At 65.2% G+C, this 57,397-nt stretch carries 49 protein-coding genes and 1 pseudogene (2 of these 50 only partly in view); 17 read left to right on the forward strand and 33 right to left on the reverse strand.

All coding sequences use genetic code 11. From position 1 onward, the window contains the following. The 7 genes from IQ16_RS13785 to IQ16_RS13815 all read right to left on the reverse strand — a co-directional run. Positions 1 to 402 carry the 5' portion of an ABC transporter ATP-binding protein gene (locus IQ16_RS13785; RefSeq protein ID WP_018645579.1) on the reverse strand. Its footprint begins 303 nt before the window's first position, so the window shows 402 of its 705 coding nt (coding positions 1–402); the start codon lies at positions 400 to 402; its stop codon lies beyond the left edge, outside the window. Then, positions 399 to 1,190, reverse strand: a complete 792-nt coding sequence (locus tag IQ16_RS13790; RefSeq protein WP_018645578.1) for an ABC transporter ATP-binding protein — start codon at positions 1,188 to 1,190, stop codon at positions 399 to 401. The genes IQ16_RS13785 and IQ16_RS13790 overlap by 4 nt, the downstream gene beginning before the upstream one ends. After that, the gene (locus IQ16_RS13795) at positions 1,187 to 3,076 is read right to left on the reverse strand and encodes an ABC transporter permease (protein ID WP_018645577.1); all 1,890 of its coding nucleotides are present in this window, start codon (positions 3,074 to 3,076) and stop codon (positions 1,187 to 1,189) included. Before IQ16_RS13795 ends, IQ16_RS13790 begins: the two co-directional genes overlap by 4 nt. A gap of 171 nt (positions 3,077 to 3,247) precedes the next feature. Further along, the gene (locus IQ16_RS13800; RefSeq protein WP_018645576.1) at positions 3,248 to 4,450 is read right to left on the reverse strand and encodes an ABC transporter substrate-binding protein; all 1,203 of its coding nucleotides are present in this window, start codon (positions 4,448 to 4,450) and stop codon (positions 3,248 to 3,250) included. Positions 4,451 to 4,530: 80 nt separating this feature from the next. Next, positions 4,531 to 5,115, reverse strand: a complete 585-nt coding sequence (locus IQ16_RS13805; RefSeq protein WP_018645575.1) for an amino acid synthesis family protein — start codon at positions 5,113 to 5,115, stop codon at positions 4,531 to 4,533. Positions 5,116 to 5,130: 15 nt separating this feature from the next. Further along, positions 5,131 to 6,027 (reverse strand): UPF0280 family protein, encoded by an 897-nt coding sequence (locus IQ16_RS13810; RefSeq protein ID WP_018645574.1) that lies wholly within the window; start codon positions 6,025 to 6,027, stop codon positions 5,131 to 5,133. Then, a complete protein-coding gene (locus tag IQ16_RS13815) occupies positions 6,024 to 7,481 on the reverse strand; it encodes a hypothetical protein (protein WP_020608002.1) in 1,458 nt (485 codons plus the stop codon). The genes IQ16_RS13810 and IQ16_RS13815 overlap by 4 nt, the downstream gene beginning before the upstream one ends. A gap of 252 nt (positions 7,482 to 7,733) precedes the next feature. Here IQ16_RS13815 and IQ16_RS13820 point away from each other — a divergent pair, with 252 nt between their 5' ends. Both IQ16_RS13820 and IQ16_RS13825 read left to right on the forward strand, forming a co-directional pair. Then, entirely contained in the window at positions 7,734 to 8,216 is a 483-nt protein-coding gene (locus IQ16_RS13820; RefSeq protein ID WP_145831523.1) for a (2Fe-2S)-binding protein, read from the forward strand. Continuing rightward, positions 8,216 to 11,737 carry a molybdopterin cofactor-binding domain-containing protein gene (locus tag IQ16_RS13825; protein ID WP_018645571.1) on the forward strand — a complete coding sequence of 1,174 codons (3,522 nt, stop codon included), beginning with the start codon at positions 8,216 to 8,218 and terminating at the stop codon, positions 11,735 to 11,737. The genes IQ16_RS13820 and IQ16_RS13825 overlap by 1 nt, the downstream gene beginning before the upstream one ends. 13 nt (positions 11,738 to 11,750) lie before the next feature. Here IQ16_RS13825 and IQ16_RS13830 read toward each other — a convergent pair whose 3' ends face one another. Both IQ16_RS13830 and IQ16_RS46545 read right to left on the reverse strand, forming a co-directional pair. Beyond that, positions 11,751 to 12,719: a catechol 2,3-dioxygenase gene (locus IQ16_RS13830; RefSeq protein WP_018645569.1), complete on the reverse strand. Its 969-nt coding sequence runs from the start codon at positions 12,717 to 12,719 to the stop codon at positions 11,751 to 11,753. 144 nt (positions 12,720 to 12,863) lie between these two features. After that, the gene (locus IQ16_RS46545; protein WP_244635675.1) at positions 12,864 to 13,319 is read right to left on the reverse strand and encodes a hypothetical protein; all 456 of its coding nucleotides are present in this window, start codon (positions 13,317 to 13,319) and stop codon (positions 12,864 to 12,866) included. On the opposite strand from IQ16_RS46545, the gene IQ16_RS13835 reads away from it, so the two are divergent. The 3 genes from IQ16_RS13835 to IQ16_RS13845 all read left to right on the forward strand — a co-directional run bounded on the left by IQ16_RS13835 (position 13,312) and on the right by IQ16_RS13845 (position 16,208). Further along, complete coding sequence (locus IQ16_RS13835; protein WP_244635677.1) at positions 13,312 to 14,904, forward strand: ATP-binding protein; 1,593 nt, start codon at positions 13,312 to 13,314, stop codon at positions 14,902 to 14,904. The genes IQ16_RS46545 and IQ16_RS13835 overlap by 8 nt on opposite strands. A gap of 217 nt (positions 14,905 to 15,121) precedes the next feature. Beyond that, on the forward strand, positions 15,122 to 15,703 hold the full coding sequence (locus IQ16_RS13840) for a peroxidase-related enzyme (RefSeq protein ID WP_018645567.1): 582 nt from the start codon (positions 15,122 to 15,124) through the stop codon (positions 15,701 to 15,703). Positions 15,704 to 15,713: 10 nt separating this feature from the next. Next, positions 15,714 to 16,208 carry an MgtC/SapB family protein gene (locus IQ16_RS13845; RefSeq protein ID WP_018645566.1) on the forward strand — a complete coding sequence of 165 codons (495 nt, stop codon included), beginning with the start codon at positions 15,714 to 15,716 and terminating at the stop codon, positions 16,206 to 16,208. Between the two features lie 24 nt (positions 16,209 to 16,232). On the opposite strand, the gene IQ16_RS13850 is transcribed toward IQ16_RS13845, so the two are convergent. The 6 genes from IQ16_RS13850 to IQ16_RS13870 all read right to left on the reverse strand — a co-directional run bounded on the left by IQ16_RS13850 (position 16,233) and on the right by IQ16_RS13870 (position 23,264). Continuing rightward, the gene (locus IQ16_RS13850) at positions 16,233 to 16,457 is read right to left on the reverse strand and encodes a hypothetical protein (protein ID WP_080648124.1); all 225 of its coding nucleotides are present in this window, start codon (positions 16,455 to 16,457) and stop codon (positions 16,233 to 16,235) included. Between the two features lie 4 nt (positions 16,458 to 16,461). Further along, on the reverse strand, positions 16,462 to 17,604 hold the full coding sequence (locus tag IQ16_RS13855) for a PepSY-associated TM helix domain-containing protein (protein ID WP_018645564.1): 1,143 nt from the start codon (positions 17,602 to 17,604) through the stop codon (positions 16,462 to 16,464). A gap of 6 nt (positions 17,605 to 17,610) precedes the next feature. Further along, positions 17,611 to 19,578, reverse strand: coding sequence for a TonB-dependent siderophore receptor (locus IQ16_RS13860; RefSeq protein WP_145831541.1), 1,968 nt, complete (start codon positions 19,576 to 19,578; stop codon positions 17,611 to 17,613). Positions 19,579 to 20,135: 557 nt separating this feature from the next. Further along, positions 20,136 to 22,685, reverse strand: coding sequence for an HAD-IC family P-type ATPase (locus IQ16_RS13865; RefSeq protein ID WP_018645562.1), 2,550 nt, complete (start codon positions 22,683 to 22,685; stop codon positions 20,136 to 20,138). Further along, positions 22,682 to 22,849 carry a hypothetical protein gene (locus IQ16_RS45615; RefSeq protein WP_018645561.1) on the reverse strand — a complete coding sequence of 56 codons (168 nt, stop codon included), beginning with the start codon at positions 22,847 to 22,849 and terminating at the stop codon, positions 22,682 to 22,684. Before IQ16_RS45615 ends, IQ16_RS13865 begins: the two co-directional genes overlap by 4 nt. A gap of 184 nt (positions 22,850 to 23,033) precedes the next feature. After that, positions 23,034 to 23,264: a DUF6894 family protein gene (locus IQ16_RS13870; RefSeq protein ID WP_020608001.1), complete on the reverse strand. Its 231-nt coding sequence runs from the start codon at positions 23,262 to 23,264 to the stop codon at positions 23,034 to 23,036. Between the two features lie 194 nt (positions 23,265 to 23,458). On the opposite strand from IQ16_RS13870, the gene IQ16_RS13880 reads away from it, so the two are divergent. Further along, a complete protein-coding gene (locus IQ16_RS13880) occupies positions 23,459 to 23,662 on the forward strand; it encodes a hypothetical protein (RefSeq protein WP_018645559.1) in 204 nt (67 codons plus the stop codon). Positions 23,663 to 23,670: 8 nt separating this feature from the next. On the opposite strand, the gene IQ16_RS45620 is transcribed toward IQ16_RS13880, so the two are convergent. Beyond that, positions 23,671 to 23,814: a hypothetical protein gene (locus tag IQ16_RS45620; protein WP_167526325.1), complete on the reverse strand. Its 144-nt coding sequence runs from the start codon at positions 23,812 to 23,814 to the stop codon at positions 23,671 to 23,673. 273 nt (positions 23,815 to 24,087) lie between these two features. Here IQ16_RS45620 and IQ16_RS45625 point away from each other — a divergent pair, with 273 nt between their 5' ends. After that, positions 24,088 to 24,243 carry a hypothetical protein gene (locus IQ16_RS45625; RefSeq protein WP_167526326.1) on the forward strand — a complete coding sequence of 52 codons (156 nt, stop codon included), beginning with the start codon at positions 24,088 to 24,090 and terminating at the stop codon, positions 24,241 to 24,243. 15 nt (positions 24,244 to 24,258) lie between these two features. Here the strand turns inward: IQ16_RS45625 and IQ16_RS13885 are convergent, their stop codons facing one another. After that, positions 24,259 to 24,888, reverse strand: a complete 630-nt coding sequence (locus tag IQ16_RS13885; protein ID WP_018645556.1) for a ParB-like protein — start codon at positions 24,886 to 24,888, stop codon at positions 24,259 to 24,261. Positions 24,889 to 25,203: 315 nt separating this feature from the next. Between IQ16_RS13885 and IQ16_RS13890 the strand changes: the two genes are divergently transcribed. The 6 genes from IQ16_RS13890 to IQ16_RS13915 all read left to right on the forward strand — a co-directional run bounded on the left by IQ16_RS13890 (position 25,204) and on the right by IQ16_RS13915 (position 29,998). Further along, positions 25,204 to 25,545 (forward strand): hypothetical protein, encoded by a 342-nt coding sequence (locus tag IQ16_RS13890; RefSeq protein WP_018645555.1) that lies wholly within the window; start codon positions 25,204 to 25,206, stop codon positions 25,543 to 25,545. 213 nt (positions 25,546 to 25,758) lie between these two features. Further along, the gene (locus IQ16_RS13895; RefSeq protein ID WP_007592476.1) at positions 25,759 to 26,046 is read left to right on the forward strand and encodes an acyl carrier protein; all 288 of its coding nucleotides are present in this window, start codon (positions 25,759 to 25,761) and stop codon (positions 26,044 to 26,046) included. Between the two features lie 10 nt (positions 26,047 to 26,056). Further along, a complete protein-coding gene (locus IQ16_RS13900) occupies positions 26,057 to 26,527 on the forward strand; it encodes a 3-hydroxyacyl-ACP dehydratase FabZ family protein (RefSeq protein WP_018645554.1) in 471 nt (156 codons plus the stop codon). Beyond that, entirely contained in the window at positions 26,524 to 27,729 is a 1,206-nt protein-coding gene (locus IQ16_RS13905; protein ID WP_018645553.1) for a beta-ketoacyl-ACP synthase, read from the forward strand. Before IQ16_RS13900 ends, IQ16_RS13905 begins: the two co-directional genes overlap by 4 nt. A 50-nt stretch (positions 27,730 to 27,779) precedes the next feature. Beyond that, positions 27,780 to 29,057: a beta-ketoacyl-ACP synthase gene (locus IQ16_RS13910; RefSeq protein WP_018645552.1), complete on the forward strand. Its 1,278-nt coding sequence runs from the start codon at positions 27,780 to 27,782 to the stop codon at positions 29,055 to 29,057. Positions 29,058 to 29,065: 8 nt separating this feature from the next. Further along, positions 29,066 to 29,998: a lipid A biosynthesis lauroyl acyltransferase gene (locus IQ16_RS13915; RefSeq protein WP_018645551.1), complete on the forward strand. Its 933-nt coding sequence runs from the start codon at positions 29,066 to 29,068 to the stop codon at positions 29,996 to 29,998. Between the two features lie 3 nt (positions 29,999 to 30,001). On the opposite strand, the gene IQ16_RS13920 is transcribed toward IQ16_RS13915, so the two are convergent. Continuing rightward, positions 30,002 to 31,729, reverse strand: a complete 1,728-nt coding sequence (locus IQ16_RS13920) for a winged helix-turn-helix domain-containing protein (RefSeq protein WP_018645550.1) — start codon at positions 31,727 to 31,729, stop codon at positions 30,002 to 30,004. 218 nt (positions 31,730 to 31,947) lie between these two features. On the opposite strand from IQ16_RS13920, the gene IQ16_RS13925 reads away from it, so the two are divergent. Further along, positions 31,948 to 38,118: an autotransporter-associated beta strand repeat-containing protein gene (locus IQ16_RS13925; protein ID WP_145831524.1), complete on the forward strand. Its 6,171-nt coding sequence runs from the start codon at positions 31,948 to 31,950 to the stop codon at positions 38,116 to 38,118. 310 nt (positions 38,119 to 38,428) lie between these two features. On the opposite strand, the gene IQ16_RS13930 is transcribed toward IQ16_RS13925, so the two are convergent. The 7 genes from IQ16_RS13930 to IQ16_RS13960 form a co-directional block, all read right to left on the reverse strand. Continuing rightward, positions 38,429 to 39,541 (reverse strand): polyamine ABC transporter substrate-binding protein, encoded by a 1,113-nt coding sequence (locus tag IQ16_RS13930; protein ID WP_018645548.1) that lies wholly within the window; start codon positions 39,539 to 39,541, stop codon positions 38,429 to 38,431. 6 nt (positions 39,542 to 39,547) lie between these two features. Continuing rightward, positions 39,548 to 40,726, reverse strand: a complete 1,179-nt coding sequence (locus tag IQ16_RS13935) for an aminotransferase (protein ID WP_018645547.1) — start codon at positions 40,724 to 40,726, stop codon at positions 39,548 to 39,550. Between the two features lie 21 nt (positions 40,727 to 40,747). Then, positions 40,748 to 41,074, reverse strand: a complete 327-nt coding sequence (locus IQ16_RS13940) for a rhodanese-like domain-containing protein (protein ID WP_026312402.1) — start codon at positions 41,072 to 41,074, stop codon at positions 40,748 to 40,750. A gap of 159 nt (positions 41,075 to 41,233) precedes the next feature. Beyond that, positions 41,234 to 43,162: a potassium transporter Kup gene (locus IQ16_RS13945; protein WP_018645545.1), complete on the reverse strand. Its 1,929-nt coding sequence runs from the start codon at positions 43,160 to 43,162 to the stop codon at positions 41,234 to 41,236. A 143-nt stretch (positions 43,163 to 43,305) separates the two neighbouring features. Next, positions 43,306 to 45,204, reverse strand: coding sequence for a potassium transporter Kup (locus IQ16_RS13950; protein WP_018645544.1), 1,899 nt, complete (start codon positions 45,202 to 45,204; stop codon positions 43,306 to 43,308). 169 nt (positions 45,205 to 45,373) lie between these two features. Then, positions 45,374 to 46,204 carry an OmpA/MotB family protein gene (locus tag IQ16_RS13955; protein ID WP_018645543.1) on the reverse strand — a complete coding sequence of 277 codons (831 nt, stop codon included), beginning with the start codon at positions 46,202 to 46,204 and terminating at the stop codon, positions 45,374 to 45,376. A gap of 24 nt (positions 46,205 to 46,228) precedes the next feature. Next, the gene (locus IQ16_RS13960; protein WP_018645542.1) at positions 46,229 to 47,002 is read right to left on the reverse strand and encodes a motility protein A; all 774 of its coding nucleotides are present in this window, start codon (positions 47,000 to 47,002) and stop codon (positions 46,229 to 46,231) included. A gap of 307 nt (positions 47,003 to 47,309) precedes the next feature. On the opposite strand from IQ16_RS13960, the gene plsY reads away from it, so the two are divergent. Then, entirely contained in the window at positions 47,310 to 47,990 is a 681-nt protein-coding gene (gene plsY, locus IQ16_RS13965) for a glycerol-3-phosphate 1-O-acyltransferase PlsY (protein WP_018645541.1), read from the forward strand. A gap of 154 nt (positions 47,991 to 48,144) precedes the next feature. Further along, positions 48,145 to 48,438 carry a hypothetical protein gene (locus tag IQ16_RS13970; RefSeq protein WP_018645540.1) on the forward strand — a complete coding sequence of 98 codons (294 nt, stop codon included), beginning with the start codon at positions 48,145 to 48,147 and terminating at the stop codon, positions 48,436 to 48,438. A gap of 17 nt (positions 48,439 to 48,455) precedes the next feature. Here the strand turns inward: IQ16_RS13970 and IQ16_RS13975 are convergent, their stop codons facing one another. The 4 genes and pseudogenes from IQ16_RS13975 to IQ16_RS13990 all read right to left on the reverse strand — a co-directional run bounded on the left by IQ16_RS13975 (position 48,456) and on the right by IQ16_RS13990 (position 53,008). Further along, on the reverse strand, positions 48,456 to 49,175 hold the full coding sequence (locus tag IQ16_RS13975; protein WP_018645539.1) for an RraA family protein: 720 nt from the start codon (positions 49,173 to 49,175) through the stop codon (positions 48,456 to 48,458). Between the two features lie 122 nt (positions 49,176 to 49,297). Next, positions 49,298 to 50,179 (reverse strand): CDP-alcohol phosphatidyltransferase family protein, encoded by an 882-nt coding sequence (locus IQ16_RS13980; protein WP_018645538.1) that lies wholly within the window; start codon positions 50,177 to 50,179, stop codon positions 49,298 to 49,300. A gap of 85 nt (positions 50,180 to 50,264) precedes the next feature. Then, positions 50,265 to 50,972, reverse strand: a pseudogene (locus IQ16_RS13985) (phosphatidylserine decarboxylase); the annotation flags it as partial. 77 nt (positions 50,973 to 51,049) lie between these two features. Beyond that, positions 51,050 to 53,008, reverse strand: coding sequence for an ABCB family ABC transporter ATP-binding protein/permease (locus IQ16_RS13990; protein ID WP_018645536.1), 1,959 nt, complete (start codon positions 53,006 to 53,008; stop codon positions 51,050 to 51,052). A gap of 201 nt (positions 53,009 to 53,209) precedes the next feature. On the opposite strand from IQ16_RS13990, the gene IQ16_RS13995 reads away from it, so the two are divergent. Next, positions 53,210 to 53,815, forward strand: coding sequence for an LOG family protein (locus IQ16_RS13995; RefSeq protein ID WP_026312401.1), 606 nt, complete (start codon positions 53,210 to 53,212; stop codon positions 53,813 to 53,815). Here IQ16_RS13995 and IQ16_RS14000 read toward each other — a convergent pair whose 3' ends face one another. The 4 genes from IQ16_RS14000 to cysS form a co-directional block, all read right to left on the reverse strand. Then, on the reverse strand, positions 53,816 to 54,193 hold the full coding sequence (locus IQ16_RS14000) for a VOC family protein (RefSeq protein WP_018645534.1): 378 nt from the start codon (positions 54,191 to 54,193) through the stop codon (positions 53,816 to 53,818). It lies immediately after the preceding gene. Between the two features lie 117 nt (positions 54,194 to 54,310). Beyond that, a complete protein-coding gene (gene cimA / locus IQ16_RS14005; protein ID WP_018645533.1) occupies positions 54,311 to 55,909 on the reverse strand; it encodes a citramalate synthase in 1,599 nt (532 codons plus the stop codon). Beyond that, positions 55,906 to 56,397: a GNAT family N-acetyltransferase gene (locus IQ16_RS14010; RefSeq protein ID WP_018645532.1), complete on the reverse strand. Its 492-nt coding sequence runs from the start codon at positions 56,395 to 56,397 to the stop codon at positions 55,906 to 55,908. The genes cimA and IQ16_RS14010 overlap by 4 nt, the downstream gene beginning before the upstream one ends. Before the next feature lie 115 nt (positions 56,398 to 56,512). Continuing rightward, positions 56,513 to 57,397, reverse strand: partial view of a cysteine--tRNA ligase gene (gene cysS / locus IQ16_RS14015; protein ID WP_018645530.1) — the 3' portion only. 495 nt of this gene lie beyond the right edge of the window; 885 of the gene's 1,380 nt are visible here — the last part of the coding sequence; its start codon lies off the right edge, out of view; the stop codon is at positions 56,513 to 56,515.

Raw genomic sequence — 57,397 nt, forward strand, 5'->3', positions numbered from 1 at the left:
GCGCCCGCCGGGGCGGTTCTTCATCTCGCCGAGATTGGGAAACAGCGCGAACAGTTTTTCGCGCGTCCAGTGCGGCGCATTCGGACGCTTGGACTGTTTGCCGACCTCGAGATTCTCTTCCACCGTCAGGTCAGTGAAGATACGCCGCTCCTCCGGCACGTAGCCGAGGCCATCGCGCACGATCTCATGGGTCGGTTTCGCCGAAACGTCCTTGCCCTCGAACATGATGCGGCCGGAGCGCTGCGCCACGAGGCCGACGATCGAGCGGAACGTCGTCGACTTGCCGGCGCCGTTGCGCCCCAGCAGCGCGACCACCTCGCCCTCCCCGACCTCGAAGCCGATGTCGAACAGGATATGCGCCGGGCCGTAATGGCTGTTGAGGTCTTGCACCGTGAGCTTCATGTCGATGCTCCCTCGCGATGCCCGGCCTCGTAAAGCAGGCCCTCGCCAAGATAGACCGCCTGCACTTGCGGATTGCTGCGCACCTCGGCCGGCGAGCCCTCGGCGATCAGCGTGCCGCGGTTGAGCACGATGATGCGGTCGGCATGCTCGAACACCACGTCCATGTCGTGCTCGGTGAAGAGAACGCCGATCGATTTTTCGCGCGCGATCTGCGCGGTCAGCCGCATCAGATCGACGCGCTCGCGCGGCGCCATGCCGGCGGTCGGTTCGTCCATCAGCAGCAGCTTTGGCTCATTGGCGAGCGCGACCGCGAGCTCGAGCCGCTTGAGGTCGCCATAGGCGAGCTCGCCGCAGGGACGATCCGCATAGCCGCCCATGCCGACCAGCTCGAGCAGCCGGCCCGCTTCGCTACGATCGAAGTTCGGCGCCGAGCCAAAGAGATTGAACAGCTGCTTCCCGTGCGAGATCAGCGCGACCTGGACATTCTCGCGCACCGTCATGGTGGCGAAGGTCGCGGTGATCTGGAAGGTGCGGCCAACGCCCATCCGCCAGATCTCGCGCGGCTTCTTGCCGGTGGTCTCCTCGCCGAGCAGGCGGACATGGCCCGAGTCAGGCTTGTTCTGGCCGTTGAGCATGTCGAAGCAGGTGCTCTTGCCCGCTCCGTTCGGCCCGATCAGCGCCAGGATTTCGCCCGCGCGCAGCGAGAACGAGACGCCGCGCACGGCATGGATGCCGCCATAGGATTTGGTCAGGCCTTCGACCGCGAGAAGTGGGGGTGCAACGCTCATTCGGCGGACTCGATCGGCTTGGCAAGCAAGGGGGATCCCGGCGGCGATGACTTTCTGCGGCGCTGCGCCAGCATCTCCAGCATGCCGACGATGCCCTTGGGGAAGACGACGACGATCAGCACGATGAAGCCGCCGAGCACGAGTTTCGACAGATCGGTCTGGCTGACCAGCCAGATGTTGAGTGCCTTGTAGACGATGGCGCCGATCACAGCGCCCGACACCGTCTCGACGCCGCCGAGCAGCACCATGACCAGCGCATCGACCGAGAGCGAGATGCCGAGATTATCAGGGAAGACGCTGCCCTTCAGATACGCGAACAGCGCCCCGCCGATGCCGGCGGTGGTGCCCGCGATCACGAAGGCGGTCCACTGGATCCGCTTGGCGTTGATGCCGATCGCCTCGGTGCGCAGCAGCGAGTCGCGCGTGGCCCGCAGCGCGTAACCGAATGGCGAGAACACCATGACCCGCAAGACGATCGTGACGAGCGCGGCAACGCCGAGCGCCAACCAGTAGAAATGCGACGGGCTCGCCGCCCACTTCTCGGGCCATACACCGAGAATGCCGTTGTCGCCGCCGGTGACACTGACCCACTGGAACGCAATCGACCAGACGATCTGCGCGAAGGCCAGCGTCAGCATGGCGAAATAGACGCCGGAGAGCTGCACGGCAAAGAAGCCGAATACGGCGGCGCCCATGCAGCCGAGCAGCGGCCCGAGCAACAGGCACACGATCATCGGCAGTCCTGCCATCTTGGCGAGGAAGGCGATGCCGTAGGCGCCGAGGCCGAAATAGGCGGCATGGCCGAACGAGGCGAGCCCGCCGACCGACATCAGGAAGTGCAGACTGACCGCGAAGATCACGAAGATCGCGATCTCCGAGCCGACGGTCAGCGCGTAATTGCCGGCGAACAGCGGCAGCGTCGCCGCGATGACGAGCGCCGCCAGCGAGGCCAGCCGCTCGTTCGACGTCAGCGGCCGCCACGGATTGACCGTGAGACCCGGCGTCTTGCGCGCCGCCGCCTCCGGCTTGCCGAACAGGCCCCAGGGCCGCACGATCAGCACCACCGCCATCACCAGGAAGACCAGGATGATGGAAATCTTCGGGAAGATCAGGATGCCGAAAGCGTTGAGCTCGGAGACCAGCACCGCGGCGACGAAGGCGCCGACGATGCTGCCGAGGCCGCCGATCACGACCACGACGAACACCTCGACGATGATGCGCAGGTCCATTGCGTGGTGCACGGCATCGCGCGGAATCTGGAGTGCGCCGCCGAGGGCGGCGAGGAAGACGCCGACCGCGAACACCGATGTGAACAGCCATTTCTGATTGACGCCGAGCGCTGCGACCATGTCGCGGTCCTGCGTCGCCGCGCGCACCAGCACGCCCCAACGCGTGCGCTGGAACAGCAGCCAGAGAATGCCGAGCACGACCGGGCCGAGCACGATCAGGAACAGATCGTAGCTCGGGATGTTCTGGCCGAAGAAATCGATCGCGCCCTTGAAGCCCGGCGCGCGGCGGCCGACGAGATCGTCGGGACCCCAGACCAGCACGACCAGATCCTCGACCATCAAGGTCAGGCCGAAGGTCGCGAGCAGCTGAAAGAGTTCGGGCGCATGATAGATCCGGCGCAGCAGCACCATCTCGACCAGCACGCCGATCAGTGCCACGGCGAGTGCGGCCAGCACGATGCTGCCCCAAAAGCCGAACGCGCCGGAAAGGCGCTCCGTCAGCGTGAAGGCAATGTAGGCGCCGATCATGTAGAAGGCGCCGTGCGCGAAATTCACGATCCGGGTCACGCCGAAGATGATCGACAGGCCCGACGCCACCAGGAACAGCGACGCTGCGCTGGCGAGACCGGTCAGAAACTGTACGACGTAAAAGGCCATCTTCGGTCCGGGTTGGGTCTGAATTTCACCTCTCCCCGCTCTTGCGGGGAGAGGTCGGATCGCCCCTGCGATCCGGGTGAGGGGCTCTCTCGACGAGCGCGGGGCGTGGAGAGAGCCCCTCACCCCAACCCTCTCTCCGCAAAAGCGGGGAGAGGGAGAGATAAAGAAGCATCAATCCTTCGGACGCAGCTTCTCGACTTCGGCGTCGCTCGGCAGATAGTCCGCGCCCTTCTTGTACGACGAATCCACCATCACGCCCTTGCCGTCCTTCAGCGCGGTCTTGCCGACGTAAGCGCCGAGCGTCGACTGGTGGTCGATCTTGCGGAAGGTGATCTCGCCGAAGGGCGAGCCCATCGACAGACCCTCAGCCGCGGCAATCAGCTTCTCCGGATCGGTCGAGCCGGCCTTCGCGAGAATGGCGGCCGCCGACTTGATGGTCTGGTAGCCGACGATCGAGCCGAGGCGCGGATAGTCGTTGTACTTGGCCTGATAGGCCTTCAGGAACGCGTCGTGCTCGGGCGTCTTGATCGAGTACCAGGGATAGCCGGTGACGATCCAGCCCTCCGGCGTCTCGTCCTTGAGCGGATCGAGATATTCGGGCTCGCCGGTCAGGAAGGACACGACCTCGCGTCCCTTGAACAGGCCGCGCGTGTTGCCTTCGCGTACGAGCTTGACGAGGTCGGCGCCGAAGGTGACGTTGAGGATCGCTTCGGGATTGGCGGCGGCAACCGCCTGCACCACCGGCCCCGCATCGATCTTGCCCTGCGGCGGCCACTGCTCGTCGACCCACTGGATGTCCGGGCGCTTCTCCGACATCAGCTTCTTGAACACGGCGACCGCCGACTGGCCGTACTCGTAGTTCGGCGCGATCGTCGCCCAGCGTTTCGCGGGCAGCTTGGCGGCAGCCTCCACCAGCATCGCCGCCTGCATGTAGTTGGAGGGACGCAGGCGGAACGTGTACTTGTTGCCCTTGGACCAGGTCACCGCGTCCGTCAGCGGCTCGGCCGCGAGGAAGAACACCTTTTTCTGGTTGGCGAAGTCGCTGACCGCGAGGCCGATGTTCGACAGGAACGTGCCCGTCAGCATTGCAACGCCCTCGCTGGAGACGAGCTCATTGGCCGCGGTCTGCGCATCGGCCGGCTTGCCGCCGTCGTCCTTGGAGATGACGACCAGCTTCTTGCCGTTGATGCCGCCGGCCGCGTTGATCTCCTCGACCGCGAGCTGCCAGCCCTTGCGATAGGGCTCGGTGAACGCCGGCAGCAGCGAATAGCTGTTGATCTCGCCGATCTTGATGTCCTGCGCCACGGCCGAATGGGCCATGCCGCCCGCCAGAAGCGCGAAGGCCGCGCCCACAAAATAGTTTCTCGCTCGCATCCCAACCTCCAGTTTTGAACTCTCTACGTCTTCAGCGCGATCTTGTCGGGGAAGCTGTGCCCGCCTCCCCGGTTCAAACCCTATCTCAGTCCGTCTTCGCCCTTGACTTCCGCAACCGTCAGCCCGCCGACACGCGGCAGGGGACGGCCGCTGTCGGTGACGGCGACCGCGACCATGATCTCGTTGGCGCGCGGCGCATCGTTGATCTGCACCTCCATGCCGTCGAAATGACTGCGCACGAAGGCCGCGTCCTTGTGCCCGAGCGGAATATCGAGCGTCGTGCCCGGACCGCTACGCTTCTTCGACGAAGGGATCAGCGCCGCGCCCTTGCCCAGAACCTTGCGCACCGGCGCGCCCATCTTGGGGTGAAGGATAGCGGCGGCATGCTCCAGCTCGCCGTTCTCGCCGACCGCTGCGGCCTTGCCGTAGCTCTGTGCCTTCGCGCCTTCGATGCCGAGCGCCGCCACCGCGCGCTTCGACAGGAGCTCGCCGAGCTCCTCGCCGATCGCGATCAGCGGCGAGAGATCCTCGACATATTTTCCGGCAAAGGGATTTTCGATCACGGCGATCGCGGCGGCACGCCGGGTCGGCGGCGAGACCTGGCGGCCCATCTCCATCTGCGTCTCTTCGACGACGGTGACGATCTTGCGGATGATCGCGCTCATGTTTCGCTTCCCTGTTCAGGCACAGACCGCGTTCTCCAGCGCAAGCGGGCGCGTTCGTTGCTCTTCTATATCCTTAGGTCCGATGACAAGCATATCACCACAAAGCCGCAGCACGGCACCCTCGATCAGTCCGCGATCGAACAATTGCCGTGCACATTCCGCGCCAGAATCCAGCGCGGCTGCGATCTCATTGTGAGACAATTCGCCGACCTCGCGGGTCACGAGACGCGCGCCGAGATCGCTGTCGGGCTGAAGCTCGCTCGCGGGCTTGCGGATGATGGCGGGATGCCCGGGCAGATCGACGGCGTTGGCGATGACAGTCGCGGCCGCATCGGCCTGCGAGGCTGTCGCCGCGAGCACCGTCACGGCGTCCGCGATCCCGAGCGAAAAGCTGCGGCCGTGGCGTCCGCTGGTCGCGATGCCGCGCACGGGATCATCCGCATCGACCCTCATGGTCCGCATCACGCCGTCGCGGTCCGGCCGGTCCATCAGGCCGACGGCAAAATGCGTGCTCTTGCCGAGATGCAGCGCGATGTCGCCGCCATTGTTGACATAGGCCCGATCAAGCGTCGCGGCGCCCAGCATCGCGCCCAGAATCTCCTCCGCCACGCTGCCTGCGACCGCGGCCATGGGCGTAATGAAGCAACCAGAGGCATAAGGCGCGACAGCGGCGTGCATGCGCCGCGCAACCACGCCCTTCAACGACGTCCGCGTCCCGGCCGCCCCCCGCAGCTCCGGCAGTTCCGCACAGAGCTCGTCGAGCAGTCCGGTAAACCGCCGCGCCGCAGCCTCATAAGCTGCGCGCACTGCGTCCGCGCGCCCCCTCGCCTCGACGATCAGATCAATCGGTCCATCCTGCAAATGCAGCCGCCGGCCATCAGACAGCAATGCGATTTGCGGGAGCCGTGTCATGCCCGAGGTCCCGGAATCGGGTTCTGCCAGGGCAGCTGGCGAACATCCTCGCCGCTCTGCACCTCCGAGAGTGGCTTCACGTAATCCATGTGTCCGCCGAGCGCGGCATAGTCCGTCAGCTTCATCGTGAACTCGATCGGCGCGACCAGCGCGGGTGTCGGCACGTAGCCGAACGCGCCCGAAGGCATCTGAGTGACATCGACCATGTAGGTGATGCCGCCGCCCGGCCAGACATAGACAGGCGCGCCGCCGCTGGTGACGCGCGTCAGCGCGTCCTTCACCGAGCGCGTCAGCCGCACCGGATTGTCGGTGACACCGGCGCGCAGCGAGCCGCCGGCACCGGCCATGAACAGCACCGTGCACAGCGCCGGCTCGCAATTCTCCTGGATGCGCTCGACCGAGAATTTCAGATCGGCGGGCATCTCGGTCTCGACCGGATTCAAGGCCTCGTCGAGCACGTAATACGACGAATGCTCGCCGGTTGTGGACACCATCAGCATGGTCAACCCGGCCTTCGCCTCCTTCTTGTCGAAGGGCCCGAGGATCGCAAGCGGATCGGAGATGTTGGTGCCGCCCCAGCCCGTACCGGGATCGGCCACCTGGAAGTAGCGGCCGGGCGTCGAGCGGCGGCCCTTCATCTTGATGCCGGTGTCGGCGATGTCGAGCAGCTTGCCGGCCTGGTGCTCCGAAAGCACGCCGGTGATGTGGTCGTCGACCACGACGACTTCGTCGACCTTGCCGTGCCATTGCTTGGCGAACATGCCGATCGTCGCCGAGCCGCAGCCGACGCGCATGCGCTCTTCCTTCGCGCCATTGACGATCGGCGGCTGGCCGGCCTGCACCACAACGGTCGCACCGCCATCGATGGTCAGCTCCACCGCCTTGCAATTGGCGAGGTCCATCAGCGTGTCGCAGGTGACGCGGCCCTCCTTCTTGGAGCCGCCGGTGAGATGATGCACGCCGCCGAGCGACAGCATCTGCGAGCCGTATTCGCTGGTGGTGACATGGCCGACCGCCTCGCCCTGGGCGCGCACGGTCGCGGTCTCGGGGCCGAGATAGCGGTCGGTGTCGATCTTCACCTTGATGCCGCAATAGGAGAAGATGCCCTCGGTGACCACAGTCACCATGTCGACGCCGTCGACCTCCGCGGAGACGATGAACGGCGCCGGCTTGTAGTCGGGATAGGTCGTGCCGGCGCCGATTGCGGTGACGAAGGTCGAAGGCTCGTGGACGATCTTGCCGTCCCAGTCTTCCGTGCGGCTGAACGGAACGAGCTTGCCGCCATGCGAGACGGTGCGCTCCAGGATCACGTGCGGATCGACGCGGACGAGCTTGCCATCGTGGTTGGCATAGCGGTCGCAGGCGCCCGCCGCGCCCGGCTTGATGTAGCACATCACCGGACAGGCATCGCAGCGGATCTTGTCGGTGGCAGCGCTCGTTGTTTCCATCACCATATCGAAGGCCAGCGGAGACGTCGTTATCATTCGTATACGAACGATGTTGCGCGCGGTCCCCTGGAGCTGTCAAGCGGCGGTGCAGCGCAAAAGATGCCGCTGCCGCATAAAACCTCATTTGCCTATCGGCTCTGTCCACAAAGAAGGCAGTCGCGCTGCAGTGCGGCATGCCCGGCTTGCACGTTTGTGTACAAACGGTATCGTCGCGACGTAGAATTTTTACGACTGCTCTTGTTGGGCTTGGGAACAGGGATGACGCAGACACCGATCCGCCTCACCGTGAACGGCAGGATCCATGAGGTCGCTGCAGAGCGCCAGACGCCGCTGCTCTATGTGCTGCGCAACGATCTCGCGCTCAACGGCCCGAAATATGGTTGCGGTCTCGGCGAATGCGGCACCTGTACTGTCCTGATCGACGACGCCGCGGCGCGCTCCTGCGTGATTCCGCTCGGCGGCTGCGCCGGCCGCGACATCGTGACGCTCGAAGGCCTCGGCACGCGCGACAAGCCTGATGTCGTGCAGCAGGCCTTCATCGACGAGCAGGCCGCGCAATGCGGCTACTGCCTCAACGGCATGATCATGACCACCAAGGCGCTGCTCGCGCAGAACCCAAGTCCGACCGAGCAGGAGGCGCTGGCGGCGCTGCGCTACAATCTCTGTCGCTGCGGCACGCATGTCGAGATCCTGCGCGCGGTGATGCGCGCATCGGGTCAGCTCACCGAGGCCGCAGATTGATGGACTCCCCTGTTTCGAACGGAGCTGGGCGGCAAACGGGTTCGCTCGTCGTCGCCCGCAGCGTGGACGAGGTCACATCCGAGACCTTCATCCGCATCACCGCGGACGGCTCGGTCACCGCCTATAATGGCCATGTCGATCTCGGCACCGGCATCCGCACTGCGCTGGGCCAGATCGTGGCCGAAGAGCTCGATGTCTCCTTTGCGCGCGTCGTCGTCGTGCTCGGCGACACGGCCGTGGTGCCGAACCAGGGCGCTACGATCGCGAGCGAGACCATCCAGATCACCGCCGTGCCCCTGCGCAAGGCCGCAGCGCAAGCGCGGCACTTCTTGATCGCACGCGCGGCCGAACGGCTGGAGCTACCGGCCGCCGACCTCAAGATCGAAGACGGCCTCGTGCGCGGACACAACCGCAGCGTCAGCTATGGCGAGCTGATCGCCGGCGAAGAGATCCGGCTCGAGCTCGAAGACGACGTCGCTGTGAAGTCTGTCGGCGATTACGCCATCGTCGGCCACTCCGTCCCGCGTGTCGACGTGCCGGCCAAGGCCACGGGCGAATTGACCTTCGTCCACGACATCCGCGTACCGGGCATGCTGCATGGCCGCGTGGTGCGCCCGCCCTATGCCGGTGTCGATGCCGGCCCGTTCGTCGGCACCAGCCTGCTCGCGGTCGACGAATCCTCGGTGCGCGACATCCCCGGCGTCGTCGCCGTCGTCCACATCGGCGATTTCGTCGGTGTCGTTGCCGAGCGCGAGGAGAACGCGATTCGCGCCGCCGAACAGCTCAAGCTGAGCTGGAAGCCGACGCCCTCCCTCACCGATCTTGCCGATGTCGAGACCGCACTGCGCGCCAATCCCTCGACGCCGCGCACGCTGATCGACAAGGGCGAGGTCGACAAGGCAATTGCCGGCGCGGCCAGGCCGATGCAGCGCACTTACGTCTGGCCGTATCAGATGCACGCCTCGATCGGCCCGTCATGCGCGGTCGCCGATTTTCAGGACGGCAACATCCGCGTCTGGTCCGGCACGCAGAACCCGCACGTCCTGCGCAGCGATCTCGCGCTGCTGATCGAGCGTCCCGAGAGCGAGATCGAGGTCGTCAGGCTGGAGGCTGCCGGCTGCTACGGCCGCAACTGCGCCGATGACGTCACCGCCGACGCGCTGCTGCTCTCGCGCGCGGTCGGCCGCCCCGTCCGCGTGCAATTGACGCGCGAGCAGGAGCATGCCTGGGAGCCCAAGGGCACCGCGCAGCTCATCGACGTCAATGGCGGGCTCGATGCCGACGGCGGCATCGCCGCCTACGATCTCGCCACGCGCTATCCCTCCAATGCCGCGCCGACTCTCGCGCTGCTGCTCACCGGCCGCATCTCACCCGATCCCGCCGTGCTCCAGATGGGCGACCGCACCGCGATCCCGCCTTACGATTACGACCACATGCGCGTCGTCGCCCACGACATGGCGCCGATCGTGCGCGCCTCCTGGTTTCGGGGCGTCTCGGCGTTGCCGAACACGTTTGCGCATGAATCCTATATCGACGAGGCCGCGACCGAGGCCGGTGTCGATCCCATCGCATATCGCCTGCGCTATCTGAAAGACCCGCGCGCCGTCGACCTCGTCAATGCGGTGGCCGAGCGCGCGGGCTGGACGCCGCGGCCGGTTCGCGAGGACAAGGATGGCGAGGTCGTGCACGGGCGCGGCTTTGCCTATGCGCTCTACGTCCACAGCAAGTTTCCAGGCTATGGCGCGGCGTGGTCGGCCTGGGTCACAGACGTCGCGGTGAACAAGACCACCGGCGACGTCAGCGTCACGCGCGTCGTCGCGGGGCAGGATTCCGGGTTGATGATCAATCCGGACGGCGTCCGCCACCAGATCCACGGCAATGTCATCCAGTCGACCAGCCGCGCGCTGATGGAGGAGGTCTCGTTCGAGCGCGGCGCGGTGGCGGCGCGCGAATGGGGCGCCTATCCGATCATCCCTTTCCCCGACGTGCCCAAGATCGACGTCCTGATGCTGCCGCGGCCGGATCAGCCGCCGCTCGGCGTCGGTGAGTCCGCTTCGGTGCCGAGCGCGGCGGCGATTGCGAACGCGATTTTCGATGCCACCGGCGTTCGCTTTCGCGAGCCGCCATTCACGCCGGAACGCATCCTGAAGGGGCTGCACGGGGAAGCATCGCCGGTGCCGCAAGCCCTGCCCGCGCCCCCAGCCTCGCGAACGTCCCGCATCTGGGAAAGTCCATTCGCCAAGCGCGCCGGCATCTTCGCGACGATTGCGGCCGTCTGCACCGCCGCGATCGGCCTCGGTGCGGCGCTCCTGCCCGGCCGCGCCATTGCACCGATCGCGCGGCCCGATGCCTCAGTCTATTCCGCCGCGACGATCGCGCGTGGCCAAGAGCTCGCAGCGCTCGGCAATTGCGCGGAGTGCCACACCAGCCTCAGCGGCGCGTCCAGCGCCGGCGGCCGCGCGCTGGAGACGCCTTTCGGCACGATCTATTCAACCAACATCACGCCCGATGTCGAGACCGGCATCGGCGCCTGGTCCTATCCCGCCTTCGAACGGGCGATGCGCGATGGCCTGCATCGCGACGGGCGCCAGCTCTACCCCGCCTTCCCTTACACGCATTTCGCGAGGACCAGCGACGCCGACCTGCAGGCGCTCTACGCCTACCTGATGGCCCAGCCCGCGGTGCGCGCGACAGCGCCCGCCAACACGCTCGCCTTCCCGTTCAATCTCCGTCCGCTGCTCGCGGGCTGGAATGCGCTGTTCCATCAGACGCAGGAGTTCAAGCCCGATCCCGCCAAGTCCGAGCAATGGAATCGCGGCGCCTATCTCGTCGAGAGCCTCGGCCATTGCAGCGGCTGCCATTCGCCGCGCAACGCGCTCGGCGCCGAGCAGCGCAAGGCCTATCTCGCCGGTGGCTTTGCCGAGGGCTGGGAAGCACCGCCACTAACCTCGCTCTCGCACGCGCCGATCCCGTGGAACGAGGACGAGCTCTACGCCTATTTGCGCACCGGCCATTCGCGCTATCACGGCGTCGCCGCCGGCCCGATGGCGCCAATCGTCAGGGACCTCAAGGCCCTGCCCGACCGGGACATCCGCGCGATGGCGGTCTATCTCAACTCGTTCAACGACACCGCGACCGAAATGCCGGACGCGCTTGCAGCACGGCTGGAAAGCGCGACGCAGGTCACCGTCGCCTCCTCCACCGGCGCGCGCCTCTATCAAGGCGCCTGCGCCGTGTGCCACGAGGTCGGTGGCCTGCCGCTGTTCGGCAGCCGACCCTCGCTCGCGCTCAACAGCAATCTGCACGGTGCGACATCGGACAATCTCGTGCAGGTGATCCTGCACGGCATCACTGAACCGGTCTCGAGCGATCTCGGCTACATGCCGGCGTTCAGGAACAGCATGAGCGACGCACAGCTCAAGGAGCTCGTCACCTTCCTGCGCCGGCAGTTCGCGCCGGACAAGCCGGCGTGGACCGGCGTGCGGGAGACGATCGCAAGGGTGAGATCGTCCACACACTAAGAGAAGCGCGCAATCAAGCGTGCTTCTTCGCCTCCACCGGCGGCGTGCCGTGGGTGTGGAACGACTCGATCGTCTTCAATCCCCAGGCCTGGCCCTTCTTGCGCTCCTCTTCCGTCCACACGATCGGCTTCCAGTCGGGCGCGAGGATCAGGCGCGCGCCGGCATTGGCGACCTCCACGCGGTTGCCGCCGGGCTCGTAGACATAGAGGAAGAAGGTCTGCTGGATCGCGTGCTTGTGCGGACCGGTCTCGATGTAGATGCCGTTCTCAAGGAAAATATCCGCAGCGCGAAGAATCTCCTCGCGGCTGTCGAGCGCATAGGTGACGTGGTGGAAGCGGCCAGGTGTGCCGGAATGATCGAGCGAATAAGCAAAGTCGTAGCTCTTGTTCGACATCGTCAGCCACATCGCCGCCTCGCGGCCATCGTTGAGCACGATCTGCTCGGTGAGGCGGCAGCCGAGATAGTTTTCGAAGAACTCGCGGTTCGCCTTGATGTCGACGGCGAGGCAGTTGAGGTGATCGAGGCGGCGGACATTGACGCCGCGCGCGGGAAAGCGCTGCGCCTGGTTCTTCAGCGCGGGCTTCAGCTCCGGCGGCGCCTGATACCATTCGGTCTCGTAATAGAGCTCGACGATGTGGCCGTCAGGGTCGCGGCAGCGGAACGTCGGCCCCTGCCCCATGTCGCCGTCGATCCAGCCGATGTCGAAGCCGGATCCCATCAGCGCTGCAACACGGCGCTCCAGCGCCTGCTGGCTGCGCGCGCGCAGCGCCATGTGCTCCATGCCCGACGTCTTTGACGCCGTGAGCTTGAGCGAATAGCGCTCGTAATCGTCCCAGCCTCGCAAGTAGACGGACTCACCCTTCTGGCCGCTGACGGTCATGCCCATCACGTCGACGAAGAATTTCAGGCTCTCGTCGGGCTTCGGCGTCAGCAATTCCATGTGGCCGAGATGGGCGAGATCGAGGATCGGTTCCGGCTGCATGCTTTCCTCCAGGGCTTGTCCAGTAAGGCGTGGCTGCGTTCCGCCTGACCGACGGCGCGATTGAGACGCGGGACACAACGACGCGCGTCTCTGCGCGGCGCCGCACGATTTCATTTGTACTAATGTACAAATGATTAGGTCCCGTCAACAAATCAACCACCATCCCCCGCTGTAAACGGCGCCCCGTGGGTCCGGCAGGGCGTCGCGCGACCGGAGGCAGCCTGCCCGAATGGTAAAATCTTCCTTAAGGTCGCCTCGCCTCCGGCCGCCGGGAAATGCAGCGTTTTCTCGGCGATTTCGTCCATAAAGATGCATTTGCAACAAAGCTTCCGACCGAATTACCGCGGATTTGACGGAGCGGGCGCGCCCGGCGTTTAACCGTTTGTCCAGCGACGCCCGCGCATAGTCTGGAACAAATTCCTCGCTCTTGCCGGGTTCATTCATCGTGACATCCTTTGGACGCGTGATTTCGGTACGTGGCTCGCTCGCCCGGGTCGGGCTTCTGGCGGCCAGCCAAATGCCGATCTCGGAGGTTCGGGCCACCGTCGGCCGCTTCGTCAGCATTCGCTGCGCCAGCTCGGTCATCGTCGCGATGATCACCGAGGTCTCCTGCGAGAATTTGTCGAGCACGGACAATTACATCGCCATCGCCTCGGTCGACCTGCTCGGCGAAATCCTCAACGCCGCCGACAAGGCCAAATTCCAGCGCGGCGTCACCAATTATCCGACCATCGGCGATGCGGTCGACCTGATCACGAGCCAGGAGTTGCGCACGATCTACGCGCCGACCGGATCGGACCAGATCAATGTCGGCTTCCTGCAGCAGGACCGCTCCGTCGTCGCCTATGTCGACGTCGAGGAAATGCTCTCGAAGCATTTCGCCGTGCTGGGCTCGACCGGCGTCGGCAAATCGACCGGCGTCTCGCTGCTGCTCAACGAGATCCTGAAGGCGCGGCCGAACCTGCGCATCTTCCTGCTCGACGTCCACAACGAATATGGCCGCTGCTTCGGCGACCGCGCGCTGGTGCTGAACCCGCGGAACCTGAAGCTGCCGTTCTGGCTGTTCAACTTCGAGGAAATCGTCGACGTGCTGTTCGGCGGCCGCGCCGGCGTGCCCGAGGAGCTCGACGTCCTTGCGGAAGTGATCCCGCTCGCCAAGGGCATCTACACCCAGTATCAGAACTCCGATCGCCTCGGCCTGAAGCGCATCGATCCCAAGCAGATCGGCTTCACCGTCGACACGCCGGTGCCGTACCGCCTGGTCGACCTGATCTCGCTGATCGACGAGCGCATGGGCAAGCTGGAAAACCGCTCCTCGCGCATCATCTACCACAAGCTGATCTCGCGCATCGACGCTGTGCGCAACGATCCGCGCTACGCCTTCATGTTCGACAACGCCAATGTCGGCGGCGACACCATGGCCGAGGTCATCAGCCATCTGTTCCGCCTCCCCGCCAACGGCAAGCCGATGACGGTGATGCAGCTCGCCGGTTTCCCGGCCGAGGTCATCGACTCCGTCGTGTCTGTTCTTTGCCGCATGGCGTTCGATTTCGGCCTGTGGAGCGACGGCGTTTCCCCGATGCTGTTCGTCTGCGAGGAAGCGCACCGTTACGCCTCCGCCGACCGCAATGTCGGCTTCGGCCCGACCCGCAAGGCGGTGTCGCGCATCGCCAAGGAAGGCCGCAAATACGGCGTCTATCTCGGCCTCATCACGCAGCGCCCCGCGGAGCTCGACGCCACCATCATCTCCCAGTGCAACACGCTGTTCACGATGCGTCTTGCCAACGACCGCGACCAGGCGCTGCTGCGCGCCGCGGTGTCGGATGCGGCCGCGAACCTCCTGTCCTTCGTGCCCTCGCTCGGCACCCGCGAGGTGCTGGCGTTCGGCGAAGGCGTCGCGCTGCCGACCCGTCTGCGCTTCAAGGAGGTGCCGCCGCACCAATTGCCGCGCGGCGAAGCCACCATCAGCAGCGTTCCCTCCCTCACGTCCGGCCACGACATGCATTTCGTCGGCGCCGTGCTGGAGCGCTGGCGCGGCGCCACCTCGCAGCGCGACGTGCCGAACGATCCGGTGTTCTCGGCCCCGCCCACGAAGACGATGTCCAGCCTCGAAGCCCCGATGCTGCAGCCCTCGATGGGACTCGATCCCGATCGCTTCTCGCTGCTGAAGAAGCCGCTGCGGTAGAAGGCTCTCGTGTCCCGGACGCGCTGCAGCGTGAAACGCTGCTGCGCAGAGCCGGGACCCACGCCACGTCAACTCAACACTCAGGAGACACTGGGCCCCGGCTCTGCAGCGCACCGCTGAAGAAGCGCTGCGCTGCGTCCGGGGCACGAGAGCGGTACATTGAGGCCGCCGCCCGCATCGACTATGGTTGCCGGCCTAAAAGCCGGAATCCAAACACATGACAAAGACCGCCACGCAACGCTTCCCCGCTCCCGCTCTCGACACGCTCCCCGAGGACATCCGCACCCGCCTCCTCGGCGTGCAGGAAAAGAGCGGCTTCGTGCCGAACGTGTTCCTCACCCTCGCCTACCGCCCCGACGAGTTCCGCGCCTTCTTCGCCTATCACGACGCGCTGATGGAGAAGGACGGCGGCCTGACGAAGGCCGAGCGCGAGATGATCGTGGTGGCGACCTCGGCCGCCAATCAGTGCCAGTATTGCGTGATCGCGCATGGCGCGATCCTGCGCATCCGCGCCAAGAATCCGCTGATCGCCGACCAGGTCGCGGTGAACTACCGCAAGGCCGACATCACACCGCGCCAGAAGGCGATGCTCGATTTCGCGATGAAGGTCTCCGCCGATGCGCAGCGCGTCTCGGAGGAGGATTTCGCCGTGCTAGAGCCGCATGGCTTCAGCGACGATGACATCTGGGACATCGCCGCGATCTCCGCCTTCTTCGCGCTGTCGAACCGGCTGGCGAACTTCACGGGCATGCGGCCGAACGAGGAATTCTATCTGATGGGACGCCTGCCGAAGAAATGACAGAAGGGCATTGACCGTGCTGGACTGGCCCGAGATCCTTTTGCGCCTCGGCGTCGCCACGCTCGCAGGCTGCGCCATCGGCCTCAATCGTGACCTGCACGGCAAGCCGATCGGGCTGAAGACGCTCGGCATCGTCGGGCTCTCGACCGCCACCGTCGTGTTGCTGGCCGTGCAGTTCGCCGAGGCCGGCAAGATCACCGATGCGGCGAGCCGCGTCATCCAGGGCATCCTCACCGGCATCGGCTTCCTCGGTGCCGGCGTGATCGTCCACGAAAGCGAAAGGTTTCGCGTCCGCGGCCTCACCAGTGCCGCCTGCACCTTCCTCGCCGCCTGCCTCGGCATCGCCTGCGGCGTCGGCGAGTGGCCGATCGTCGGCACGGCACTGACGCTGGCCTTCCTGATCCTCACCATCGGCAACCGCACCGAGCACTGGCTCCACCGGATGCTCGGTGGCAGGCACGAGGCGCATGACGTCGAAAGCGGCCCGGAAGAGCGGCACCCGTAAGCGCCCCGTTCGCCGGTTCCGCGGTCAGTGCGAGCGACCTGCGCGGCGCCAGTAGAAGGCCGCAAGCGCGACCGGCAACGAAAGTGCCAGCCACGACAGGCCATCCCAGATCCCATCTCCAACGAGCGCCAGACCAAGCCCGGCGGCGCAGACCAGGCCGACGAGGAGCGGCACCCGGAACACATCCCAGGCACTTCTGTGGTGCCGGGCCGGGTTCGGAAAGTCCGCCTTGGGAACGGAAGGGAGCATGGGACTAGACACCGACTGCTTCGGTCCGGCCTGCGCCGAGCGGCTTGCCGCGGACCGACGATCTCCTCGCCGCCCAGAGATAGATTCCACTGACGAGCACGATGATCGTCATCACGTCCAGAACCGCCCAGACGATCTTCAGCGGAAGCCCGCCATAGTCGCCGAAATGCAGCGGGCGCGAGACCTGAAGCGTCTTCAGATACCAGGGCACTTCGGGCGCGACGATCGTCTTGCCGTCATTGGCGTCGACCAGCATCGGCTGGAGCATGCGCGCCGTGAAGGGCGTCGCGCCCTTGGTCCAGACGACGAGGTGCTGCGGGCTGCCGAAGCGCGCCGACGTCGGCATCGTCACCGAGGTGACCAGGCGATCCGGAAATCTTGACCGGACGAGCTCGACCGCGGCCTGAACCGAAGGGATCGGAGCCACGGGCTTGCCCAGATGAGGCGCCAGCAACACGGGAATGAGCTGCGCCCGCCATAGGTCGAACAGCGGCGTCGCCAGCGTGTTGATCATGCCGGTGAGGCCCACCACCATCGTCCAGGTCACGGTGACGATGCCGAGGAGATTATGGGTGTCGAGCCATTTGACGCGAGGCGACGATCTCCGGCGGATCGTGCCGAAATCCAGCCGCCGCATGAACGGCCAGTAGACCACGATGCCGGATATGATCGACACGGCGAACACGAGGCCCATCGCCCCGAGAAACAGTTCGCCGGGGAGCCCTGCGAACATGTCCTTGTGAATTCGCAAAACGATGTCCATGACGCCCTGATGCGGCGCCTCCTCTCCAAGTACATCGGCCGTACGCGCATCGAGCGTCAGACGATGGAAGTTTCCCGGAGCCGGGATCGCGGTCGGCGAAACCGCGACCGTCACCAGCGGCTCGGTTTGCTTGAGATTGAGCAGCAGGACGTATTGACCGGGAAAGCGCGCCTGGGCAGCCGCGATCATCCGGTCGAGCGAGAGACGCGGCGTGCCTTCCGGCATCGCGGGCGCCGCGATCTCATCCTCGAGCAGATCGTCGATCTCGTCGTGAAAGACCAGCGGCAGCCCCGTCACGCACAGCATCAGCAGGAACAGCATGCACACCAGCGAGGTCCAGGTGTGAACTCTGGACCATAGCCGGATCGTGCGCGCTTGAACCATGGTGCCCTACCAGCGATAGCTGAGCGTGCCCGTGACGGTGCGCGGGCTGGTGTATTGGCAGCCGCCATTCGTCGTGCAAGCGAGAGTGACGCGGTCGGCGATGTTCTTCACATTCAGCGCCAGGTTTACGCCCTTCGGCTGGCGATAATGCAGGCCGGCATCGAACACGACGTAACCTTCGTTGACGATGGTGTTGGTGGTATCGGCAAAGGTTGGCCCGTTGTAGCGAATGCCGCCGCCAAGTCCCCAGCCATCCCAGGTGCCGCCCTGGACCGTATAGTCGACATAGGCGGATGCGAGCTGGCGGGCCACCAGCGTCGGGACCTTGCCGAGGTCGGCGGCAGTGGTGGTTTGCGTCACCTTCACGTCCATATTGGTATAGGTCGCCACGAGGTTCAGCCCCGGTACGATCTGCGCTAGCGCCTCGAACTCGACGCCGCGCGAATTGACCTCGCCGAGCTGGGTGCTGAAGTTGAGATGTGCGGGGTCAGTCGTCAGCGAGTTCTGCCGCGTCAAGTCGAACAGTGCCACCGTCATCAGCAGGGTCCGCGACGGCTGGTACTTGACGCCGACTTCATGCTGCTGTGCCGTGGTCGGCTTGAAAGGGCTGCCTCCAAAGTCCGTGCCTGGCGTCGGGAGGAAGGATTCGGAGTAGCTGTAGTAGGGCGCCACTCCGGAATCGAACACGTACGAGACCGCCCCTCGCTTGCTGAAGGCCGAGTCCTTCGTATCGGTGCTTTTGTTGGCCACCAACGCATAGGTGTTCTGTTCGGACGCGTCATACCGTCCACCCAATGTGAAGATCCAGTTCTGGAGCTTCATCTGGTCCTGCACATAGACGCCCACCTGATCGATCGCCTGGTTCGCCGAGGGGGTGACGAGCGTAGTCGGAACGACGACGGCCTGGTCGTAGATCGGATTGATTTTGCTGAGCGGCGGCGCAGCTCCGGAATATGTCCGGTCCGTCATGTTGAACGTCAGATAATCGACGCCGGAGACCACCGTATGCTGAAGCGGCCCCATGCTGAACTTGCTGATGAGGTGATTGTCGGTCGACAGCGAGTCGGACTGCTCCAGCGTGTGCACCGCGCGCCGCGCAAAGACTGTGGTCGTATCGACCGGACTTCCGACGAACGTCAGGTAGCGATAGTCGAGCTCGCTGTGGCCGTAGCGGGCCTTCAATTCGAAGATCAGATTGTTGCTGAAGCGATGCTCGAACTGGTAGCCGATGCGCTCCTGCTCCTGATCGAATTTGTTGTAGCTGGGATCGCCAAGGAACAGCGGCAGCGCCGTGACACCGGTGATCTTCCCGCCGCTCACATGAGCCATCGACAGCGGAAAGGCGTTTCCGGTCAGGTCGTGGGTATAGTCGGCGAGAATGGTCAGCGTCGTGTCGTTGGTCGGCTTCCAGGTCACGGCCGGCGCGATATAGGTCCGGTTGTCCTTCACGTAGTTGGAGAAGTTGGCGATCTGCGCATCGGAATCCCTGAACACGCCTGTCAACCTGTAAAGGAGCGTCCCATCCTTGGTCGCGGGCCCGCCGAAATCGAAGGCGCCCTGAAACCGGTCGTAATTGCCGAATTGACCGACGATTTCGCCGAAGGCCTTATCGGGCGGCCGCTTGCTGATGACGTCGACAAGACCGCCCGGAGCGCCCTGCCCGTACATGACCGAGCTCGGCCCCTTGATGACGTCGATGCGTTCGAAGCCGTAGGGCTCGTTGCGGAACAGCGAAAAGAAGGCGGGATCGCCAACCTCGCGAAGCCCGTCGCGATAGGCGCCGTAGCCGTTGTTGTCGAAGCCGCGGATGAAGACGTTGTCGAAGCGCGGGTCCTTGCCGCCCGGCTGGATGGCAAGACCTGCGACATACTGCAATCCTTCGACCAGCGTCGTGACCGAGCGGGCATCGAGCTGATCGCGGCTGACGACGGAAACGGATTGAGGCGTCTCGAGGATCGGCGTGTCGGACTTCATCGCAGCCGAGCTGACGACGGGTACAAAACCCCTCACCGGATCCGTACCGCGTTCCGTTACAGCGGTGGCCGACTGAGAAGCCGCTTGAGGCGTCTGTCCTGCCGCGCGTGATCGCGTGCGCTGGGTGCTCGCCGATCGCGAGCTGCGCGCCGCCGTGACCTGGCGCTTGCTTGGGCGGCTTTGCTCGACCACGACGGGCGGAATGTCCGATGCTCCGCTTGCGCTTTGGGCTTGCGCGCTGCCGCCGAAGGCAATGGCGGGAGGAAGTGCGAGAAGACCGCACAAGACCGACACGCGCCCGCGCTTCGTTGCGCGTGCGTCAAACACAAATTCCAGCATTCCCAGTCCCCAAATTTACGGGGACGACCATGCGAACACTCCGAATGCACAATCAAAGATTTTTGGGCGTTCGCGCTGTGGAATCGATATAGATTGGATCTGTTCTAACGAAACAGCGTCACCGTCTTGCTCGTGTCTTCCGTTAGCTGCATGAATTACGGACCGACAACGGCGATGATGCATCGCCGGTCTCCGCGATCATATTGCGGCGCCGCGACCTAGAATCGCAGCCGCCGCGTCCACAACGGCTTCAACGCTTCGAGCAGCGTCAGCAGCAGCAGCCCCGCGCCGAGCGTGATCAAGAGATCATCGGCATGCAGCGGACCGAAGCGGAACAGGCTGGAGGCCGGCGGCCAGAGCAGCGCAGCGGCGAGAATGGCGGCGACCGCCGCGAAGATCCAGGCCAGCGCGGGATTGGGCCGGAAGAAGGCCGACACGAACGACGCGCTGAAGGACCGGTTGACGAGGACCAGCGCAACGAAGCAGACCACGAGGGTCACGAAGGCGAGCGCCCTCGCCTCGTCGGCGACAAGGCCGGAGCGAAGCGCGCCGACGAATATGGCGGCCGTCAGGGCGAAGGCGAGCGCGCCCTGCAGAACACTCCAGCCGACCAGGGCCCACGAGAACAGCTCGGCATCGGCCCGCCTTGGCGGGCGCGTCATCGCATCGCGCTCGTCACGTTCGGCCTCGAACACCAGCGAGCACACGGGGTCGATGATCAGCTCGAGAAACGCAATGTGCACCGGACTGAAGATCAGCGGCAGCCCGAACACCAGCGGCAACAGCGCAAGCCCCGCGATCGGGACATGTACGGCGAAGATGAAGGCCATCGCCTTGCGCAGATTGTCATAGATGCGGCGTCCCAGACGAATGGCCGAGACGATCGAGCCGAAATCGTCGTCGAGCAGCACGATCGACGACGCCTCTCGCGCGACGTCGGTCCCGCGCCCGCCCATCGCGATGCCGATGTGGGCGGCCTTGAGCGATGGCGCGTCATTGACGCCGTCGCCGGTCATCGCCACGATCTCGCCATTGGCCTTCATCGCCTGGACGATGCGCAGCTTCTGTTCCGGCAGGACCCGCGCGAACACGCTCACATGCCTGACGCGCTGTGCAAGCTCCGGATCATCGGCCAGTCCGACCCGATCGCCGGTCATGACGTCCTGGACGTCGAGGCCGGCCTGGTTCGCAATCGCAACGGCCGTTGCCGGATAATCGCCCGTGATCATGACGACGCGAATCCCGGCCTCACGGCATTCGCGAACCGCCTCCGGGACATGGGGCCGCAGCGGATCGGCAAGCCCGACCAGGCCGACAAATCGAAACGCGAACGCCTGCTGTGATTGCGGGAGCGAGCTGTCGTCGCAGGCGGCAACGGCGACGCCCAGCACCCGAAGCCCGTCCTTCGCCATGGCGCTGGCGGCATCCCGCACCGATTCCTGGTCGACATCGTTCAGCCTGCACAGGCGCGCAACAGCCTCGGGCGCACCCTTGGCGCATGCAAGGAGCTTCGCCCGGCCGGCCCTCCACCAGACCTGGGTCATGGCCAGCAGCTCGGGGCGCAGACCATAGGTGCGCACGAGCGTCCGCTCGCCATCCATGGCATCGCTGTCCCGCAAGGCCTCATGCGCGAACAGGTGCAGCGCCTTCTCCATCGGATCGAACGGTTCCGGCGAGCTCGCCAGGGCGCTGCAGCGTGCCAGCTCGACAAATTCCGGCCTGGCGCGATCTTCCCCGGCCGCGGGACGCATCCGCGCCCCATCGGGCAGCCGCAATTCTGCGACGGACATGCGGTTCTGCGTCAGTGTTCCGGTCTTGTCGGTGCACAGGACGGTCGCAGACCCCAGGACTTCGATGGCGGCGGCGCGCCGCGTCAGCACGCGGGCTTGCGAGATCCGCCACGCTCCCATCGCCATGAAGACCGTGAGCACGACGCCGAATTCCTCCGGCAGCATCGACATGCCGATGGCGATGCCTGCAAGCAACGCCTGCAGCCAGTCCCCGCGCAAGACGCCGTAGAGCACGACGGCGACGAGGCTGACCATTGCGCCGCCAAGGAAGCAGAGCCGCACCAGCCTTGCGGTCTGTTGCTGCAGCCGGGGCGGCTCGGCCTGCAGGCCGCGCAGCGACAGTCCGATCTTGCCGATCTCGCTGCGCGGGCCGGTCGCCTCGACCAGCGCCAGCCCCTCGCCACGCACGACGAGCGAGCCGGAATACACGAAGGGCTGATCCTCGCCGCCGGGCCGGTGATCGGCTGTTGCGATCCGGTCCGCGGCCTGCTTGTGGACCGGCACGGACTCGCCCGTCAGCAGGGACTCGTCGATCTGCAGATCGCGCGCCTCCACGAGCGCGGCATCGGCGGGGACCCGATCGCCTTCGCCGAGAACGAGGAGATCGCCGCGCACGACCTCACGGCCCGGGATTCGCCGGCGCGTGCCGTCCCGCACCACGAGTGCCCGCGGGCTGGTCAGGTCGCGCAGGGCGTCCAGCACGCGCTCGGTCCGGGTCTCCTGCACCACCGTGATCACGATGGACATCGCACCGAAGGCCAGCAGGATCAGCGCTTCCTTGAGATCGCCGAGCACGAGGTAGATCACCCCGCCGCCAAGCAGCAGCAGGAGCATCGGCTCGCGCAGCACCTCCACGACGATGCGCAAGGGGCTGCGCCGCTCGGGCCGTGGCAACTCGTTGGCGCCGTCCTGTTTCAGCCGCGCCGTCGCCTCGGCCTCGCTCAGTCCGGCCGGTCGCGCCTTCGTCTTGCCGCTCACGTCTTCCGCCGCAGGCTCCAGAGACTGCCGGCGAGCAGGACGACGGTCACGAGCAGAATGGCGACGAAAGTCTGGATGATGGTGAAGTTGAGCGCATCCCGCGCGACGAACAGCGCGGTGATGGCTCCGGCGAGAACGAACAGAATGCGAAGGATCAGGCTCATGGTGGCGTCTCCAGGTCGGCATGATCCGGAGTCCATTTGCCTCCGCGGGAGCGCAACGCTGGTTCGGCAGTCATGCAAGCAGACCTTACCGACCGCAGGCGGCGCCTCCTTGCGATACGTCAAGATCGCATGCGCCGCGCTGCCGCAGGTGCGAAGCGGCCACGCCCCTGCCGACACCGCGCGCCTAGGCTTCGTCGACCTCGAGCGTGATCGACACCTTCAGGAACGGCGCGCCCTCCTCGCGAACGTCGACGACGACGTGCCGCGCGCTGCCCGAGACGAAGGCGTCACGGGCGATGGAGGCGCCGGTCATGACCGCCTCCTTGCGAGCGTCGTTCTCGTTCGCAAGATCCTGCCCGTCCTCGTCGGGAAATACCCGGCCGTTCTCATGGATGTCGAAATGGAATCGCGGCATCGGGCGCCTCAAAGCGTTGGCGGCTGGTGCAGCTAACGGCTGTCGAAATCCACCAGTTCCAAAAATTTCCGCTCATCGGGCACCGTGACCCGACCTCGGTGCAGCTCGACGCACCGCCCGCGGTCGGATGCCAACAAAAGTTAAGGACAGTGCTCGCGCGGCCATGGTTGTCTTTGCACCGGAAAGGGCAATTGATGACCAAGAAACGCAACCGAACGCGACCGGCCCGCTCGCTCCAGGAGCGCCTGAACAAATTCACACGGGACGCCCGCGCCGCCGCGAGCAGGCTTCCGGCTGGTGCGGAGCGCCACGCGCTGCTGCAAAAGGCGCGCGACGGCGAAGCCGCCGCGGAATTCGAACGGCTACTCTCTTCACCCGGCCCGCAAGATCCGAAGTGATCACGCCGCTACTGCTTCGCCATCAGGTCGAGTGCCGGGGCAAAGCGCTCGGCAAATGTCAGTGTCTTGGCGTGATGAACTGCGGCGAACGAGGCCGAGATCCCTGCTGTGGCGACGGCGAGCACGGCAATTGCGAAAAACAGACGGCGCATTCCTGCCTCCTGTGTGAGCTCGATACCGGGATAGTTGGGACGGCTCTGTTTCAGGACGGTTTCGTCGGCGCGGAAAATGACTTCACTCAACAGGGTGTGATGAGAGCCGGCTTATCGGGCCGCATGCCGTAACCAACTAATAATAGTCGGCGCAGTCTTGCAGCAGGCGAGAGCGGAACCGGGAATTTTGCACCCATGATCCCGATCGTGAATCGCAAGGCCGCCGCGACAGGCAGCACCTGCTGGAATGCGGAATCGTCGAGGACTACTCAAATGAAAGTCGTCATTCAGAAGCTCAATGGTCTATGGCACCTCATCATCGGATCGTGCCGGATCCGAACGCCCTTCCTGGCAACCCAGGACCGCGCGCTGGTCGTCACCTACGCGCGGCGCGCCTATCCCGGCGCCAAGATCTTCCAGCGCGACTAATGTGAGCGGCTGCGCTCAATCATCGTCTGCCGGCCCGCACCAGCCGGGCAGATAGACCGCATCCTTGCTCTTGGCCGCGGACAGGGCCTTCTCCAGCGCGCTGTCGAAATTGGCATCCACGGCCTTGCGCGACACTTTTCGGCGCAGAAAGTCCGCCCACAGAAATTCGGAGAATGGCGTGGTGTCCTTGGCGAAGCCGCCCATGCGGCGGAGCTCGCCGGCAAGGCTGCGGAAGGGATCGTCCTTGAGATCGGCGACCGATTTCGGCAGATCGCGGAACGACCGCCGCTCGCCCTTGGCGTCGTACGGATAGACCCAGCGCTTGTTGTCCATCACCCCCCAGAACGCCTCGCGCTCGACCATGCGGAGATCGCCGACCACGGTCACCAGCACCTCCTTGATGCCCTCGTCGTGCAGTGCGCGGCCGAGATGATGATGGTCGATCACGTAATAGCGCTCGTCGGGTCCGTGCACGACGGGGATCATATGGGTGCCGAGCAGATCGGACTGCTTCTTCTTGCCGTGCTCGCGCCAGCGCTTGCGCTTCTCCTTGACCTCGCGCATGCCGACCGTCATCTGCGTCGGCCGAAGCGACAGGATCGGCACCGGATGCACTCTCGGTTCGCGCGCGTTGGTCGTGGTCATGGTCGAAAGCCCCTCGCATGGATGCAGCCGGTGGGTCCGGTTCCCCTGATTACCATGGGCTCTGCAGCGGCAAAATGCGCTCAAGGCGGACGTGGAGATCACAAGACGATGTTCACGGGACCGCGCAACGCACGCGTCGTAACGCTTGTTGCAACGCAACCCGTACGTCCTGACGCCAGCGTGACGGCCGGCGCCGCGTACGTGCATGAAAGATAGTGCAATAGCGCAACGCACGTTTGCGTTGAGAAGATTTTCTGCAACGCTTTCATCACGTGTGCTATCTAAAAATCGCTGCTTCGGAGTGATCCCCGCACCATGAAAACCCAGCGGCCCATAAGCTCGGATGACGAGCACCGGGTGCTCCAGTTCAGGCCGCGCACCTCGCCCAGCCCGGCGGTCCACCGGGGCAACGGCAGCGTGCAGCCTCTGCGGGTCACGCCCGAGCCGCTCGACCTGTCGCGGTACGAGCGGCCCCGCGCCGAGCCCGACGATTTCCGCCACCGCATGCTCGCCAACATCGCCGCGCTCGCCTTCACCATCGCGCTGACCGCGATCGGGATCTGGCTCGCGGTAAGCATCGCCGACCTGCGCCGGACCCAGGATTGCGTGCTGATGGGCCGCCGCGACTGCGCCAAGATCACGACACCTCACATCTAGGCCCCGCCGCCGGCCGGAGGCCCTGCCACCGGCGTCCCCAATCCTGTCCCCTAGGCCCTGTCCGGCTCCATTGAACTCAGGGCGGCGCTCCGATATACGGGCTTTCGACCCGGCCAGAGGGGGGTTTGAGGGCGTCATCAGGGGCGCGATGCCCTCCCATCGCGCCACTCTGGAAAATCTGACAAATATCCGCAATATATCAAAGGCTTAGTGATGTCTTCCACATTCGATCAGGTCGCCACGATCATCGCTGAAACCTGCGACATCCCGCGCGACACGATCACGCCGGATAGCCATGCCATCGATGACCTCGGCATCGACAGCCTCGATTTTCTCGATATCGCCTTCGCGATCGACAAGCAGTTCGGCATCAAGCTGCCGCTGGAAAAGTGGACCCAGGAGGTCAACGACGGCAAGGCGACCACCGAACAATATTTCGTGCTGAAGAATCTGTGCGCGCGCATCGACGAGCTGGTTGCCGCCAAGGGCGCGAGCGCCTAATCGGGCGGCCATGCAACTCGAATACTTCCACATGATCGATCGCATCGTCGACCTCAACGTCGACGAGAAGAAGATCGTCGTCGAAGCCCAGGTTCCGAAGGAAAGCACCGTCTTCGAGGGGCACTTTCCGGGCTATCCCTTGATGCCCGGCGTGCTCCTGATCGAATCGATGGCGCAGGCCTCGGGCTGGCTTCAGCTCGGCGTGTTCAAGTTCGAGCGCATGCCGATCCTGGCCGCCGTGAAGGAAGGCAAGGTCCGCGGCTCGGTGTTCCCCGGCGATCTCATGAGCATCGAGGCGAGCCTCACCTACGAGGGTTCGGGCTATGCCATGACCGAAGCCAAGATCCGGGTCGGCGGCAAGCTGCGCGCCAATTCCGCGCTGACCTTCACGCTGATCCCCTTCCCCAATGCGGATATGCGCGGGTACATGGCGAAAGTCGCCGAGCGCGTCGGCTTTCCGCAACAGGCCGTATCGCCATGACTGACACCGCTTCGAAGCCCGGCCAGACGGAAGTCTGGATCACCGGCATTGGCCTTGCCACCTCGCTCGGCGAAGGCCTGGACGCCAACTGGGCCGCGCTCCAGGAAAAGCGCATCAATGTCGACGAGAAGGGCTTTGCGCCCTACGTCGTGCATCCCCTGATGCCTGTGACCTTCGACAGCCAGATTCCGAAGAAGGGCGACCAGCGCCAGATGGAAGCCTGGCAGCGCATCGGCACCTACGCGGCCGGGCTCGCGCTCGACTCCGCCGGGATCAAGGGCAACAAGGACATCCTGTCGAAGATCGACATGGTGGTCGCCGCCGGCGGCGGTGAGCGCGACCTCAACGTCGACACCGGCGTGCTCACGGCCGAAGCCAAGGGGGCCAACGCGCCCGGCTTCCTCAACGAGCGGCTGATGAGCGATCTGAGGCCGACGCTGTTCCTGGCCCAGCTCTCCAACCTGCTCGCCGGCAACATCGCCATCGTGCACGGCCTTGGCGGCACCTCGCGCACCTTCATGGGCGAAGAGGTCGCTGGCGCCGATGCCGCCCGCATCGCGCTTGCGCGCATCGCCTCGGGCGAGAGCGACATTGCCCTCGTCGGCGGCTCGCACAATGGCGAGCGCAAGGACTTGCTCGTCCTCTACGAATTCGGCGACTTCAACCTGAGGGACAAGTTCGCACCGGTATGGGCCCGCAAGGACCACGCCGGCTTCGCGCTCGGCTCGGCCGGCGCGTTCCTGGTGCTGGAATCGAAGGCCCACGCCGAAGCGCGCGGCGCGAAGCCCTATGCGAAGCTGTCGAGCGTCGTTGCCGATCTCGCCCGCCGCAAGCAGCCCGGCGACATGGCCGCAACGCTGGAGAAGCTCTGGGCCAAGCTGCCGAAGCGCGAGGGCAAGGGCGCGATCATCACGGGCGCGACCGGCGCGGAGCCTGCGACCTCGGAAGAGCGCGGCTTCCTGAAGGGCCATGCCGACTTCCCGGTGCGCTCGACCGGCACGATGTTCGGTCACACCATGGAGACGCAATTCCCGCTCGGCATTGCGCTCGCGGCGCTGTCGATCTCGCGCGGCGCGCTGTTCCCGCCGAACGATTCGACCGGAACCGAGATTGAAATGCAGGGGGCACCCACCCAGATTGTGGTGGTGGGGGCCGGACACTGGCGCGGCGAAGGCATGGCGCTGGTTGAGGCGGTGAGCTAAAGCGCGTCGCGCTTTAGCGGATGCTCTAGCTCTTCTATCGGGGGATCGACATGACTGCACCACGCGACAAATTCGGGCGTCCCGTCGTCGTCGTCACCGGCATGGGCATCATGACCTCGCTCGGCGCCGGCAAGGCCGACAATTGGGCCAAGCTCGTGGCCGGCGAATCCGGCATCCGCACCATCACGCGCTTTCCGGTCGAGGGTCTCAAGACCACGATGGCCGGCACCGTCGATTTCGTCAGCGTCGATCCGTTCTCCTCCACGGCCCTGTCCGAGCGGATGGCCGAGCTCGTGACGCAGGAAGCGCTCGAGCAGGCCGGCATCGGCGCCAAGGCCGACTTCCCGGGCCCACTCTTCCTTGCGGTCGCGCCGGTCGAGGTCGAATGGCCGCAGCGCCGTGAGCTCGGCCGCGCCGTCGGCACGCAGGACTTCAACTATGACGATCTGCTGCGCATCTCCGGCGGCGGCAAGTACAGCGCCTATCACCACCGCTTCATGTTCGGTTCGGTCGCAGCTCACCTTGCCGAGACCTTCGGCACCAAGGGCTCGCCGATCTCGCTGTCGACGGCGTGCGCCTCAGGCGCGACCTCGATCCAGCTCGGCGTCGAGGCGATCCGCCGCGGCGAGACCGACGCGGCGCTGTGCGTCGCGACCGACGGCACGGTGAATCCCGAAGCGCTGGTGCGCTTCTCGCTGCTCTCGGCACTGTCGACCCAGAACGATCCGCCGCAGGCGGCCTCCCGCCCCTTCTCCAAGAACCGCGACGGCTTCGTCATGGCCGAGGGCGCTGGCGCGCTCGTGCTGGAGAGCTACGAGGCAGCCACCGCGCGTGGCGCAAAAATCCTCGGCGTGATCGCCGGCTGCGGCGAGCTCACCGATTCCTTCCATCGCACCCGCTCTTCTCCCGATGGGAAGCCGATCATCGGCTGCATGAACAAGACGCTGGCCGATGCCGGCATGACGCCGGACCAGATCGACCACATCAACGCGCACGGCACCGCGACGCCCGAGAACGACAAGATGGAGTTCAACACGACATCGGCCGTGTTCGGCGATCTCGCGCAGAAGATTCCGGTCACCTCCAACAAGTCGATGGTCGGCCACACCATCTCGGCCGCAGGCGCAGTGGAAGCGATCTTCTCGCTGCTCACGCTCGAGCACCAGCGCATCCCGCCGACGATCAACTACGAGACCCCGGATCCCACGATCCTGTTCGACGTCGTCGGCAACAAGGCGCGCGATGCCCGCGTCACCGCCGTGATGTCGAACTCGTTCGGCTTCGGCGGCCAGAACGCCTCGCTGATCCTGACCCGCGAACCGGCCTGACCGGACGCATGGCGCTGATTTCTATCAGCACGAAGATTCGCGCGCGGAATGCAGCCAAATCGATCAGCGGAGCCCTGATCGGCGCCGCCACGGTCGGCATGCTGCGCACCACGCGCTATTTCGATCCGGTCAAGACCTCGGACTTCTTCGCACGCGTCGTGAAGACGATCGGGCCGCGCCTGCGCGAGCACCGCATCGGCCGCGCCAATCTCACCGCGGCCTTTCCGGAGAAGTCGCCCGAAGAGATCGAAAACATCCTGATGGGCGTGTGGGACAATCTCGGCCGCGTCGGCGCCGAGTTCGCCCACATGGACCATGTCTGGGATTACGACCGCGAGCATCCGGAAAAGAGCCGGATCGAACTTTCGGCGCGCTGCGTCGAGCTGTTCGACCAGATCCGCGACGACGGCAAGCCGGCGCTGATCTTCGCCGCGCATCTGGCCAACTGGGAATTGCCGGCGCTCGCCGCCGTCTCGCATGGGCTGGACGCCGCGATCCTCTATCGCCGCCCGAACATCGCCTCCGCCGACCGCATCATCCAGGAGATGCGCCAGGTCAACATGGGCACGTTGATCCCGGCAGGCCGCGACGCGCCGCTGCGCCTCGCCCAGGCGCTGAAGGACGGCAAGCATGTCGCGATGCTGATCGACCAGTATCTGACCGGCGGCGTCGAGGTCACCTTCTTCGGCCGCAAGACCCGCGCCAATCCGATGCTGGCCCGCCTCTTGCGCCAGGTCGAATGCCCCATCCACGGCGTCCGCATCATCCGCCTGCCCGGCGGCCGCTTCCGCGGCGAACTGACCGAGGAGGTCCCGCCGGTGCGCGACGCCGACGGCAAGATCGACATCCAGGGCACCACGCAGGCGATCACCAGCGTGGTGGAAGGCTGGGTGCGCGAGCATCCCGAGCAGTGGCTCTGGCTGCATCGCAGGTGGCGGTAGGGCTTACTGCTCCGGCAATCCCGCATCAACCATGGACTGAACGACGCGATCCGATGCGGCGAGGAACACCGGGCTCGCATTCATCCTCGGCGGCGAGACGTTTTGTCTGTTCGTCCCGGGCCGCAGCTTGAGGCCCTGCTCGATCGCCGCCTTCGCCTCCTCGCTCCGTCCCGCGCGGTGATAGGCCGCCGCAAGCAGCATGTGAGAACGGCCTGACGCCGACGTGATCGCGATCGAGCGCTGCAGCCACGGCAGCGCCTCTTCGCCCTGCCCCTTCAAGAGCGTCGCCCAGCCCGCACCGAGCAGCCAGGTCCAGCGCGAGGACGGCGGCGTGTCGTAGCGATCGGCCTGGCGGAATGTCGCCAGCGCGTCGTCGAAGCGACCGAGATGGATCTGCCCGAGGCCGATCAGATAGAGCGCAGGGCCATTCCATGGATCGAAGCTGAGCGCCTTGGCGCAGGTCACGAGGCTTTCGACGAAATGATTGGTCGCGCTAAGGAAGCGGCAATAGGCCTCCAGCACCGGAATCGAATTCGGCTTCGACCGCAACGCCTGCTCGAGCGTCGCATTGGCTTTCGCCTCGACCGCAGCGGCCTCCTCCGGGCTGAACCAGACCATCTGGATGCCGCGCAGCTGCAGCGACGACAGTGCAACCGCGATGTCGAGATTGTCGGGATCGTCCTCGAGCGCCTTTTGCAGCATGCTCTGCGCCATGCCGAAGCGCTCGCGCGTGGTCTGGTTGATCGATGCAATGGCCTGCTCGATCGCGACCTTATCGCCGCCGGCCGACGCCCCGCGCGTGCGGAATGACGGCGCGCTCGGCTCCAGCGTGTCGTTGAGGCGCCGCGCGAGCACATGGCCGACGCCGGCGACGAGACGTGACTGTTGAAGCTGCGCGTCCGCTTCATCCGCGCTGACCGAGGTGGCGACGACCGACTGAACCTCGCCGGTGCCCGCCCTGATGATCCGCGCCCGCAGCGTCCATGACTGATCGCTGTGATGTAGCTCGCCGCGAATTTCGTAGTCCGACGCCGCCGCCGGCGCACTGGCTTTCTCGACACCTGCAACTGCCGAAGAGCGCGGCGCCACCACGCTGACGTTCTGGATCCTGGCAAAGCCATCGGTGAGACGGCTAGTGACCTCGGCCGCCATCATCGCGCCGCGCGGGTCGTTGCTTGCGTCAACGATCGGCATCACGGCGAGACGCGGCGGCGCCCGTCTGAACAGCAGCTCCGGCTTCCACACCGGCACAGCCGCGGCAAACCCGAGGATCATGGCACAGAGCCCGGCCCCCGCGGCGATCCCTACGCGCCGGCGCAGCCCCCGAAGGAGAGGCCGAGGAGACAAGGGCGCGGCTACGGCCTCGGTCGGCGGCGCGGGTTCAGCTTTCACCGGCTCGGCCAACGGAAGCTCCAGGGCGGCGCCCTGTTCGGCCGCAACCTCGGCCGCAAGCAAATAGCCGCCGCCGGAGGCGAGCTTGATCAACTGCCGCCGCTCGTCGCCAAGCGCGGTGCGCAACTCGCGGATGCACTGGAACAGGCTGTCCTCACCGACATGCACGTTCGGCCAGACCGCCTCCATCAGCTCCTGCTTAGTCAGGACCCGGCCACCGCTGGTCGCGAAAAGCCGCAACATTTCGAAAGTCTTGGGCCGGAGCTTGATCGCAACCCCATCAGCCCCGCGCACCTCGGCGCGCTGCTGGTCGAGCTCGAAGCCGGCGAAACGAAGCACCCTATCCCCCCAAAGCGTCTCCCCAGGCGGCTCATATAGCGGATGTCTGTCGAAAATGACCGAAAAACGGGTCTGAAGCCGAAATATCAGAAATCTTCAGAAATCCTCGTCCGCCTTATCAGGACACCACCCCCGGCCCAATGAGAAAAATCCGGCCGAAGACAGACTCGCGAACACATGCCGAGGGAAGTGTGAGGACGGGAAGAGATCGTGTCCGGGTGACCCACCCGTTGCGGGCTGCGCTGATGACCTCGACGGCGCTGGCCTTGGCCTGGACGTTGCCGGCGACGCCCGCGCGCGCGCAGGATGCGACGTGGCTCGCCTCCCCGGGGTCGAATATCTACAACACCGGCACCAACTGGAGCACCGGCTCGGTGCCGACAGGGACTGCGTATTTCGGCACCTCGAGCCAGACGACCCTGTCGTTGGCGACCGGTGTCTCCGTCGGCGAGTGGTCGTTCAATCCAGGCGCTTCGTCCTACACCTTCGATAACACGAGTACATTGACCTTCACCGCCGTCGGCATCCGTCTGTGGGGGGGCAGCGCCACCATCAATACCAGCGGCGATGTGACTTTCCGTAACTCCAGCATCAGCGGCGGCGCCACCATCAACAACAGCGGTTTCCTGTCTTTCTGGGATATGAGCGCGGCGGGCAGCGGCACCATCACCAACAACAACCTGCTGTCGTTCTACGGCAACAGTTTCAGCAGTGGCACGACCATCATCAACAACCACTATATGGCGTTCCAGGAGACCAGCTTTGCCGGCGCCGGGACCTCCATCACCAACAATGGCAATCTGTGGTTCAAAAACCAGTCCACCGGCGGCACCGGCTCCTTCGTCAATAGCGCCGGCGCTCACATCGACTTCGAAGCCAGCAGTTCGGCCGAAAGCGCCACCATCGCCAACTCCGGCAGCCTGTCCTTTTCCAGCACCAGCACAGCCGGCAGCGCATCCATCACCAACGCCGCCGCCGCCTACATGAATTTCAACAACAGCAGCTCGGCCGGCAATGCCACCATCGCCAACAACAGCGACCTGATCTTCTCCAGCGTCACCACTGCCGGCAGCGCATCCGTCACCAATAACAGCCAACTGTACTTCAGCGACGCCAGTACAGCCGGTAGCGCCTCTATAATCAACAATGCGGGCGCCTATCTAACTTTCAGGGCCAGCAGCTCGGCCGATGGTGCCTCCATCACCAATAACGCCGGCGCTACCGTGAATTTCAACGACAGCGGCTCGGCGGGCAGCGCCAGCATCACCAATAACGGCCTGCTGTACTTCAACGATACCAGTACGGCCGGTAGCGCCGCTATCACCAACAGCGCCGGCGCTACCGTGAATTTCAACAACACCAGTGCGGCCGGCAACGCCGCCATCATCAACGACGGCATCGTCGACTTCTCGCCGGGCCTCGGCCCGAACAACGACAACAAGCAGAGCGCCGGCTCGATTGCCGGCGCCGGTCAATATTTCCTCGGCGCCACCGAGTTGACGGTCGGCTCCAACAACCTATCGACCACGGTCACCGGCAGCATCGCCGATGGCGGCTCGGCCGGCGGCAGCGGCGGCTCGCTGGTCAAGGTCGGGACCGGCGTGCTGGCACTGGCAGGAAGCAACACGTACACGGGGGGCACGACGATCTCGGCGGACACCTTGCAGCTCGGCGATGGCGGGACATCCGGCTCGGTCGTCGGCAATATCGTCGACAACGGCGTGCTGGCCTTCAACCGCAGCGACGCGGTCACCTTCTCCAACGTTGTTTCCGGCAACGGTGCCGTGCGGCAGGTCGGTTCGGGCACCACGATCCTGACCGCAGATATGACCTATGCAGGTGGCACCACCATCGCAGCCGGCACTTTGCAGATCGGCAATGGCGGGACCACCGGCTGGATCCTCGGCAATGTCGCCAACGACGGCGTGCTCGTCTTCAACCGCAGCGATGCGATCACCTTCGCCGGCGATATTTCCGGTAGCGGTGCCGTCAAGAAGATGGGGTCGAACACCACGATCCTGACCGGGGCCAACAGCTACATCGGCGTCACCACGATCGCAGCCGGCACCTTGCAGATCGGCAATGGAGGGACGACCGGCTCGCTCACCGGCGCCGTCGTCAACGACGGCGTCCTCACCATCAACCGCAGTGATGCGGTCACCCTGCCCGGCGATATTTCCGGCAGCGGTGCCTTGCGGCAGGTGGGTTCGGGCACCACGATCCTGACCGGGAACAACAGCTACACGGGCGGCACCACGATCGCGGCCGGCACCCTTCAGATCGGCAGCGGCGGGACCACCGGCTCCATCGTCGGCGATATCGCCAATGACGGAGTGCTCGCCTTCAACCGCAGCAACACGCTTACGCTGGCCGTCAATATTTCCGGCAGCGGTTCCGTACAGCAGGTCGGTTCCGGCACCACGATTCTGATGGGCGCGAACACCTATAGCGGCGACACGACCGTCTCCGGCGGCCGGTTGCAGTTCGGCGACGGCAGCGCAGGCGTCAGCACCAATCTGGCCGGCAACATCAACGTGACAGGCGGCACGCTGGCGATCCAGGCGCCGGCGACCCTGAACGTCGCGCAGACCGTGACCTTCGGCAACAACACCGCACTCTCCATCGTCGCGGGCACGAACAGCCCCACCCTGTCCGCCGACGGCATCACGATCGGCAGCGGCGTTGCATTCAACGTCAGCGGCATCAGCGATGCGAGCCAGCTCGACAAGGTGCTGATCGACACACGATCGGGCATCAGCGGCGACTTCGCCAACGTCACCATTGGCGGCTTCAGCGGTACGGTGGACTACCTCACGATGTCCGTCCGCAAATCGGCCGACGGCCTGCAATACCTCGCCAGCTACGGATTGAGCTGGACGGCAGGCAACTCCCTCGCCCACGGCACCTTCACGCTGACCAACGCGACCGACACCTTCACCCTCGGCGTGACGCTGACCGATCAGGCGGCGAACGCTGCCACCGGCTGGGATGGCAAATCGCTCACCAAGGCCGGCGCCGGCACGCTCATCCTGACCGGACACAACACTTATAGCGGCGGCACGACGGTGTCGGGCGGCACGCTCCAGATCGGCAACAGCGGTGCGACCGGCTCCATCCTGGGGACGGTCACCGTCGACAGCGGGGCCACATTCGAGCTCGTCAACGCTGACATGAGCGGCGTCACGAACCTCGCGAATAGCGGGCTCACAAACTTCCGCAACAGCGTCAGTGCCGGCAACGCCAGCATAGCCAATACCGGTCAGTTGACTTTCTACGACACCAGTACTGCCGGCACCGCCACCATCACCAACGGCGGCAACCTGACGTTCAACAATTCGAGCAGCGCAGGGAGCGCCGCGATCACCAACAACTCCAATCTCTATTTCTGGCACACCGCATCGGCCGGCAGCGCCCTGATCGACAATCTGGGCACGACAAACTTCAACGACACCAGTTCGGCCGGCACCGCGACGATCAACAATCTGTCCGGGGCCACCCTGGCCTTCAATGGTTCGAGCACAGCCAGCGGCGCCAACATATCCAACAGCGCCAATCTGAACTTCAACAATTCGGCCTCGGCCGGCAGTGCAGCCATCACCAATACAGGCACGCTCGAATTCAGGGACGTCGCCACGGCAGCCAATGCCCAGATCACCACGACCGGCACGACGAATTTCAGAAACGCCAGCTCGGCCGGCAATGCGACGCTCACCGTCACCGGCAGCTACTACAGCGACCTCACCTTCTACGATACGAGCACGGCCGGCAGCGCCACGATCAACGTCAGCACTGCCAACCTCTATTTCCGGGACTCGAGCACCGCCGGCAGCGCGAACATCGTCAATGACGGCAAGATCATAACCTGGAACAGCGCCACGCTGGGCAACGCCACCATCACTAATAACACGCTCCTTGATGTGTACGGCAGCAGCTCGGCCGGCAACGCGACGATCACCAACAACCGTTGGATCTACTTCGATGACAGCGCGACGGCTGGAACCGCCACGATCCTCAATAATTACAGCCTGAACTTCTGGAGCAACTCCAGCGCCGGCAGCGCACACATCACCAACGCCGCGGCCGGCACGCTTGAGATCGTCAACAGCGCCACCCTGGCCAACGCGACGGTCATCAACAGCGGCCAGATGAGTTTCTGGGGCGGCAACGTCGGCGACATTCCCACGGCCGGTCACGCGACCATCACCAACAATGCCAGCGGCACGATCGAATTCCGCAACAGCAGCACCGCAGGCAGCGCCACGGTCATCAACGACGGCCAGATGCGGTTTACGAGCCAATCCACGGCCGGAAGCGCCACCATCACCAATAACAGCCAGCTGACCTTCGACACGAACACCACGGCGGGCAGTGCCGTCATCAGAAACAGCGGCCATGTGCTGTTCGACGGCAACTCCACCCCGGGCGACGCGCAACTGATCAACAACACCTCAGGCGCCGTCTTCGACCTGTCGATGAGCCCGGGGCCGAACAGCGACAACAAGCTCACCGCCGGCTCGCTCGCCGGCGGCGGCACCTTCTATCTCGGCGGCAAGGAGTTGACGGTCGGCAGCAGCAATCTATCCACCACCGTCACCGGCGTTCTCGCGGACGGCGGATCCGGTGGCTACACAGGGGCTTCGCTGGTGAAGACGGGAACCGGACGCCTGACGCTCTCGGGCGTCAACACCTACACCGGCGCCACCACGATCAACGGCGGCACGCTGGCGGTGAACGGCTCGATCGCCGCCTCCAGCAGCCTCACCGTGAACGGCGGCGGCACGCTCGGTGGCACCGGCACCGTCGGCAACACGACGATTGCGAGCGGCGGCAGGCTGGCGCCGGGCAATTCCATCGGCACGCTCACCGTCAGCGGCGATCTCACCTTCAGCAGCGGCAGCTTCTACACGGTCGAGGTCTCCACGACCGCGGCCGACCGCACCAATGTCACGGGCACGGCGACGCTCACCGGCGCCACCGTGCAGGCGGTGGCGATCCCCGGCAGCTTTCGCGGCCAGACCTTCACGCTCCTGAATGCGAGCGGCGGGCTCGGCGGAACGCAATTCGCCGGGCTGACCATCGCCGGAAGCTTCAGCCCTGCCCGCAATCCGCGCCTCACCTACGACCCCAACAATGTCTATCTGGTGCTCGATCCCGGCAAGATCGAGCTGCCGGCCGGCACGAGCGGCAACCAGACCAGCGTCGCCGGCGGCATCAACAAGGCGGTCGAGAGCGGTGCGACGCCGCCGGTGGGCTTCGATACGCTACTCAACATGAGCGGCGCCCAGCTCAACCGCGCCCTCAGCGAGGTCTCCGGCCAGCCCGCCGCCGCCAGCACGCAGGCTGCGTTCAACGCCATGCAGCAATTCCTGGGCATGCTCGACCCGGTCGGCGGCAGCATGGATAGCGAACGCGGCATAAGCGGTGGCGCTGCCGGCGGTGGCGCGATCGGCTATGCCGCCACCGCGCAGGGCGACGCCAGGGTGCGCGAGGCCTACGCCGCAGTGACCCCGCGTGACGCCAGCGGCGACGTCATCGACCAGCGCTGGGGCGTGTGGGCCTCCGGCTATGGCGGCGCCAGCACATTGAGCGGCAATGCGGCAGCGGGTTCAAGCTCCACCACCAGCCGCATCTACGGCACCGTGGTCGGCGCCGACTACCGCGTCTCGCCGGACACGCTGGTCGGCTTCGCGCTCGGCGGCGCGGGATTCAATTTCTCTGTCGCCGATAGCCTCGGCGGCGGCCGTGCCGACGTCTTCCAGGCCGGTCTCTATGCCCGGCATAATTTTGGTCCGGCCTACCTCTCGGCGGCGCTCGCCTATGGCTGGCAGGACGTCACCACCGACCGCACCGTGACGGTGTCAGGCACCGACAAGCTCACCGCGAACTTCAAGGCGAGCACCTTTGCCGGCCGCCTCGAAGCGGGCTGGCGTTTCGCACCCATCCCCGCCTCCAACTTCGGCGTGACGCCCTACGCGGCCGTGCAGGCCACGACCTTCCACCTCCCCGGCTACGGCGAGACCGCGATCGTCGGCAGCAACCAGTTCGCGCTGTCCTACACCGCGCAGGACACCACCAATGTCCGCACCGAGCTCGGCGCCCGCACCGACCAGCGCTTCCTCGTCAGCGACGGCGTGCTCACGCTGCGCGGCCGGCTCGCCTGGGCGCACGACACCAACACCAACCGCCTCGTCAGCGCCGCCTTCCAGACGCTGCCGGGCGCCGCCTTCACCGTCAACGGCGCGCAACCGGCGGCCGACTCCGCGCTGGTCGGTGGTCGCGCCGAGATGAAATGGCGAAGCGGTCTCTCGCTGGCGGGCACGGTCGAGGGTGAGTTCTCCCGCAGCACGCAGACCTACACCGGCAAGGGCACGGTGCGGTATGAGTGGTGAGGTTCGCGCCTTCGTCACAGTTAGCTGTCATCGCCCGGCTTGACCGGGCGATCCAGTACGCCGAGACAGTTGTCGTTGAACCGAGAGGCCGCGGCGTACTGGATGCCCCGCCTTCGCGGGGCATGACGGAGGAATTTAGGGCCACAGCACAGGCCAACCGCATCATGCCATTCTGCCGCTGTTTTGCCCGACGCCGCAACCGAATATTTCGCATTTCCAGAAATCAAAAAAGCCCAATGATTTCCGTCCGGTCTCTACTGTGCATGGGGTTGTTTTCAGGTTTTGGATTCGAGGCTGGTCCCCGGAGCCTCTACCGTCCCGTCTTCACCTTCGTCCACAGCCGGTTGATGATCCGCTGCGTCGCCGGCTCGCGCGCCGTGATGACGAAGAGCTTCGCGAGCGTCGCCTCGTCGGGATAGATGTTCTTGTCGTTGAGGATCTTCGGGTCGACCAGCTTCTGGCTGGCGAGGTTGCCGTTGGCGTAGGACAAAAAGTCCGAGTTCTTGGCCGCGACATCCGGGCGGTAGAGATAGTTGATCAGCTCGTAGGCTTCCTTGACGTTCTTGGCGTCCGCAGGGATCGCGAGATTGTCAAAGAACATCTGCGCGCCCTCCTTCGGTATGGTGTAGCCGATCTCGACGCCGCTCTTAGCTTCCGCCGCGCGCGCGCGCGCCTGCATGATGTCGCCGGACCAGCCGACCACGAAGCAGATCTCGCCGGTCGCGAGCGCGCTGAGATATTCGGACGAGTGAAACTTGCGCACGGATGGCCGGACTTTTGCGACGACGTCGGCGGCCTTCTCGAGGTCCGCCTGCTTGGTCGAGTTCGGATCGAGCCCGATATAGCTCAGCGCCGCCGGAAAGATGTCGTCGGCGGAGTCGAGCATGTGCACGCCGCAATCTCTAAATTTTGCCAGGTTCTCCGGCTTGAAGACGATGTCCCAGCTGTCGATCTTCGCGTCGGGCCCGAGGATCTGCTTCACCTTGGCGACGTTGTAGCCGATGCCCGTCGTGCCCCACATGTAGTTGGCGGCGTAGACATTGCCGGCATCGTAGGTGGCGAGGCGCTGCGTCACCACGGGCCAGGCGTTGGCGAGGTTCGGCAGCTTCGCCTTGTCGAGCTTCTGGAAAATGTTCGCCTTGATCTGGCGCTGCAGGAAATAGGCCGTGGGCACCACGACGTCATAGCCGGACTTGCCGGCCATCAGGCGCGTCTCCAGCGTCTCGTTGGCGTCGAAGGTGTCGTAGACCACCTTGATGCCGGTCTCCTTGGTGAAGGCCTCGAGGACATCCGGTGCCATGTAGTTGGACCAGTTGTAGAAGTTGACGACCCGCTCCTCGGCCCTAACTGGGGCGGAGAGCAACGTCAGCGCGGCGGCGATTGCGAAACCAAGGCCAAAGCCGGAGCGGCTGACGTTCGTCATCTCTGTCTACCTCTTGCGTCCACGCACCGCGTCCGACAGCCGCTCCAGCGCGGTGTCCAGCGTCTCGTCCTTCTTGGCAAAGCAGAAGCGCACCACCGAGGTCACGGGGTCCTGCTCATAGAACGCCGAGACCGGGATCGCGGCGACCTTGTAGTCCTTCACGATGCGCCAGCAGAACTCGGTGTCGCTCTCGTTCAGCCCGAGCGGCGACAGGTCCACAGTGAGGAAGTAGGTGCCTTGCGACTTCAGCACCGGGAAGCCGAGGCTCTCGAGCCCCTTGGTCAGGCGGTCCCTGCTCCGCGTCAGGTCCTTGCGCATCGACAGAAAGTAGTCGTCCGACTTGCCGAGGCCGTAGGCGACGGCGGCCTGCAGGTTCGGCGCTGTGGTGAAGGTCAGGAACTGGTGCACCTTGGCCGCGACGCGCAACAGCGGTGGCGCGGCGCAGACGAAGCCGATCTTCCAGCCCGTGAGCGAGAATATCTTGCCAGCGGAGCCGACCTTGATGGTGCGGTCGCGCATGCCGGGGATGGTGATCAGCGGGATGTGCTCGTGCTCGTCGAAGGTGACGTGCTCCCAGACCTCGTCGCAGATCGCGATGACGTCGAACTCCTGGCAGTAGCGCGCGAGCAGTTCCAGGTCCTCCCGCGGATAGACCACCGCGGACGGATTCAAGGGATTGTTGAACAGCACCGCCTTGGTCTTTGAATTGAAGACGCTTTTCAGCATGTCCTCATTCAGCCGCCAGTGCGGCGGCTCCAGGCGAACGAGGCGCGGAATGCCGCCGGCCTGGCGGATGATCGGCAAGTAAGAATCATAGACCGGCTGGAAACAGACCACCTCGTCGCCGGGCTGCACCACCGCGAGGATCGCCGAGGTCAGCGCCTCGGTGCCGCCGGAGGTCACCATCACCTCGCTCATCGGATCGAGCTTGAGGCCGTGCCAGTGACCGTAATGGGTGGCGATCGCCTGGCGCAGCTCCGGCAGGCCCATCATCGAGGGATACTGGTTGTAGCCGTTCAGCGAGGCCTCGGCCGCGGCGCGGCGGATGTCCTCGGGGCCGGGATCGTCAGGAAAGCCCTGGCCGAGATTGATGGCGTTGTTGTCGCGCGCGGCCTGCGACATCGCCTCGAAGATGGTGACGGGAAGGTCGGCGAAGACCTTGTTCAGGGACGAGCTCTTGGACATCTTGTTAGACATTGGGGCCGATCAGCCACCGACCTTGCTGGGAAGACCCGCCGCCTTCCAGCCCAGCATGCCGCCGGCCAGATGCTTGTCGTAAGGCAGGCCCGCCGCCTGCGCCGCGAGCGAGGCCGTCACCGAGCGCTTGCCCGAACGGCAGGCGAACACGACCTGCTTGCCTTCCGGATCGGGCATCGCCTTGGGATCGAAGGTCGAGAGCGGAACCACGACGCCGTAAGGGTAAGCCTCGGCCTCGACCTCGTTCGGCTCACGGACGTCGACGAGCAGATAGCGCCCTTCCGCGACACCCTTGGAGACCTCGTCCGGGGTCAGATCCTGTACCTGGTTTGCCACTTCATCCTCCAACGTCGCGGGCTGCATGCCGGGGCGATCCCGGCGCGCGGCAACCTCGCCTCTCGGGAAGCGAAAATCAAGCGCCACAAAGGCTTGGGCCGCGCGGCGCAAGTTAAAGCTAAATCGCAGCGACTTGAAGTGCGCTTCGAATCCCCGGCCCTAGATCGTCACCTGGGTTCCGACCTCGACGACGCGGCCCGAGGGGATCTGGAAATAGTCGGTGGCATCGTTCGCGGAGCGGCTCAGCGAGATGAACAGCCGGTCCTGCCAGCGCGGCATGCCGGAATGGGCGGCGGGCTTCAGCGCCCGGCGCGACAGGAAAAACGAGGTCGACATGATGTCGAATTGCCAGCCGAGCTTGCGGGCGATGGCGAGGGCCTTCGGCACGTTGGGCGATTCCATGAAGCCGAACTTCAGCGTCACCTTGGAGAAGGTCGGCGAGATCTGCTCCAGCCTGACGCGCTCGGCCGGGTCGATCCGTGGGGTCTGCGCGGTCTCGATGGTGAGAATGACATTCTTCTCGTGCAGCACCTTGTAGTGCTTCAGACTATGCATCAGCGCGGTCGGGGCGCTGAGCGGGTCCGAGGTCAGGAACACGGCGGTGCCAGGCACCCGCTGCGGCGGCCGCTTCTCCAGCATGGCCACGAGGTCGGCGAGCGGGAACTCGAGCTTGCGCGACTTCTCGAACAGCAGCCGGCTGCCGCGCCGCCACGTGTACATCAGGATGATCATGACCGCACCGAGCGCCAGCGGCACCCAGCCGCCCTCGAATACCTTGAGCAGGTTGGCCGCGAGGAAGGTCAGGTCGAGGAACAGGAACGGCGCGATCAGCGCGCCGGCCGCGATCGGCGACCAGCGCCAGACCTTCCAGACCACGACAAAGCCCATCATCGCCGTGACCACCATGGTCCCGGTGACGGAGATGCCGTAGGCCGAGGCCAGCGCGCTGGAGGAGCGGAACAGCAGCACCAGCAGCACCACCGCGACCAGCAGCAGCTGGTTGATGCGCGGGATGAAGATCTGGCCGGAATGGGCTTCAGACGTATGGCGAATTTCGAAGCGCGGCAGCAGCCCGAGCTGGATCGCCTGGCGCGTCAGCGAATAGGCGCCGGTGATGACGGCCTGGCTCGCGATCACGGTCGCCATGGTGGCCAGCACGACCATGCTGCCGCGGAAAAAGCCTTGCGGGAAGAGCTGGAAGAACGGGCTGACGATCGCGCCGGGATCGCTGAGCACCAGCGCCCCCTGCCCCAGATAATTCAGCGCCAGCGACGGCACCACGATGAACAGCCAGGCGGTCTGGATCGGCCGCTTGCCGAAATGGCCAAGGTCCGCATAGAGCGCCTCGGCACCGGTCACGGCCAGGAAAACCGCGCCCAGCGTCACGAAGCCGATGATGCCGTGGTGGAGCATGAAGGACACGGCGTAAAGCGGGTTCAGCGCGAACAGGATCTGCGGCTGCTCGATGATGGGGTGGATCGCCGCCGCCGCGAGGACCGCGAACCAGACGCACATGATCGGACCGAAGAAGGCGGCAACGCGCGCCGTGCCGCGCGACTGCACCGCGAACAGGCAGACCAGGATCACCACGGTCAGCGGGACGATATATGGCTCGAACGTCAGGGTGACGTCCTTCATGCCTTCGATCGCCGACAGCACCGAGAGCGCCGGCGTGATCACGGCATCGCCGTAGAACAGTGCACCGGAAATGATGCCGAGCAGGACGATGGTCGCCCCGCCGGTTCCGACCGCGCGCTGGGCCAGCGCCATCAATGCCAGTGTTCCGCCCTCGCCGTTATTGTCGGCGCGGAGCAGGATCACGACGTATTTGAGCGTCACCACCACGATGAGCGCCCACAGGATCAGGGAGACCACGCCCAGAATGGCGGCCGGCGTCGGGGCGCCCTCAGCGCCCGAGGCCGCCATTACGGCCTCGCGGAACGCGTAGAGCGGGCTGGTGCCGATATCGCCATAGACGACGCCGATGCTTCCGAGCGTCAGCGCGCGGAAACCGGCGGTGGTATGGGCCTCGCCATGCCCATTGGCCGCCGCCGTTTCCGGGGCGGGAACTGCTACGTCGCTTGTCATGGGAGAGCCCGATGGCCTCTAAAAATGCTTCACTGCACAACGGCGGAAGAGCGCGCGGCTTATAGTCCTGCGCTGCCGGCATAGCCTAGCCCGATTTTGGGCACTCGCCATGCGAAATTCGCATGGGTTCAGCAGTTGCGTTTTCAAATAGTCACTTGGGTTCCGACTTCAACCACCCGCCCGGTCGGAATCTGGAAGTAGTCGGTGGCGTCGTTGGCCGACCGGCTCAGCGCGATGAAGATATGATCCTGCCAGAGCGGCATGCCCGACTGCGCCGAAGCCTTCAGCGATCTTCGCGACACGAAGAACGACGTCGACATGATGTCGAATTGCCAACCCTGCTTGCGCGCGATGGCGAGCGCCTTGGGCACATTCGGCTGCTCCATGTAGCCGAAGCGCAGCCGGACTTTCGAGAACTTCTCGCTGATCTTCTCCATCCTGAACCGTTCGGACAGGTCGACCCGCGGTGTATGCGCGGTCTCGATGGTCAGGATCACGTTGTGCTCGTGCAGGACCTTATTGTGCTTGAGATTATGCAGCAGCGCGGTCGGCACAAAGGAAGGATCGCTGGTCAGGAACACCGCGGTGCCCTTGACGATGTGTGGCGGCCGCTTCTCCAGGCTCCGGATCAGATCGTCCAGTGGCACCTCGATCCGGCGCGTCTTCTGAAGCAGGATGCCGGTCCCCTTGCGCCAGGTCCAGATCGTCCCGGCCATGGCCGCGCCGAACAGCAGCGGTACCCATGCGCCTTCGAGCAGCTTGAGCAGATTGGCGCTGAAGAAGCTCATGTCGACGACGACGAAGGGCACGATCACCGCCGCAGCCGTCGCCGCGCGCCAGTTCCACAGCTTCCAGATCACGACGAAGCCCATGATGCCGTCGACGACCATGGTGGTGGAAACGGCGATGCCGTAGGCCGAAGCCAGATTGCTGGGGGTGTGGAACAGCAGCACCAGCAGCATGACGCCGATCAGCAGCAGCCGGTTCACGCGCGGCAGATAGATCTGGCCGGCATGGGTCTCAGACGTGTAGCGCACCTCGAAACGCGGAAGCAGGCCGAGTTGCACCGCCTGATAGACCAGCGAATAGGCGCCGGTGATCACCGCCTGGCTCGCGATCACGGTCGCCGCGGTCGCAAGTCCGACCAAGGGCAGCACCAGACTCTCGGGCACCATGCGGTAGAACGAATGCTCGATCGCGCTGGGATCGGACAGCACCAGCGCGCCCTGCCCGAAATAATTGATCAGCAGCGAGGGCAGCACGAAGAACATCCAGGCCGACTGGATCGGCTTGCGGCCGAAATGGCCGAGATCGGCGTAAAGCGCCTCGCCGCCGGTGACCGCGAGGAACACCGCGCCCAGCGTCACGAGGCCGATCGTGCCGTGCGACAGCAGGAATTGCAGCGCGTAATAGGGATTGATCGCGGCGAGCACCGACGGATCATCGGCGATGTGGACGGCGCCCATCACCGCAAGAACGGTGAACCACACCACCATCACCGGCCCGAAGGCGGATGCCACCAGCGCGGTCCCCTTGCTCTGGACCGCGAACAGCAACACCAGGATGATGACGGTGAGCGGTACGACATAGTGTTCGAAGGCGGGGGTCACGAGCTTCAGACCCTCGACCGCCGACAGCACCGAAATTGCCGGCGTGATCATGGAATCGCCGATGAACATGGAGGCGCCGACCACGCCGAGGGCGAGCAGGAGCCAGCTTCGCCGCCCGAGCGCGCGCTGGCCGAGTGCCATCAGCGAGAGCGTGCCGCCCTCCCCGTTATTGTCGGCGCGCAGTAGCAGCAGGACGTATTTGGCGGTGACGACGATAAAGAGCGCCCACAGGATCAGCGAGAGCACGCCGAGCACCATGACCCGCGAGACCGGCTCGCCATGGGCCGCGCCCTTCATTGCCTCGTGGAATGCGTAGAGCGGCGAGGTCCCGATATCGCCGAAGACAACGCCGATGCTCCCGAGCGTAAGGGCCCAAAAACCCGAGGTGACCGGCCCTTCCTGGGTCTCGGTCTGTGTGATGCTCGCCGCCATGAGGATGGAAAACGCTTCGTCCCTGAATTTGATCCGGCGCCTTTTGACGCTTCCTGCGCGCCTGTCAATCCACACAGCATAGCAGGCACGGAGCCGGATGCTGTGACGGCGCGGCCACGCCGCCGCCTGCGCGACGAGATGCCTCAGGTAAGATGGTAGCGCAAGAGGATTACGGCTTCAAATTCGGCGGCAGCGGCGGATCTTCGCGCATCAGCGTGATGGTCACGCGCCGGTTGGCGGCAAGCGAGGGATCGTCCGGAAACAGCGGCTGGGTGTCCGCCTTGCCGGAAACCGCGAAGATGTGGGAGGACGGCAGGCCCTCGCGCTCGAGGATCTGGCGCACGGCATTGGCGCGGTCGGCCGACAGATCGAAGGCGCCGTAATCGCTGCGGGTCGGCACGAATCCGGCCGCGGTGTGACCGGCAATGGAGACGCGGAGCGGCGTGGCCTTGAGCGGGACCGCGAGCTTCTCGATCAGACGGCGGGTGCGGTCATAGGGCACCTTGGAGCCGTCGGCGAACATCGAACGGCCGTCCTGGTCGACGATCTCGAGGTTAAGGCCCTGCTTGGTCTCCTCGAACATGATGTGCTTGGACATCTCGGTCAGTTCCGGCATGTCCTGCAACGCCTGCCGCAGCGAGGCCGCGGCGAGCGCGAAATTGCGGTCGATCTTCATCTTGGCGCCCGACGTGCGGTCGCGATCCTCCTGGTCCGGCGTCGGCGTGTTGGAGGCATCCTCGGGCTGGATGTGATCGACGTTCTTCAGCCGCGGGCGTGTCGGCAGGCCGTCGGACTCGACGATGCCGGCGTAGCGCGCCTCGCTCTGCACGCCGAAGGCATCGCGCATCGAGCCGGCGACGATCTTCAGCTTGTTGGCGTCCTGCGTCGAGAATGCGACGAGCATCACGAAGAAGCTCATCATCAGGCCCATCAGATCGGCGAAGGTCACGAACCAGCCGTGACCGCCGCCGTGGGCATCGCCGCGCTTCTTCTTGGCCATCTCTGTTGATCCCGGGGAGCGACCTTACGCCGGCACCGGCTCGCCCTCGGCGTGGCGATGCTTCTCCGGCAGGTAGGCCAGCAGCATTTCGCGCACCAAGGTCGGGCTCTTGGAGTCGCGGATCATCAGGATGCCGTCGATGATGAGGGTGCGGTTGGTCTCTTCGTCCAGCAGCTTGCCGTGCAGCTTGTCGGCGATCGGCAGACAGAACAGGTTGGCGACGAGCGCGCCGTAGAGCGTGGCGAGCAGCGCGGTCGCCATGAACGGGCCGAGCTTGGAGGGATCGGTCATGTTGGCGAACATCTGCACCATGCCGATCAGGGTGCCGATCATGCCGAACGCCGGGGCGCAGTCGCCGATGGCGCGGTAGATCTTGCTGCCTTCGTCGAGGTGCATCAGGAAGTTGTCGCGGTCGCGCTCGAGATTGTCGCGGATGAAGTCGAGATCGTAGCCGTCGGCGACATAGCGGATGCCCTTGGCGAGGAAGGGCTCGTCGGTCTCGACCTTTTCGAGACCCACCGGGCCCTGCTTGCGGGCGATCTCGGCGATGCGGGCGAGCTCGTCGACGAGGTCGTGGGCCGACAGCCGGCTCATGGTGAAGGCGAACTTGGCGCCGAGCGGAAGGCCGTGCAGCAGCGCCGAGAGCGGAAAGCGGATCATGGTCGCGGAGATCGAGCCGCCGAAGATGATGATCATGGCATGTTCGGAGATGAACATGTGCAGGTCGCCGCCCATGAAGATCATCGCCGTGATGACGATGATGCCCGCCGTGAGCCCAACGCCCGTCATGATATCCATGGAAGACTCCAACGCGTCCGCAACAACGGCCGTCCTGGCCGCTGGCGCGGCCCAACCCCGAACCGCATCGGAAACCCTAGAGCGCCGCCCTTAAAGCCGCGTAAAGGTTAAGTTGAGCCGGCGCGCCGGAGGCGTGCAGGGCGCCGAGAGGACGTCCCCCAATGCCGACGACCGACACGAATCTCAATACTCTGCTAACCATAATTGCGGCTCCGGACGGTGATGTCTTCAGCGTCAAGGCCGCGGCTCAATAACGCGCAGCCGAGTTGCCTCATGCTGCTCGATATAGGACGTCGAGGTGAATCCCATGGGTTTCTGGATTGCGAGCGCGATTGGACTGGCCATCGCTTATCTCTTGGGCTCCGTGCCCACGGGCTACCTGGCGGGGAAACTGCTGAGGGGCATCGATATCCGCGAGCACGGCTCCAAATCGACGGGCGCGACAAATGTATTACGCACCCTCGGGAAATGGCCTGCGTTTGTGGTGCTCTTGGTCGATCTGCTCAAGGGTGCCGCGGCGATCGTCTTCGCCCGCTGGTTTTACGGTTGGCTCTTCACGTGGCCGTCTGTCACGCCGCCGGCAACACTTGATCTACAAAGCTGGGTAGCCTGGGCCGTGTGCCTGGCTGGACTTGCCGCGTTGCTGGGGCACAGCCTTTCGATCTGGCTGAACTTTACCGGCGGGAAATCTGCCGCGACGGGACTCGGCGTCCTGCTGGCGATGTCCTGGCCGGTCGGTGTGGGGGCTGCAATCGCTTTTGCCGTTGTGCTGGCTGTTTCTCGCATCGTGTCGCTGGGCTCGATCCTGGCCGCGCTGACTGCGATCGCCCTCGTCTGCGGCCTGGAGCAGCCGTTGCCTTATCGGTTGCTGGTGATTGCGGGCGGCATCTACGTGATCGTGCGCCATCGCGCCAACATTCAGCGGCTGCTGGCAGGAACCGAGCCACGGTTCGGGCAATTCAGTCTAGAGCCCAGGGCGGAATTGTAAGGGATTGCCGAGGCCTCAATCGCTTTCGACGCGAAGCTGTCCTCCTGCCGAGAGCCAGCCGGCAAACGGCTGCGGCCCTGCGCCACGGGCGAAACGAAGGGCGATCTGCTATTCTGTGGTCACGCGGCCAGCTCCAGCGCAGGAGCGTTTTGCGATGTTGACGCTGTTCAGTCTTCTCACCGCGGTGCCGGCGGTGCTGGCGCTCCATCTGCTGGAGCCGGAGCTCGTCCTGCCTGCGTTCAGCGTGTTGCTCTTTGTCGAAGCGGCCTTCGCCGTAATCGCAGCGCGGTTGCTTCACTCCACCGACAGCGCAGACGACATCACGCTGTGGGATCTTGCCGGCGGCTTCACCCTGATCGGATGCGCCGCCGCAGTGCTCGGTGAGCCGGATCAGGCCGCCCTGTTTCTGGCCGAACAAGGCGATCCACGGCCGGCGTCGCGGCCGTAGATCCGCCCAATCACCTGTCAGTGGATTTCCGCCGAACGCTTCAGCGCGGCCTTCAGCTTCTCAAGCGAGAAGTCGGGGCTGCGGGCGATCTCCAGGATCGGCGTCTCGCGGCGGCCGCAGAGCTCGGCGGCCTCCGGCAGCTTTGCCGCGACGTCGAGTGGGATGACGATGGCGCCGTGCTGGTCGGCGTGGATCAGATCGTCCGACTTCACGGTCATGCCGGCGACGCGCACCTCGCCGCCAAAGCTCTCGGCGTGCACCCAGGCATGCGACGGGCCGATCGAGCCGGCCAGCGCCTGGAAGCCAGGAGCCCATTGCGGGATGTCGCGGATCGAGCCGTCGGTGATGACGCCGAGGCAGCCGAGCGCCTTGTGCACGTTGCTCTGCACCTCGCCCCAGAACGCGCCATAGCCGACATCAGGGCCGTCGATGTCCTGGATCACCGAGATGCGCGGACCGTGCCCGGTGCCGACATATTCGTAGTACTCGATACGGCGCTTCGACTGCTCTTCCGGTGCAAGCGAGGATTTCAGCACGGAGCGGATCGCGACCGTGCGGGCATAGCCGACGATCGGCGGCAGGTCGGGAAACGGGCAGACCAGTTGCTTGGTGGTGTAGCCGATCAGCCGGCGCTCGGGCGCCACGATCTCCATGGCGTTGCAGATCGTCGGGGTGTCGTAGCGGCCCAGCGCTTCGAGGACGGAAGCGGGCAGCGGCCCGGTCGCTTTATCAGTCACGGCGTTCTCTCCCAGATTGGCGGTCGCTGTTGGCGCGATGCCGCCGGCACAGGGCGATATAGCCGAGATCAGGGTTCAACCCAACTCAGGGAGCCTCATGGCAGATATCCGCGCGGGGCCGCTCAGTGCAGCCGTCCGGGCCGGTCGTCGTCGTGCGGCGGCTCCGACAAATTCGCCAGTGTCGGCGCCGACGGCGGCGACGGGACCTCGCCTCCCGACGGCGCGGTCGCTTCCATCGCGCGCGCCTGATCGCGATAGGATTTGTAGCCGAGCGGCAGAGCGAGAAGGTACAGCACCGTGCCGATCGACAGCACGTGCCAGGGATAGGCGATCAGGAGCGCGATGAACACGATCACCGCGACGAAGGCCGGCAGCACCAGCTCGGGCGGCACGCGCATCCGCTTGGTCTTGCCGGAGAACACCGGCAGGCGCGACACCATCAGGAAGGCGATCAGCAGCGTATAGGCCGCCGTCACCGCCGCGGGCAGCCGGCCGAGATCGAGGAACGCGACATAGATCGGCAGCAGCACCGTGATCGCGCCGGCCGGCGCCGGCACGCCGGTGAAGAAATTGGCGGCGAAGGCCGGCTTGTTCGGATCGTCCATGGTGGCGTTGAAGCGCGCAAGTCGTAGGCCGCCGGAGATCGCGAACACCATCGCGGCGATCCAGCCGGCATTGCCGAGCTCGTGCAATTGCCAGAAATACAGCATCAGGCCGGGCGCGACGCCGAAATTGACGAAGTCGGCGAGGCTGTCGAGCTCGGCCCCGAACTTGGACTGGCCCTTGATCATGCGGGCGATGCGGCCGTCGATGCCGTCGAGCGCGGCCGCGAACACGATGGCGTAGACGGCGAGCGACATCCGCCCCTCGATCGACAGGCGGATCGAGGTCAGGCCGGCGCAGATCGCCAGCAGCGTGATGACGTTGGGCACCAGCATCCGCACCGGAATGGGGCGGAACCGCCGGCGGCGGACATCGGGATCTCTCACGTCGTAGGGCGTCATGGCTCGTCCTTATCTTAGGGCGAGATATAGCAAGCCCCGTCCCCCTCCGCCATTGCGGCGGAAGGCCCGCAAGGACCGACTTTGGTTAATTGGCGCGGAAGGCGCGGCTCGGGTCGTCGCCGGCAAGGTCGGCCAAAATGGTCTCGCCGGCGATCGCGGTCTGCCCTTCCGAGACCAGCGCCTTGCTGCCGACCGGCAGGTAGACGTCGAGCCGCGAGCCGAAGCGGATCAGGCCGAAGCGCTCGCCGGCGCCGATCGCCTGGCCTTCCCTGACGAAGCAGACGATGCGCTTGGCGACGAGGCCTGCGATCTGGACCACGCCGATCCGCGCCGTCGGCGTCGAGATCACCAGCGAGTTGCGCTCATTGTCCTCGCTCGCCTTGTCGAGCTCGGCATTGATGAACAGGCCGGGCCGGTAGGCGATCCGGTCCACCCTGCCCGCTACGGGTGCGCGATTCACGTGGCAGTTGAACACGCTCATGAACACCGAGATGCGCGGCAGCGGCCGGTCGCCGAGCCCGAGTTCGGCCGGCGGCAGCGCCATGGTGATCATCGAGACGCGGCCGTCGGCCGGCGACACGACAAGACCCTCACGCACCGGCGTCACCCGCACGGGATCGCGGAAAAACAGCGCGCACCACACGGTCAGGATCGTACCGATCCATCCCAGGGGGGACCACAGCCAGAACAGGATCAGGCTCGCCAGCGCAAAGCCGCCGATGAAGGGATAGCCCTCCTTGTGGATCGGCGGGATCTGACGCTGGATCGAATCGAGAATGGACATCGCTATCTGCCGCCTGGAGTTGTTGGCACGGGGGCGCCCCCCGCGCGGTGGGCTTGTTTAGGCCAGAGTTGGGACCGGAGACAAGGTCACTCCGCGGCCGCAGGCGTCGTCAGGACGTCCGCGACCGGCGGCGGCTCCCGGTTGGGCGCCTCGCTGGAATCGGCCATCTTGGCCAGCTTCTCGCGCGCCGCCTCGGCCTCGCGCTGCCTGTTCCACATGCTGGCATAGAGACCGCCCTGCGCGAGCAGCCTTGCGTGGGTGCCGCGCTCGGCGATACGGCCCTGGTCCAGCACGATGATCTCGTCGGCACCGACGATGGTCGAGAGCCGGTGCGCGATCACGAGCGAGGTACGGTTCTTGGCGACGCGGTCGAGCGCGCCCTGGATCTCGTGCTCGGTGTGTGTGTCGAGCGCCGAGGTCGCCTCGTCCAGCGCCAGGATCGGCGGCGCCTTCAACACCGTGCGCGCGATCGCGACGCGCTGCTTCTCGCCGCCCGACAATTTCAGGCCGCGCTCGCCGACCTGGGTCTCGTAGCCCATCGGCGCCATACGGATGAAATGATCGATCTGCGCGAGGCGCGCGGCCTCCTCGACCTCGGCATCGCTGGCGTCCCAGCGGCCATAGCGGATATTGTAGCGGATGGTGTCGTTGAACAGCACGGTGTCCTGCGGCACCATGCCGATGGCGGCGCGCAGTGAATCCTGTGTGACCGCCCGGATATCCTGGCCATCGATCAGGATCTTTCCGCCTGATACGTCATAGAGGCGGAACAACAGGCGCGAGATGGTCGACTTGCCTGCGCCCGAGGGACCCACGATCGCAACGGTCTTGCCGGCCGGCACCTCGAAGCTGATGCCTTTCAGGATCGGCCGCGTCGGCTCGTAGGCAAAGCGCACGTCCTCGAACCGCACCGTGCCGGCGGTAACGGCCAGCGGCTTCGCGTCGGCTGCGTCCTTGATCTCGGCCTCGCGGTGGAGCACGCCGAACATCTTCTCGATGTCGATGATCGCCTGCTTGATCTCGCGATAGACCATGCCCATGAAATTCAGGGGCTGGTAGAGCTGGATCATCATGGCGTTGACCAGCACGAAATCGCCGACCGTGTTGGTGCCGTTGCGCACGCCGATCGCGCACATCAGCATGGTCGCGGTCAGTCCCATCGTGAAGATCACGGCCTGACCGGTGTTGAGCACCGCGAGCGAGGTGTAGGTGCGGATGCTCGCCTCCTCGTAGCGCTCCACCGACCTGTCGTAGCGCTGCGCCTCGCGCGCCTCGGCGCCGAAATATTTCACGGTCTCGTAGTTGAGCAGCGAGTCGATCGCCTTGGTGTTCGCCTCGGTGTCGGAATCGTTCATCTTGCGGCGGATGCCGATCCGCCACTCGGTCGCGATGTAGGTGTAGTACATGTACACCGCGACCGTGATCAGGGTTACGACCACATAGCGCCAGTCGAACTGCCAGAGCAGCACGGCCATCAAGAGCGAGACCTCGACGATGGTCGGGATCAGCTGCAGGATCACCATGCGCACGATGACCTCGATGCCCTCGCGGCCGCGCTCGAGCACGCGCGTCAGGCCGCCGGTCTTGCGCTCCAGGTGAAAGCGCAGCGACAGCTCGTGCATGTGGATGAAGGTGATGGTTGCGAGCTTGCGCACCGCGTGCATGGCGACGCGGGCGAAGATGCCGTCGCGCCACTGCGTCAGCACCGCCATCAGGATGCGCATCACGCCGTAGCTCGCGGTCAGCAGCAAGGGCGAAGCGATCACCCAGAGGTGCCAATTGTCGGCCGCGATCGGCGCGGTGTTGGCGCCGGTCAGTGCATCGGTGGCCCATTTGAAGCTGAACGGCACCGCGAGCGTGAACAGCTTGGCGACGAGCAGCAGCACCAGCGACCAGACCACGCGCATCTTCAGGTCGAAACGGTCGCCCGGCCAGATATAGGGCCACAGATGCGCCAGCGTGCCCATCAGCGTGGCCCGCTCCAGCGGTCCTCCGCCGGGAGGATCAGGAACGTCGGCGCCGTCGAACGATTGAGGTTGATCCATCAAGAAACCTGAAAGCCCGCCGGATGCGGGCGTCGCTGCGATTAACGAATTTCGCTTGTCATATAGAGCCTTCCCGATGCCCGCGCACCCCGCCAGATGGCGAATCTTCGATTGTTTGTCGCCATTTACCGGTAGATTTCCGGACAGTCCGAATCACCGATTGGGCTTGACGCCTCTTCGCTGCAATGCATCATGGCACCAATGAGCACGATCAAAACCGTCTGCGTCTATTGTGGCTCCGGCCCTGGAACAAATCCCCGCTTCACCGAAGGCGCCAAGGCATTCGGCAAGGCCCTCGCCGAGAACAACATCCGCCTGGTCTATGGCGGCGGCTCGCTCGGCCTGATGGGCTCGGTCGCGACCTCCGTGCTGGATCACGGCGGCACCGTCACCGGCATCATCCCCGAATTCCTGCGGATGCGCGAGAACGCGCTGACGCGCGTGCAGGAGATGATCGTCACGCCCGACATGCACGAGCGCAAGCGGCTGATGTTCGAACGCTCCGACGCCTTCGTGGCGCTGCCGGGCGGCGTCGGCACGCTGGAGGAGCTGGTGGAGCAGCTGACCTGGAAGCAGCTCGGCCGTCACGCCAAGCCGGTGCTGCTCGCTAATATCGACAATTTCTGGGAGCCGCTGTTCTCGCTCCTGTCGCACATGCGCCAGACCGAGTTCATCCGCGCCGGCCTGTCGGTCGACATCATCAAGGCCGATCGCGTCGAGGAGATCCTGCCGAAGCTGAAAGCGGCAGCGGCACAGATCGCCGAGGCGGAAAAGCAGCTCGCCCCGGAAGTCGCGCGCAAGCTCTGATCACTCCTGCGGAAACGTTACCGCCTCGATCCGGTTACCATCGGGATCGAAGACGAAGGCTGCGTAGTAGCGCACGCGATCGTGCGGGCGGATGCCCGGCGCGCCATCGGATGCACCGCCCGCGGACAGCGCGGCGGCGTGAAACGCATCGATCTCGGCCGTGGTCTTCGCGCGGAGGCAGATGTGCACGCCGCTTTCCGGCCCGACACGCGGCATGCCTTCGCGCAAATTGATCCAGAACTCCGGATAGGCCTTGCCGAAACCCACCGTCCGCGGCCGCGTGACGAGGCGCGTGAGGCCGAGGGCGGCGAGCGATGCCTCGTAGAACTTTGCAGCGCGATCGAGATCGCTGACGCCGACGGAGATGTGGTCGATCATGCTTGCCCCCTCCTCGATCTCCCGTAGCCCGGATGAGCGAAGCGATATCCGGGAAGCTCTATCCGAACGGCGCATACCGTCCCGGATATCGCTTCGCTCATCCGGGCTACATTTTTCTTACGCCGGCGCGCCCGATTTCACGAGCTTATAGATCACCGAATCCATCAGCGCCTGGAACGAGGCGTCGATGATGTTCGGGGACACGCCGACCGTGGTCCAGCGGTCGCCATTCTCGTCCTCGCTCTCGATCAGCACGCGCGTGACCGCGCCGGTGCCGCCATTGAGGATACGGACGCGGTAGTCGATCAGCGTCAGCCCCTCGATGTATTTCTGGTACTTACCCAGGTCTTTTCGCAAAGCGACGTCGAGCGCATTGACCGGGCCGTTGCCTTCGGCCGCCGAGATCAGATGCTCGCCGGCGACATCGACCTTGACCACGGCCAGCGCCACCGTGACGCGCTCGCCGAGCGCGTTGTAGCGCTGCTCGACATTGACGTCGAACTGCTCGACCTCGAAATAATGCGGCACCTTGCCGAGCGTGCGGCGCGCCAAAAGATCGAACGAGGCGTTGGCGGATTCATAGGCGTAGCCCTGCGCCTCGCGCTCCTTCAATTCCTCGACGAGGCGCGTCAGCTTCGGATCGCTCTTCTCGTAAGCAATGCCGGCGCGGTCGAGCTCGGCGATGACGTTGGAGCGGCCGGCCTGATCGGACACCAGCACCTTGCGATGGTTGCCGACCAGCTCCGGCAGCACATGCTCATAGGTCTGCGGATCCTTCAGCACGGCGGAGGCATGGATGCCGGTCTTGGTGACGAAGGCACTCTCGCCGACGTAAGGAGCATGCCGGTTCGGCACGCGGTTGAGCATGTCGTCGAGCGTGCGCGACACCTTCACCAGCGTCGCGAGCTTCTCCGCGGTGACGCCGATCTCGAAAACGTCGGCAAAGTCCTTCTTCAATTTCAGCGTCGGGATCAACGAGCAGAGATTGGCGTTGCCGCAGCGCTCGCCGAGGCCGTTCAACGTGCCCTGAATCTGCCGCGCGCCCGCGCGGACCGCAGCCAGCGAATTCGCCACCGCCTGCTCGGTGTCGTTATGGGCGTGGATGCCGACGTGATCGCCGGGGATGTGTTTCGTCACCTCGGTGACGATGGCCTCGACCTCGCTGGGCATGGTGCCGCCATTGGTGTCGCACAGCACCACCCAGCGCGCGCCGGCCTCATAGGCAGCCGTGGCGCAGGCCAGCGCGAATGCGGCGTCTTCCTTGTAGCCGTCGAAAAAATGCTCGCAGTCGAGCATCACTTCGCGGCCCGCCGCCTTCGCGGCGGCGACGCTGTCGCGGATCGAGGCGAGGTTTTCCTCCTTCGTCGTCTCCAGCGCGACGCGCACCTGATAGGCCGACGACTTTGCCACGAAGCAGATCGCATCCGCCTTCGCTTCCAAAAGGCCCGCGACGCCGGGATCGTTGGAGACCGAGCGCCCTGCCCGGCGCGTCATGCCGAAGGCGGTGAAGCGTGCATGATTGAGCTTCGGCTTGGTCGCGAAGAATTCGCTGTCGAGCGGGTTGGCGCCGGGATAGCCGCCCTCGACATAGTCGATGCCGAGGTCATCGAGCATCGCCGCGATGACCTGCTTGTCGGTCAGCGTGAAATCGACGCCGTTGGTCTGCGCCCCGTCGCGCAGCGTGGTATCGAACAGATAGAGACGCTCCTTGCTCATGGCACAGCTCCAAGCGTCTTCTTCATGGTGGTGTTGGCGAGCCACTCGTCGTTGATGGTGATGCTGTTGCGCTGCTGGGCGGTGTAGCCGCGCTTGGCGAAGAAGCCCTCCGCGGTATCGCTGGCATCGACCGAAAGGCTCTTGGCGCCGCGGCTGCCGGCAAGCTTTTCCAGCGCGTCGACGAGCATGGTCGCGATGCCCTGCCCGGCCACGGCCGGGTGCACATAGAGCATCCGGATGTGATCGGCGCCGCGCAGCGAGGCGAAGCCGACGGGCGAGCCCTCGAGCGTCGCGATCAGCGTCAGGTCGGACGCGAGTCGCTTGCCGAACTCCTCGTCCTCCGCCGCCTCCATCCAGGCCTGCTGCTGCACCTCGCTGTAGTCGTCGCCGGTCAGCTGCTCGATGCTGGCGGTGAAGATCGCAGCGAGCACCGGCACGTCATCGGGCAGGAACGGCCTAAGTGCGGGCTTTGGCAAAGTCTGTCCCATCGTCCTCACCACATCCCATAGAGTTTCAGCACGATCGCCACGGCGGCGCCGAGTAGCAGGATCTTCAGCGCGATGTAATAGAGCCAGTGCCGGGGGAACGGCGTGTCGGGCCGCTTCATCGCGCGACCTCCCAGGTCGTTCCGTCCTTGGAGTCCTTGATCGCAACGCCCATCGCGGCGAGCAGATCGCGGATTCGGTCGGATTCCTTGAAATCTTTCCGCGCACGCGCAGCCGTCCGCTCCGCGAGCAGGCGCTCGACTTCCCCGGCATCGACGCCGCTCGCCTGCTGCTTGCGGCTTTCCCACTGCGCGGCACTCTCGGCGAGGAAGCCGAGCAGCCGCAACGAACCCGACAATGCAGCGGCTTCGCCACGCAAGCCGTGCAGCGCCGCGATCGCCAGCGGCGTGTTGAGGTCGTCAAGCAGCGGCTCGACCACGGATGCGGCCGGCTCGCCTGGCACGACGTCGGCGGCGACGCGATACCAGTCGTCGAGCGTCCTGGCGCTCTCCTCCAGCGACTTCATGGTCCAGTCGATCGGCGAGCGGTAATGCGTCTTCAGCATGTTGAGGCGCAGCACCTCGCCCGGCCAATCCTTGAGCAGTTCGTGGATCGTGATGAAGTTGCCGAGGCTCTTCGACATCTTCTCGCTCTCGACCTGCAGGAAGCCGTTGTGCATCCAGTAGTTCGCCATGCGCTCCTGGTGGAACGCGCAGCAGGTCTGTGCGACCTCGTTCTCGTGATGCGGAAACACGAGATCGATGCCGCCGCCATGGATGTCGAAATGCTCGCCGAGATGCTTCCAGGCCATGGCCGAGCACTCGATGTGCCAGCCTGGGCGCCCCTCGGCCTTGATGCCGGCCGGTGACGGCCATGACGGCTCGCCCGGCTTGGACGGCTTCCACAGCACGAAGTCGGTGTTGCCCTTCTTGTAGGGCGCGACATCGACGCGGGCACCGGCGATCATCTCATCCAGCGAGCGATTGGACAGCGCGCCGTAGCG

It is taken from the genome of Bradyrhizobium huanghuaihaiense, from assembly GCF_007830635.1.
GTDB lineage: Bacteria > Pseudomonadota > Alphaproteobacteria > Rhizobiales > Xanthobacteraceae > Bradyrhizobium > Bradyrhizobium huanghuaihaiense.

What these genes read in the sequence shown, in the direction of transcription:
- IQ16_RS13790 (WP_018645578.1), bottom strand. Translation starts at nt 1,190, where the DNA reads ATGAGCGTTGCACCCCCACTTCTCGCGGTCGAAGGCCTGACCAAATCC.
- IQ16_RS13795 (WP_018645577.1), bottom strand. Translation starts at nt 3,076, where the DNA reads ATGGCCTTTTACGTCGTACAGTTTCTGACCGGTCTCGCCAGCGCAGCG.
- IQ16_RS13800 (WP_018645576.1), bottom strand. Translation starts at nt 4,450, where the DNA reads ATGCGAGCGAGAAACTATTTTGTGGGCGCGGCCTTCGCGCTTCTGGCG.
- IQ16_RS13805 (WP_018645575.1), bottom strand. Translation starts at nt 5,115, where the DNA reads ATGAGCGCGATCATCCGCAAGATCGTCACCGTCGTCGAAGAGACGCAG.
- IQ16_RS13810 (WP_018645574.1), bottom strand. Translation starts at nt 6,027, where the DNA reads ATGACACGGCTCCCGCAAATCGCATTGCTGTCTGATGGCCGGCGGCTG.
- IQ16_RS13815 (WP_020608002.1), bottom strand. Translation starts at nt 7,481, where the DNA reads ATGGTGATGGAAACAACGAGCGCTGCCACCGACAAGATCCGCTGCGAT.
- IQ16_RS13820 (WP_145831523.1), top strand. Translation starts at nt 7,734, where the DNA reads ATGACGCAGACACCGATCCGCCTCACCGTGAACGGCAGGATCCATGAG.
- IQ16_RS13825 (WP_018645571.1), top strand. Translation starts at nt 8,216, where the DNA reads ATGGACTCCCCTGTTTCGAACGGAGCTGGGCGGCAAACGGGTTCGCTC.
- IQ16_RS13830 (WP_018645569.1), bottom strand. Translation starts at nt 12,719, where the DNA reads ATGCAGCCGGAACCGATCCTCGATCTCGCCCATCTCGGCCACATGGAA.
- IQ16_RS13835 (WP_244635677.1), top strand. Translation starts at nt 13,312, where the DNA reads ATGATCACCGAGGTCTCCTGCGAGAATTTGTCGAGCACGGACAATTAC.
- IQ16_RS13840 (WP_018645567.1), top strand. Translation starts at nt 15,122, where the DNA reads ATGACAAAGACCGCCACGCAACGCTTCCCCGCTCCCGCTCTCGACACG.
- IQ16_RS13850 (WP_080648124.1), bottom strand. Translation starts at nt 16,457, where the DNA reads ATGCTCCCTTCCGTTCCCAAGGCGGACTTTCCGAACCCGGCCCGGCAC.
- IQ16_RS13855 (WP_018645564.1), bottom strand. Translation starts at nt 17,604, where the DNA reads ATGGTTCAAGCGCGCACGATCCGGCTATGGTCCAGAGTTCACACCTGG.
- IQ16_RS13860 (WP_145831541.1), bottom strand. Translation starts at nt 19,578, where the DNA reads ATGAAGTCCGACACGCCGATCCTCGAGACGCCTCAATCCGTTTCCGTC.
- IQ16_RS45615 (WP_018645561.1), bottom strand. Translation starts at nt 22,849, where the DNA reads ATGAGCCTGATCCTTCGCATTCTGTTCGTTCTCGCCGGAGCCATCACC.
- IQ16_RS13870 (WP_020608001.1), bottom strand. Translation starts at nt 23,264, where the DNA reads ATGCCGCGATTCCATTTCGACATCCATGAGAACGGCCGGGTATTTCCC.
- IQ16_RS13880 (WP_018645559.1), top strand. Translation starts at nt 23,459, where the DNA reads ATGACCAAGAAACGCAACCGAACGCGACCGGCCCGCTCGCTCCAGGAG.
- IQ16_RS45620 (WP_167526325.1), bottom strand. Translation starts at nt 23,814, where the DNA reads ATGCGCCGTCTGTTTTTCGCAATTGCCGTGCTCGCCGTCGCCACAGCA.
- IQ16_RS45625 (WP_167526326.1), top strand. Translation starts at nt 24,088, where the DNA reads ATGAAAGTCGTCATTCAGAAGCTCAATGGTCTATGGCACCTCATCATC.
- IQ16_RS13885 (WP_018645556.1), bottom strand. Translation starts at nt 24,888, where the DNA reads ATGACCACGACCAACGCGCGCGAACCGAGAGTGCATCCGGTGCCGATC.
- IQ16_RS13890 (WP_018645555.1), top strand. Translation starts at nt 25,204, where the DNA reads ATGAAAACCCAGCGGCCCATAAGCTCGGATGACGAGCACCGGGTGCTC.
- IQ16_RS13895 (WP_007592476.1), top strand. Translation starts at nt 25,759, where the DNA reads ATGTCTTCCACATTCGATCAGGTCGCCACGATCATCGCTGAAACCTGC.
- IQ16_RS13900 (WP_018645554.1), top strand. Translation starts at nt 26,057, where the DNA reads ATGCAACTCGAATACTTCCACATGATCGATCGCATCGTCGACCTCAAC.
- IQ16_RS13905 (WP_018645553.1), top strand. Translation starts at nt 26,524, where the DNA reads ATGACTGACACCGCTTCGAAGCCCGGCCAGACGGAAGTCTGGATCACC.
- IQ16_RS13910 (WP_018645552.1), top strand. Translation starts at nt 27,780, where the DNA reads ATGACTGCACCACGCGACAAATTCGGGCGTCCCGTCGTCGTCGTCACC.
- IQ16_RS13915 (WP_018645551.1), top strand. Translation starts at nt 29,066, where the DNA reads ATGGCGCTGATTTCTATCAGCACGAAGATTCGCGCGCGGAATGCAGCC.
- IQ16_RS13930 (WP_018645548.1), bottom strand. Translation starts at nt 39,541, where the DNA reads ATGACGAACGTCAGCCGCTCCGGCTTTGGCCTTGGTTTCGCAATCGCC.
- IQ16_RS13935 (WP_018645547.1), bottom strand. Translation starts at nt 40,726, where the DNA reads ATGTCCAAGAGCTCGTCCCTGAACAAGGTCTTCGCCGACCTTCCCGTC.
- IQ16_RS13945 (WP_018645545.1), bottom strand. Translation starts at nt 43,162, where the DNA reads ATGACAAGCGACGTAGCAGTTCCCGCCCCGGAAACGGCGGCGGCCAAT.
- IQ16_RS13950 (WP_018645544.1), bottom strand. Translation starts at nt 45,204, where the DNA reads ATGGCGGCGAGCATCACACAGACCGAGACCCAGGAAGGGCCGGTCACC.
- IQ16_RS13955 (WP_018645543.1), bottom strand. Translation starts at nt 46,204, where the DNA reads ATGGCCAAGAAGAAGCGCGGCGATGCCCACGGCGGCGGTCACGGCTGG.
- IQ16_RS13960 (WP_018645542.1), bottom strand. Translation starts at nt 47,002, where the DNA reads ATGGATATCATGACGGGCGTTGGGCTCACGGCGGGCATCATCGTCATC.
- plsY (WP_018645541.1), top strand. Translation starts at nt 47,310, where the DNA reads ATGGGTTTCTGGATTGCGAGCGCGATTGGACTGGCCATCGCTTATCTC.
- IQ16_RS13970 (WP_018645540.1), top strand. Translation starts at nt 48,145, where the DNA reads ATGTTGACGCTGTTCAGTCTTCTCACCGCGGTGCCGGCGGTGCTGGCG.
- IQ16_RS13980 (WP_018645538.1), bottom strand. Translation starts at nt 50,179, where the DNA reads ATGACGCCCTACGACGTGAGAGATCCCGATGTCCGCCGCCGGCGGTTC.
- IQ16_RS13990 (WP_018645536.1), bottom strand. Translation starts at nt 53,008, where the DNA reads ATGGATCAACCTCAATCGTTCGACGGCGCCGACGTTCCTGATCCTCCC.
- IQ16_RS13995 (WP_026312401.1), top strand. Translation starts at nt 53,210, where the DNA reads ATGAGCACGATCAAAACCGTCTGCGTCTATTGTGGCTCCGGCCCTGGA.
- IQ16_RS14000 (WP_018645534.1), bottom strand. Translation starts at nt 54,193, where the DNA reads ATGATCGACCACATCTCCGTCGGCGTCAGCGATCTCGATCGCGCTGCA.
- cimA (WP_018645533.1), bottom strand. Translation starts at nt 55,909, where the DNA reads ATGAGCAAGGAGCGTCTCTATCTGTTCGATACCACGCTGCGCGACGGG.
- IQ16_RS14010 (WP_018645532.1), bottom strand. Translation starts at nt 56,397, where the DNA reads ATGGGACAGACTTTGCCAAAGCCCGCACTTAGGCCGTTCCTGCCCGAT.